This is a genomic window from Spiroplasma endosymbiont of Tiphia femorata (genome assembly GCF_964020225.1).
Lineage (GTDB): Bacteria > Bacillota_I > Bacilli_A > Mycoplasmatales > VBWQ01 > Spiroplasma_E.
In genome coordinates, this window is sequence record NZ_OZ026544.1 from 1,268,772 (window position 1) to 1,326,442 (window position 57,671).

Here is a 57,671-nt window from a genome sequence, read left to right on the forward strand (position 1 = left end):
TAAACCAAAACATACTAGAACAAGTAACCAACAAGAAAATAAAAGTTTTTGATGAGAAATTTTAGAAATGATTGGTGTACAAGTAATAGCAGTAGCACTTGCTCCTTTTACTGGTGGTTTAAGTGAAAGTATAGCACTTGGATTAGGTGCAAGTGATTTTATTGCAAGTACTATTAATTTTGGTATTTATGCTACAACTGATTTTACTATTAATCAAGTTTATGATTATTTAAAAGGAAATGTAACACCATTAAATACTTTTTTTAATATATTACCTGCATTTGTTGGAATTAATAAAATTAGTCGTGGTTATCGTACTACTAAATTTATTAAGTTAGCACAAAAAACTAAAACATTAGAACAAATTGGTGTTAAAGAAGCAAAAAATTTACAAGAAATTATTAGTCAAGTAAGTGGAAAAGAAATTTTAACAGATAAAATCATTGGTAATAAACGTTATTTATTTAATTATAGTTTGGCACCTAATCGTGAAACAATAACACAAAATTTAGGTTATGTTGCTGAAAAACAATTTAAAAATAATTTTAAATCTTTAAAATCACAACAAATAAAAGAATATTTATCATTACAAAATACATTAATAAAATTAAGTCCACAATTAACTCCAAAGTTTAAAATTAAAGATATTGAAAAAGCAAATAACTTTTTAAAAAAATATAATACTGAATTAAAAGAAGTATTAAAAATGAACCAACATGATTGATTAAATTTAGTTCATACAATACATACAGAGAATAGATATGGAAAAACTTTAATTTTAGATTTACAAAAAATTCGTGCTAATGCTATTAAATTTAATTTTAAAAATAGTTCAATTCATAAAATTGTTTTAAATGCAAATAAAATTTTTAAGTATTTTGATATTAGATTTTATTTAAAAAAAGGTTTAAATAAATTTTGAAAAGATACACCATATTTTGAAAAATTACGAGAAAGTATATATAAATTACAAGAAAAATTTGAAAAATTAGAAAAACAAGCATTTGAAAAAATTAATAAATTAAAAGAAAAAGCAACAGATTTATTTACTAGTGCAGAAAAAAGAGCAATTAAACATGCACAATTAATTCCACTAAATTCACCAGTATTTATGGGTTGTAAAATTCAACCTTTATCATTAGACAAATGTGCAATTACTATTTATCATCGTAATCCTAAGTATAAACCAATTACAGTTGTTGATAGTATTCTTAAAGCAAAAACTTTTGTTACTCAAATACATCCATTTCATTGATATCGTTGATATAGTGGTTGATACATTGGTTATGGTGTTAATCGTAATAAATGATTAAAAGCAATAGCATTTGCTCCACCAGTGGTGCAACAAGTAATTAGAGATAGTTTTAAAGTATATAGAGAAATATTTAGAACTATTAGAACTTATCATAAAGTAGTAAATGTTATTAATAATCCTATTGAAAATATTAATAAATCATTTAAAAGTGTTGGTTTAAAATTTTCAGTTAATACTTTATTTGGTACTGGACTATTACATCATTTAGAAAAATTTGCATATAGTCAAGTTGTAGAAAAAGGTAAGAAAAAATTACAAAAAGAAATTATCCATATATCACATAGGAAAACTAAAACAAAAACTAAACATTATAAAAAAGCATTTTTTAAGGAATGATAAATTATGATTAATAAACTTTGAACTGATGTCAGTCTTGAAAATTATAATAACTGATATCCATTAACTGGAAAAATTACAGAAACTCCACCGCAATATATAAATACATGACCTAATGTAAAAGACTGATTTACAACTTTTGCTATTCGCGCTCAAAATGATATTAATGCTTATCTTGATTTTATTTTATCTAAATTTCCTTTTGATAGTTTTAAAGATGAATTAATTAAAGAAACATTAAGAGATATGGTTTATGTAATGGTTGAACATTGAGTATTTAATCGTACACCAATTGAATTTAATGTTGATGCTACTATTCAATTCAATAATGGTACATCATTTAATGCAAGTAGTATTCCTACAATTAATGTTTGAGATTTAGCACCAAGTAGAATGAAAATATGAGCAAGATTAACAGAATTAAAACAAGTATTTTCAAATTATAATCAAGATGAAATAGATATTGAAAAAATTGACTTAAAAGTATTTTATACTAGAAATCAAGTTGATGAATTAATTAAAGAACAAAAAGAATTTACATTATCAAAACAAATAAAATTATATGATGATTTAGTTAATGATAACGAAAATGAGATATATAGGGGTCGTGTTACAAACTTTATAAATAAAGGTTATGTTGCAACTGATTATGACCCAAAAACTGAAACAATGATTTTAGATTGACCTGATGAAATTGGTACATTACCACCAGAAGCATTACAAAATAATCCACAAATTGGTGATTTTACTCATGCTGCGACTGCTGACTTTTCTGCTAAACAACAAAAAAGAATTACTACTAATGAAAATAGTATTAAATTATTAGAAAATAAAGTTGATATTAATAAACAAAATATTGATGATATTAAAAATAATTGATTTAATATTGAAACTAGTCCTTTATGAAAAAAAGTTAAAAATGAAAATATTAAAACAGATATATGATATATTATTGATTGAACATATTATTTTATCGATAGTAAACAACTTATTATAAGTAATAATAAATTAACTAAATCTAATATAAGAATTACTAATCATCAAATAGAAAATAGACAAATAATAATTGAAAAAATTGATGTTAATATTGACAAAGTAATGTTATTATATGATGATAATTTAATAAAATTTATTGTTGCTAATAGCACAAAAAAGTATACACCAATAATTCATAATATATATCAATATCAAGGTACTGGAACACCAACTGAATTTATAGCAGAAGAAAATACTGAACGTGATTATTATACAAAACTAGAAACTAATAATTTATTAGATAAAAAACAAGATAAATTATCTTTAATTAAAGAAGATATTACTTATAAAGTTTTACAATATAGAGAATTAGGAACTGGTTTATTTACGGGTGATTTAGATATTCCACCAACTAAATTTATTAAACAATGAATTAAAGATAGTGGTGGTGGAGTTGACCCAACTAAATATTATACAAAACCAGAAATTGATAAAAAATTAGAAGATGTAAAGTCACAATTCCCTATTGCATTTCAATTGAATGCTGTAAGTCAAGAAATCCCTAATTTAGAAACTATTAATAAAACTGTTGCTGGTGCTATTAATGAAAATAAAGCAAATATTGATAAAAAACAAGATAAAGAAATATGAAAAGTAATAAGTAAAAGTAAAAATAATCGTGAATGAGATACGTTTGAAATTAATTTTAATACTGTATATAGAGTAATTATAACATTAGATGAATTACCAGTAAATCAAGCAAATATAAAGCATAAAGTAGAATTTAAAACTGGTAATTATTTAGGTGGAGATTATTTACTTGCAAAATTTAAAATTAAAGATGAAGATGTAATATTAACTTTAACTGTTAGAGAAAGTAGTTTTAATTGTAGTTTATATTTAAAAGGTGGAGATATTAATTATGGTGCTATTCTTTCATTAGAAGAATTACAAAATACAATTAAAGTTGATGTTACACCAAAAATAAAAATTAATTCAAAAAGTTTAGAAACAAATGAAGTTGAAGAAAATTGTTGAGATATTGAATTACCAGATAATCCAACACCAAGTCCAAATAATCAACAATGAAAAGATGTAGGAACAAGAGAAAAAAATAAATGAGATAATTGACAAATTACTTATGATTTTATAGTTAATAAACATTATAGAGTTTATTATTCTTGAAGTATATATAATCCAGTTTATACTATTCAAGAATTTATTATAACGGATAACAAAATTGCTGGTGTACCAATACAAACCTTTAATGATAGTGTTAATATAGTAATTTTATCAGTTCAACATGCTAAATTGATTACTATTTATAGTGGAAAAGGTAATTTAAAAGGTAATGTATGAAAATTAGAAGAATTACAGGAATAATATTATGTTTTTTAAAATTATAAAAATTATTTTAGGTTTAATTGGAGTAATTCTATCATCAGCAACTGCTGGTTTAATTATATTCATTATTGTAAAAATTATATTAAAAATTAATCAAATATTTTAAAGAAAGGTGGTGAATATTATGCTAAGTTTATTTAAAAGAAAAGAAAAAAATAATATTAATGATAATCAAAGTGAAAAATTAAAATTTTTAACTAATAAAAATAAAAGTACACATGCTTCTATTTTAAATTATTTTGGTTTTAATGATTTTAACCATGAAACTTATTTTACTGATTTTGTAGCAGAAAATAATGCTAATTTATATAATGCTCCATTAGAAATTAATAATGAAACCATTAAACAATATTTAATTCAACAAGAATTTTATAGAAAAAATTGAAATTCTATTTTTAAATTAAGTAAATTAGGAATTAGTGGTTATTTAATTTATATTGCAAATGATAATTTATATTTTCAAGTAGTTGATATACAACAAAGAGTTTATGATATTACTGGTAAATTAATTGAATGTACTATTTTTTATGATAGTTATCAACAAAATGCACAAACTGTAAGATTATTCGAAGTTTATACATTAAATAATGAACAAGTAACAATTAATCGTGCAATTTATAGTATTAGTGATAATAAAAAACAATTTCCATTAGATTTTAAATCATACATTAATAATCCTAATTTATCACAAGAACAAACATTAAACATTAACTATATACCAATAGCAATTATGAGAAATAAAGCAAATGAACAAGCAGATTGTGATAAAGTAATGGATAAAATTAAAGCATTAGATGTTATTTATGAACAAATTGTTTTAGATACTATTTTAAACTCACCTAAATTTATATTTAGTCAAACTTATGGTAATGTTCAATCAGCATTAGAAGAAGCAGTAAGAACTTTGGTTACTAAAAACTACATATTTAAAAGTGGTGGAGATAATAATGAACAAAACGAAAATATCAATATGACAAATAGTAATTTTAAAGGTAAAAATTTAACTGATATATATGATTGAAATGTTAATGAAATATTTAAACGTTGTGGTATTCATATACCAAGTCAAAAGAAATCTGCACAACAATCAGTTCCCGAAAGTACAGCAGTTAATATTTCAACTATTAATTATATTGAACAAAAATTATGACAATTTAATATTGATATTCTTAAATTTATTCAAATATTAGTGAAAATTGATAAAGATTTATTAAATAGTAAAACATTTAATATTAATGATGAACAAGAAATTAATAATTTAACAGTTAAATTAAAATTATTTAATCCCGAAAATAACCAATTAATAGGAGATAACAATGGAAAACAACAACAAACCACAAACGAAGTTTCCACAGAAACAGAAGCAAACTAAACTTAATCAAGCAGAAGTAGAAAATGATTATTTAATTGATAATATTCCATATGATTTTACTAATATGATGGGTGCTACTAGTGACCCAGATATTAATAGAGCATACGATGAATTTAAAAAAAGAACAATTTATATTTATGAAATTGAGCGTTTATTTAAAAATAATGAAAATAATAGTTTAAGATTTTCAGCAAATACTATTAAAATAGGTTTTATTGATATTGATAAAGTATTAAAAACTACTGCTGCTGAAACATCAGACTTTACTATGCAATTAAATCAAAGAGCAAGTACTAATATTAATGATAATACAATTGAATATAGTATGACTGATATTAAAAATTTAATATTTCAAGAAATAAATTTATTAAATCAATTTAAGTTATATGCAGTATCTATTAATGAACCATTAACTGAAAATAATATTGATAATTTATATATCATTAATAACTATTCACAACCTTATCAAAATCCAAAAACAAGAAGTACTAAAAGTATTACTATTATTAAAATTAAAGATTTTAAAACAAGAGATGGTTATCCAATTATTATTAAATTACAAAAACCATTAGACAAAGATACCAAGGTTAAAAGTATAACTTTAAAATTTCCTAAAACAATGTTATTTGGCAATATAAAAGTAAATGGTGAAATTGATGGATTAAAAGTATCACCAAATTTATTAATTGCTGATGATAACCAATTATTTCCATTATATGCTTTACCAATTCAAACTCAACCAAAAGTTAATATTTTACAACAATGATTTAGTGACCAAATTTTAGAGTGAAATATTGCTAAAAATTTCATTAATCAAAATTCTATTTTAGAATATTTAGATATTGGTGAAATTATACCTAATCCACCATCACAAGAATTTAAACACGTTAAAAAAATTGAATTAAAAAATGTTGAAACAATCGTTACTAATGAAAAAAACCAACAAACTAATATTCAAAAAGAAATGAATTTTATTTTTTCAAAAAATGATGAAAGTAGTTATATTTCAGCAGATACTGATACTTCATGTGGTCCTAACTGTCCTAGATTATTAGAAAATAAAAAGTGAACTATTAAAGTTGCAGAAGGACAAGCAACTGCACAAACACATTGAAAAATCAATGAAATTGATAGTGTAGTTTTAACTTACGATAAAATTAAACCAACTACAACATTGGGAAAATTATTAATGGATATGTTAGGTTATACTTATAATTATCAAGCAAATTTTAAAGGTTATGACCCAAAATATGATGCAAATCCAGATGTTAAAGAAACACCTGATATTACAAAATTAAGAAATGAGTTTGAAAATCAAAAACCACATGATGTAATTAATAATTTATTTGAACAATGAAAATTAGACAATCCTAATTTTATTAATAATTCAAAAGTAAAAATTTTTAAACAAGTAATTATGATGTTATCAAATTGTATACTTTCTTATTTATCAATTAATAAAGGTTTAGATGATGACTATAAATTATTATTACCTTATTACTTTGAATTAAAATCAAAACCAACAAGAAAATCAAGTCATGATAGATGAAGTTTTGATAATGTTTATGTTGTTTTAAAATCTGAGTATTTTGATTTTACTGACCCTAATAATATTAAAGTTAAAAATAAGAATATTAGTCAAAATGAATGATTTAAACTAAGTAATAACCAATTTAATTGATTATCATTAACTAATAATCTAGAAAGTAATAACATACCTTCATTATTACCACAAGATATTAGTTTAAATAATGGTGAATATGGTAAATATATGGTTAAAAGTATAATTAATAACGTTTTAGAGTTATTAAAATTATTTAATAGTCAAAAACAATATTTTTCAAGTTGAGATTGATTTAATTTCGTGCAAAAAGATTATTTTAGTAATGAAATTAAATTCAATATAGAAAAAGAAATTTCTAATTTACATAAACTAGAAATTTCCGGAATTTTTGGTATTGGTAATTATGATATTCTGCTAGAAACAGAAAGTAAAACCATAAATATTAATAATATTCAATTATTTAATTCAAATGATGAAACATTATCTTATATTAATATTGAAATTTAATTATTAAAATATCCATTAGGATAAGTACCATCTCATTTGATATCTGTTTTATCACCTTTTTTATTTGCAAAATATAATGAAATTATATTATGGTCATAACGATGTTCTCATATAGTTGCCCCCCCAGACTGCTGTATGGTCGGGTTTTAAATAAAAACTTAATTTTTGTCTTCCGTCTTTACAAGCAAGACCTAATGCTGTTGCTGAAATAATAAATAATACAGTCATAAATGTAGATATACCAATAAATATATTCCTTTGTGTTTTTCTTTGTTTTGCTATATTTTTAGCATAATGTAATTCAGAATTTTGTTCATTCATGTTTAATTACTCCTTTTTTCTTAATTTTATTTCTAAATTGTACTATTTTTCATTATTTTTACAAGTATGCTTTTAAATGCAAAATAACGCCTAAATTAAAGGCGTTTATTTTATGATACCTATACTATTAATTATATTGAAATTGTTTATTATATTTTAAATATGAAAGTCGTTTTTTAAAAAGTTTTGATTTAATTTTAAATTACACTTATATATGTTTATAATAAAAAAGTAAATTAATTTTTTAAATATATTTACAATAAATTTAAAATTTAAAAAAAGTTAGGAGAAAAAATATGAGTTTTAATTATTTATGAACTTTAAAAGAAGCAACAAAAAGAATGTATCAATCATTTAGAGATGATGTAAAAAATCAATGAGAAAAAACAGATTGAAGAATCTTAAAAGAAAGAGATAGAAAATATATCCCCGTTAAAATTAAAACAAGAACTAGAAATACTATCAATGGTCTTGTTACTTATAAATGTCGTGATTATAAATATTATGATGAACAATTAAAAAAATGAGTTCCTATTTGTTTATTAGATGAAAAATTGCAATTACCTAAATACAAAAGGACTTGTCAGGATATCAAAAATAATGTTATTGAACATTTTGCAGATGGAAAAAGGTATATTGACATTTTACATACTATGAAACAAACAAAATTTAGCACAACAAGTATTAGTAGATTATTTCAAGAATATCAAGTTAGTAAATTAGATGTTCCTAAAATAAAATTAGAACCAAATCAATTTATTTATATTAGTATTGATGATGGACATCGAAAGTTTTGAAAATTTAAACGAAATTCTGGTAAATATTCAATGCGTTTAGTGTTATTTTGTACAGATAATGTTAATCATAAATTAGTTAATAAAAGAGTAGATGTAATAATAAGACCAACAAAAACTAAAATTGGAGTTCAAAAAACTGCTGAATTTATTTTAGAACAAGGAAATAGATTTTTTGAAAATTTTGACCAAGCAAAAATCATTATTTGTGGTGATAGTGCAGAATGAATTAAAGATGTTGCTAATTATTTAGATGCACAATTTGTTTTAGATAAATTCCATTTAGTTAAAAAGTTGTATGTAGGAATTATTGCTGGAAACAAAGGAAAATATTTTGAAGAATATAATACTTGTAGAAACTTTATTGAAAATGGTCAATATGATGAATTAATAAAGTATATGAATGAAATATTAAAAAATCATAAAAAATTAAAAAAACAATATTTTAAAAATAATAAACAAGGAATTGAAAATCAAGGTGCAAAATGAAATATTGGTACTTTTGCTGAAAGTAATATTTGATATATTTTAAAAGAAATGCTTGGTAATAGAACATATAGCATAGATATTTATATTAAAATGGTTATTTTTAAGTGTAATCTTGTCAATTCTAAAACATAATCAAAATTTTTATTTTTATTAAAATATTAAAAACTTATTAATTAAAAGTTAATAAGAATTTTTGTTGTGTATTTATATTAAATTTTCTTATTGATTTTTTAATATTTGTATTTTAATTAAAATTAATTTAATTTAGTAGTAATATTTACTTACAATTGCATATAATTACAATTATTTCTTGTCTATAATTTTAAAGAAATGTTTAAAAAGTAATTATATCCTCCGTTTTTGTTACCGTCCCAAATAAATTTTTATAATTTTTCAAATCATAATTTTATTCCTGTAATTCTTCTAATTTTCATGTATTACCTTTATCGCTACCTTTTAAAGAATAAATAGTAATAAATTTTGAGTGTTGTACTGATAAAACTAAGACATTAGTATTATTGTTAAAAACTTCTATTGGTACACCTGCTATTTTTGTATTAGTTATAATAAATTCTTTAATTGCAAAAACATTATTATATATATTTCAAGAATAATAAACTTTATATCTTTTATTAACTATAAAATCATAAATAATTTGTCAATTATCTCATTTATTTTTTTCTCTTATTCCTACTTCTTTTCAAATTGAACTACTTGGAGGAATTGGAATTGGTTGTGGTTGTTTTTTGATAATTTCATTAATAGCACCAGCAACAGTTTTATCAGTAGTTTCTAAATTAGGAATTTCAGTACCAATAGTATTTATAGAAAAAGCATATTTGAATTGGTCTTTATCCATTTTATTGTCTAATTTTTTATCTACTTCTTCTTTTTTATAATAATCAGTTAAATCAGTTTTCCCGCAAGTAGCACTAATTTTATTATTTTCATCAATTTTAATATTTTCACCAGCAATTAACTTATCTTGTTTTTTATCTAATAATTGATTTGTTTCTAGTTTTGTATAATAATCATGTTCAGTATTTTCTTCTGCTATAAATTCAGTTGGTGTATCTATTCCTTGATATTGATATATTTCTTCTATATCACCAATTAAATTAATTTTTCCAAGTTCAGGATAAGAATTACCACCACCACTAAATTGTTTCTTTTTATTGTTATAGTAAATAGTTCCAATATTTAAAATATTTTTATTTTGTATTTGTTCTCCATAAGTCATGGAATCAACATTTAACAATTCAAATTCGTTAAAAACATTATTTAAATAAATTTTAATTACTTTATAAAATTTCATAAAGTTATTTTCTGTTGAATATTGATAACTGATTTTAATAAAATATCATTTAAATATTTCTATATTATTATTTTCAACTTTTTTTCATAAGGGACTAGTTTCAATATTAAATCAATTATTTTTAACATCATTAATATTTTCGTTTGTTTTAATTAATTCACTATTTAATTTGGTAATTTCATTTTCATTTGTAGTAATTCGTTTTTGTTGTTTAGCAGAAAAATCACAAGTTGGTGCATGTGTATAATCACCAATTTGTGGATTGTTTTGTAAAACATCAGGTGGTAATGTTCCAATTTCATTAGGTCAATCTAAAATCATAGTTTCAGTTTTTGAGTCATATTCTGTTGCAACATAACCTTTATTTATTAAATTTGTAACTGGTCCCCTATATGTTTCATTTTTATTACCATTAATGGTATCATCATATAATTTTATTTGCTTTGATAATGTAAATTCTTTTTGTTCTTGAATTAATTCATTAACTTGGTTTCTAGTATAAAATGCTTTTAAGTCAATTTTTTCAACATCTATTTCATCATTATTATAATTTGAAAATATTTGTTTTAATTCTGTTAATCTTGCTCATATTTTCATTCTACTAGGTGCTAAATCTCAAATATTAATCGTAGGAGTACTACTTGCACTAAATTGATTACCATTATTAAATTGAATAGTAGCATCAACATTAAATTCAATTGGTGTACGATTAAATACTCAATGTTCAACCATAACATAAACCATATCTCTTAAAGTTTCTTTAATTAATTCATCTTTAAAACTATCAAAAGGAAATTTAGATAAAATAAAATCAAGATAAGCATTAATATCATTTTGAGCACGAATAGCAAATGTTTTAAATCAATCATCAACATTTGGTCATGTATTTATATATTGTCGTGGTGTTTCTGTAATTGTTCCAGTTAATGGATATCAGTTATTATAATTTTCTAAACTGACACCAGTTCAAAGTTTATTAATCATATTTTATCATTCCTTAAAAAATGCTTTTTTATAACGTTTGGTTTTTGATTTAGTTTTTCTATGTGATATATGTATAATTTCTTTTTGTAATTTTTTCTTTCCTTTTTTTACAACTTGATTATATGCAAATTTTTCTAAATGTCTTAACAATCCAGTACCAAATACAGTATTAACTGAGAATTTTAAACCCACCCTTTTAAATGATTTATTGACATTATCAATAGGATTATTAATAACATTAACTACTTTATGATAAGTTCTAATTGTCCTTAATATTTGCCTATAAATTTTAAAACTATATTTAATCATTTGTTGTACAACTGGTGGAGCAAAAGCAATACTTTTTAATCATTTATTTTGACTAACTCCATATCCAATATATCAACCGCTATATCATCTATATCAATGAAATGGATGTATTTGAATAACAAAAGTTTCTGCTTTGATAATACTATCAATAACTACAATTGGTTTATATTTAGGATTACGATGATAAATAGTAATTCCACATTTATCTAATGATAAAGGTTGAATTTTACAAGCCATAAATACTGGTGAATTTAATGGAATTAATTGTGCATGTTTAATTGCTTTCTTTTCAGCACTTGTAAATACATCAATTGTTTTTTCTTTTAATTTATTAATTTTTTCAAATGCTTGTTTTTCTAATTTTTCGAATTTCTCTTGTAATTTATAAATATTTATTCTTATTTTTTCAAAATATGAAGTATCTTTTCAAAATTTATTTAAACCTTTTTTAAAATAAAATTTAATATCAAAATATTTAAAAGTTTGATTTGCTTTTAATACTAATTTATGAATTGAACTATTTTTAAAATTAAATTTAATTGCATTAGCACGAATTTTTTGTAAATCTAAAATTAAAGATTTTCCATATCTATTTTCTGCATGTATTGTATGAACTAAATTTAATCAGTCATGTTGGTTCATTTTTAATACTTCTTTTAAATCAGTATTATATTTTTGTAAAAAATTGTTTGCTTTATCAATATCTTTAATTTTAAATTTAGGAGTTAACTGTGGACTTAACTTTATTAATTCATTTTGTAATAATAAATATTTTTTTAATTCTTGTACTTCTAATTTTGCAAAATTATTTTTATATTGTCTTTCAGCAACAAAACCTAAATTTTGTATTATTGTTTCGCGATTTGGAGCATGGTTATAATTAAATAAATAACGTTTATTTCCAATAATTTTATCTGTTAAAAATTGTTTTTCACTTACTTGACTAATGATTTCTTGTAAATTTTTTGCTTTTTTAATACCAATTTGTTCTAATGTTTTAGTTTTTTCTGCTAAACTAATAAATTTAGTTGTACGATAACCACGACTAATTCTATTAAGTCCAGCAAATGCAGGTAATATATTAAAAAAAGTATTTAATGGTGTAACATTTCCTTTTAAATAATCATAAACTTGATTAATAGTAAAATCAGTTAAAAACTCTACACCAACAGCACTAATACTAGCAAGTAAATCACTTGCACCTAAACCAAGTGCTAAACTTTCACTTAATCCACCAGTAAAAGGAGCAAGTGCTACTGCTATTACTTGTACACCAATCATTTCTAAAATTTCTCATCATCAACTTTTATGTTCTTGTTGTTGACTTGTTCTAGTATGTTTTGGTTTATTTATGTTTAAAAGTATTGCTGTACTAGTTGTACCAATTGGCATAATAATTATCCTTATTTAAGAGTTATTTTTATAGGATTTGTTGAACCTTGATAATTTTTATCAGTGTCATTAGTAGTGATTACTACATATAAATCTCCTGCTTTTTGGTTTTGATTACTTACATCAACTTGACCTTGGGCATCACTAAAATAATTAATAATTGGAGTTGTTAAATTTGGATTTAAATTATTTAGTTCAGTTGTATTTTTAATTGTTGTATCTAATAATTTATTCTTTTTAGTAGTATCAGCAGTAATATTAGTTGTTAATGTTGTAATTTCTTCACTTAAATATTTTTTATTAACAATATCACATAACATTCATCTTGATTCTGTTTCTGAGTTTGACATATAAGGAATAGATTCTCCTGTTACTTGTCCACCAACTAAATATCTTTTTGGAACTTTACCATCTTTAATATCTTCAACATATATACTAGTTTGTTGTAACATATATCTTTTCATTGCTTTTGGTGTTGCTAAAACAAAATTCATAATTTGATTTTTATTTTCAGTATTTTTAAATGTCATATAATCATCCATAACAATTTGACATAATACACCTTTAATATATAAATTTGTTCCATTTAATCTTAATTGTTGTGCTAGTTGATTATCAGTAATTAAACCTTTATTATCTGCTAAATAAACTAAAGTATCATAAAGACTATTTGTTATAAAAAATTTACAATTATTACTATTTCTTAATTGAAATAAAGTATTTCATGCTGATAACATTGATTTTAAATATCCTACTGGTGTTGTATCAGTAATGATTACTTTTTTGGCAGATTTAGCAATTGTATTTGTATCATTATTTGCTAAATAATCTGCTAAATCATTAGCAACTTCATATTGCATACTTTCTAGTAAATTTTGCCCATTATCTGCAAATAAATCAACTTCACCAATCATTTCTCCTGTACTAGCTTCTTTTGTAATTTCTTTAATAATTTTATCAGTATCAACATAACCAACTTCTAATCCTTTACTTTTATCATTTCAATGAAGTATTTTGAATGTTGGGTCTTTTGGTTTTTTAACTATAAATTCAATTTTTGTAGAATTAACCATTTCAATTGGAAAAAAACTTGCTCATGGACTATTTGATTGTTTATAAAATTCTATAAATTCAGGTGTTTCTACTAATTTTGTAGTATTATCTAAATTTTGTTTAAATGGCACTGGATTTGGCATTTTAAATTTTCCTTTCTTTTATAAATTATTTTTCTTTTTATAATCTAATAAACTACTTTTTATTGAAGTTTCTTGATTTGTTAATATTGTTTCTTGTTTACCACCTGTATTAATTGGTTCTTTAAATAGTGGTTGTTCTTTAATCATTTTTTTAATAGTTTCTTCAATTTTTGAATTTTCTATATTACTTGTTTTAAATTTTAAAAATTCATAAAATTCTTTTTTAACTTGATATTTTTTAAATATATTAATTATTTCTTTTTCTTTAATTTCTTGATTAAGTTTATTTAACTTATTTTCTAATTCAACAATCTTAATTTCTTGCTCTTGTTGTAAATTATTATTTTCAGTTAAAGGTTCAGTATTTTGTTCAACATTAGTTTCATTTTCTAACATTTAAATCACACCTTTATTATTTATTTTCTTTTCCATTAATTTTTTCATTAAGTTTTGCTAATTTTTTTTGATGTTTCATCACTTTATTATTTCTTCTAATATGTTTTGGAGTTGTAATAAATCTTTTAAATTAAACAATTAATTCTCTACAAATTAATGTTCCTACACTTGTTCCAATAATAATTAATTCATGTAAAAATTCTTTCATTTTCAATTATTTCCTTTCAATTATTTATTTTTAATTATTCGTCAAATTGACCATTATTAATTCTTTCAATCATTGATTTTGAATTACTTATAATAGTTACCAATAAAGATATTTCTTTATTTAATTGTTCCATTCTTTCTTTATATGTCTGAATTTCATTGTTATAATATTCAATCAATTTTTCTTTATTCATTAGTTATCATCTCCTTTATAAACTATCATATGTAGTTGGTCTTTCATATAAAACATCACTACTTCCACTATTATTACTAATAGCATCACTATTAATTAATCTTCTTGTTTCATTTGTAAATGATGTTTCTTGCATTTCTTGATTATGATTTGTAGTTTCCATAGGTAATAAATTATGTATAATTTCACTTGCACCAGCAACTATTGTTGGTACTGCATAAGCATTATTAAAATCATTATTTATACCCATAGCTACACCACTTGAAATTAGACATCCACTAGTTGCCATATTACATATTTTTCTTATTACTTCAAATCTATTAGGTATTAATTCACTTAACCCACCAATTAGATTTGATATACCATAAGTACTTAAACTAATATATGTATCTCAAACCATTTGTTGTTTATTATCATTAGTTAATAATAATGGTCATGGTGGTGTTTCTGTGGTAATAGTTGTTAATCAAGGTGGTGGTTCAGGATTAGGATTGATTTTTGTAAATTTTGCATAATTAATTAAACCAATAGTTCCTAAACCTAATAATATTTTTTTACTTGAATTTAATATTTTCTTTTTAGTACTTGGCATTTGATTTAAGTTTCATATATCAATTCCTAACTTTTTACTAAATAATAAAGCATTAATACTTCCTAATACTGGATTACCAATAATTTGAACATAATAAGCACTTGTACCAATCATTGCTGATAATGGACTTATTCCAATTCTTATTATTTTTAATAAAGTATAGTTATTTGATTGTACATTCGTGTCATTTGGCATTTTCATTTACTCCTTCATTTTTTGGTTTAATAAACACTTCAACTCAACCTGTATAGTGAACGTTATCACCAACTAAAATAGCAGTATTTGCATGTGGTTGAGAAACAACTAAATATTCAGCAATAACATTAGGATATTTTCATAAAATAATTGCTTTTATATCATTACTATCTGTTAAATCTTTGGGATTTGGTGAAAATATTTCTATTTTATCTTGACCAAATAAATCTGTTAATTTAGTCATTATCAAATTCACCTTTTTCTATTTTTTCAATTAATAAATTTAAAATATTTTTGTCCAAATCAGAGTTTGTATAATTAATTTTTTTAGTTCATTTAATTATATCTTTCATATATTTAAGTAATTTTTCTTTATTCATTATTTATTCTCCTTATTTAAATAATATCAACCAATTAATAAACTATCTGCTTCATCATGATTTGATATTTTTATATTTCAATTATTTTCTTTAATAATTTCTTCAGCAACATATATACTTAGTTCTTTATCTCAAGGTCTTAATCAAAAAATAGGTGGGTCATAACGTTCATATCATTTCTTTCATTCACTTGGACTTATTAACATATCTTTTGTTAATAATTTATTAAATTGTCCTGCAATAAAACCACGTAAATGTTCTTGAGTTTCATAACCAATACCATTTTTTGAATTAAAAGTACCACGTTCAATAATTAAATCCAATTCATTATCATTAACTTTTATATCTCAATAAAATTTTCTTTGTCCATCATATTCTTTTAAATTATAACTTTTAACAAATATTGGTTTTCAATTTCAAAAATCATATTTATCATGTAAATAAACTTTTTTTCATAAAGTAAATCCAGTATTTTTAATACTTGGGTCAATTGAAAGTAAATAATTAGTCATTATCAAATCACCGGTCTTTAATTCTGGTTTTAATTGGTTTATAAACTTCTTCATAATATCCGTTTAAGCGATATGTGTTTTTAAGATATTGCATAAATCTTTCTTTATTAATACAATTTTTATGTCTTGATTTATTAATTTCATCAACTTTATTTCTATGTTCTTTATCACCTTGATAACAATGTTCACATACATTTTCTCAGCAGTTTTTTTCACAAGTAAATAAATCATGTTTTTTATCACATACACAACAATCTTCACAACATACTTCTTTATTCATTATTTATTCTCCTTTCTATTATTTCTTTCTTGCTTTATTAATAAATTTATTCAAATAATTTGATTATCACCATCACCTAATTTTTTTAAAAGATATTCATATCTTTTCTTAAAATCTTCACTATCAATATCTCTATCTTGGTAAATTATTTTTTTCAATTTTTTTATTTTATACAAGGTTTTTGGAGAATATATTTCTCCATGCATGCAAAGAAAACATTTCATTATTTATTCTCCTTATTTTCAATTTGATTAGCAATTTCACTTAATATTTTTAATACTTTATATTCATTTTTTAATTCTTTAATAATAAATATTAAAAATATTATTAGTGTTATACTTGTTATTAATATTGGTGCTATTAATAAAATTTCTCATCATATCATTTTTTACTCTTTTCATTTTTTAAATCATTTAACATTAATTGAACAAAATACACGATTTTTAGGAATGTTTAAAGTATTAAAAATTTGACCAGTTACAATAATTTCATCGTTTTTGTTTAATAAAATACATCGGTTATAAAATTTTGGATTATTAAAAATTAAAGTAACATAGTTTAAACCATTTCATTGACCACGAACACTATAATATAATTCTTTATTACCTTTTTCGTAATATTTTGCTTCAATAGTGTTACTTAGTTTTACTGTTAATTTGACATAATTGGCTTTATCTTTCATTTTTATAATTCCTTAAATAGTATTGAATGTGTTTATATGCATCTTGTTCATGTTTTGTTAATTTTATATTTCCTTTATAATTTGTTATTTTATTTTTATTTTTTGGTTGGTTTTCTAGATAATCTCAGTTGAAAACATCTTGTACTAATACCATTAATGAACCAATAATTTTAGGAGTTGCTAATGGATTAGTTAATAATTGTTTTGAACTTAAAAAGAAATTTTCTACAATAACTAATATTTTGTTTTCAAAAAATTGTTCTTTGATTATTGATAATATTCTTTTATAACGATTTTTACTTTCAAAAACATGTGTTGTGTTGAATGTTTCTGTATAAATAATCCTATTTGTTTCATTTGAATATATAACAATTCCATTATTACCAATACCAGCGGGGTCAATCCCAATAATTAAGTCATATTGCATTATTAATCAAATTCACCATTTTTAATTTTTTGATTTAATTGAGATATAAGATTTAATCTTCCATTAAAACAACTTTTTCAAAGTTTAGTTACTTTTTCATCGTCTCTCATTTCTTTATTTCATTCTCATTCATCTTTAAGATATTCAAGTATTTTTTCTTTATTCATATTTATACCTCCTACTTAACCTAATATTTAAAATACAGTCATAACAAATTGCTTTACTATTTTTATCTCTTAAAAAATATTTTCTTGTTTTTATATCATTAGTATTAAAGAATAAATAATCTAATTTATTTTGTTTACATGTTCAACAAAAATACTTTTTCATTATGAGTTGAAATTTCCTTATAAGAAGTAACTATATAATTAATTGGTAAATCATCATGTTTATATGGATTATTTATTTTAAAACCTTTTCTGTTTTCTTCTCACGTAATGTTATATTTAAAACAAGGATTAGTAATTTTAGTTTTGTTATCTGTTATTTCACCCATAAATCAACTATTATGCTGTTCATAAAATGTTAATTGTTCAAGTTTTATATCATTAAGATAATATTCTTTTGGAGCAGTTGGTTTATTAACAGTTATTTTTTGGTCTTTAATATATGGTTCTAATAACTTTATTAATTCATTACCACTTAATTCTTTTTTAATATTTTCTAAATTAAAAACTCAATATGAGTAACTGTTATCAACAATAAAAGAATTATTTTTAATCATTCATTTTGGAAGAGATAATTTATATTCAACATAATCAATAAGAATAGATTGTGGTTTATCTTTAACAATTTGTTCTTTTTTAAATTCTATTTGCATAATAATCCTTTCCTAATATGTTCTGTTGCTTCTAGCATAAAGAACATATATTTTTATTCTTAGATTATTAATAATACTACTATTTGTTTTATTCATTCCAGCAATTCTGGGCTCAAAAATTTTTCAAAAAAAAATAAAAAATAAAACCAACACTTGCTCACTTGGTAGTGGCAAGGTTGGTTAAATAAAGAATAATAGTTGGTCCCCACTCCGGGTCTATATATACTAGTTTCCAATTCGCTCCCACCCCAAGAATTACCATTTCTGGTTAGTATATTTTATTAGGTATCACTCCACTTTTTATTTATCCATGCAAGTCCACATGCTAGCTACTATTTTTAACAACTGTGTTGTAGTTCACTTTTTTAGTTCCCTAACACGTGTTGATAATAGTGCTAAAGACGGTTATTAAAAATTTTAAAATTTTACAATTACAAAAAAAGACAAGAATTTTATTCTCGTCTTTTGTCATTTATTTTTTAATTTAATAGTTTAAAAAAGAAAGGAGTTATTTTTAAAAATTTTTATTTATCGACATCTTCGGTACGCTCCCTAATTTTTTGATGATAATTTTTAATATTATCTTTCATTAAATTTGTATTATTAATAATTCCCTGTTTAGTTTCTTCTAATTGAAGCATTTTTTGTTTTTCTTCTTCTTCAATAGCTTCTTCTTGCTTTTTTTTACTTTCTGTTATTTTTTCTCTTGTAATAATTCTAATTTTTTCAATTTGCTGTTTTAACTCTGCTAGCACTTTTTTATCATTATCTAAACTTACATTTTCTAAAGTTCTTGACAAATTTTCATATGTCGTTCTTTCTGTTTTATTAATATTTTCTAATGCTGCTATTTTTTTATTAATAACTTCAATCGATTTACTTTCTTCGTCAACTAATTGTTCACAATGTCTATCAAACTGTAATGTAATTTCTTTTATTCTTTCAGAAGTACTTTTTGTTAAATTTACTGCTTCTGTTATGTATTTCATTATGAAATTTTTTGCTAAGTCACTTGTATATGAATCACTTATTTTTTTTAATATAGTAAATTCATTATTGATAGCACCACATATTCTATTAATATTTCATTCTAAACTATCTGCTGCAAATTGTTCAGTACTATTAAAAATAAGAAATTGATAATAATAATCCATTATCTTAGAATCTTCAATATTATTAATAAAATTTTTTAATTCATTTATACTTTTTGCTATCTTTTTTTGAAAACTATTATAATAACTTTCATTATTATAATCTTCTAAATCAATTAAAAATTGTTTTCTTTTCATCACATTACTAACTAATGCCACTTGTTCACTACATTCTTTAACTTTTTCTAGATTTCTTTTATGATTTAAAATAAATTCTTGATAATCTTCACCAATAATTTTAAATTTTTTAATATTTTTTTCAAAATTAATAAAAACATTACACAACTCAGCAATTTTTTCTTTTCACTCTACCGATAAAAACTGATCTAAATTTTCTTCTTGTATAATTTGTTTTCAAAAATTAATCGCATTATTGGGAAGTTTTAATTCAGGAAAAAAGTAATCAAAATTAATTCGTGCTTGTTCTTGTTTAAATTTTATAATTTCAAAATATTGTTCTGGAAATGATTCTTTAACTATATTTTTTAATTCAATAATTAAGTTATGTTCTTCATTAAAAATTTGCTTTTCTTTTTCAATTCATTGTCATGAATTTTTTAAACTTTCTAATAAAAATTCATCAAATACTAAAAACTTTTTATTATTATAAAGAAAAACTAACTCTTGATAAAGATGATGAACAATATTTAAAAAGCAAAATAATGAATCTGCTTTAATTAAACTATTAAAAAATATAGTAAGGTCATCACTATTAATTGTTTTTATTAATTGTTTGCAATATTTTTTTTCTATTTTTGCACTTGTAATCTTAGAAGTTATTTCTTTTCTAAAATCCTTAATATTTTTTGCTTTTTATTATCAGAACCTATTTCTTGACTTTCTGTAGGCACTTTTTTACATCCTTTCAAATAAAAAACCCATTTATTTTATTAAAAATAAAACAATGGGCTTGAAAAACATATTTTTTTAAATTTTTTATTTTAAATTTTCATTAAAATAAGCAAAGGAACAATTCTAAAATAAATTAATTATAATTTATTTGAAAAAGTTAATTAACAATTTCTAAAATCTCTTGTTAATTACCTATAATAATGCATATAGTTTATCTCAAATATTAGAGATAACTATTGCTAAATAATAGCATGTATAAAATGTATTGCAAATAATATACAAAAATCATACTTTATATTACATTAATTTTACTAATTAAAATGATAAATAAAATCAGATTCAATTAACTTTAACACTTTTATTATGAAATAAATTTTATTTTGTAAATAAAATATTTTATAATAAAAATACTATTTATATATAGAATAGGGGTTACATAAATCCACTATTATAAATAGTACTACTTAAAGGGGGAGGAAATTATGAGCAAATTATTAACATCAACACCAAAAAAAGATGGTTTTTTTGCCCCAATTGAATCAATAGAACATAAAGGCACATGAATGATTTGACCGCTTATGAAAGATAATTGACAAAAAGAATGTCAACCAGCACGAACTGTTTTTGCAAAAATAGCCAACTCAATCAATAAACATGAACCAGTAAAAATTTTTATTAATAAAAGTAATTGAAATGAAGCTCGCAAACTATTAGATCCAACTATCAAATTAATCGATATTAAATATCAAGATAGTTGAGCGCGTGATATGGGACCAATTTATTTAATAAATAAAAAAGGACAACGAAGAGCTGTTCATTTTCACTTCACTGCATGAGGCATGAAAAATGAACCAAATATTAATCCACCCAGTTGAAATTGAAATTATGAAATTGATAATAAAGTTGGAATTGAAATGACTAAAAATAGTAACATTGATTATTATCAAGCACCAATTGTATTAGAAGGAGGAAGCATTCATCAAGATGGTGAAGGAACAATTTATACTACAGAAGAATGTTTATTAAACCCTAATCGAAATCCTGATTTAACAAAAGAAGAGATTGAAGAACATTTAAAACAATATTTAAATGCACAAAAAATAATATGAATTCCTCGTGGTGTTTATAATGATGAAACAAGTGGTCATGTTGATAATCTACTACATATCATTACACCTGGTCATGTTGTTTTAACATGAACTGATGATAAAAATGATCCTCAATATGAACGTAGTTTAGAAGCTTTAATGTTTCTTAAAAATAGCACAGATGCTAAAGGACGAAAAATAAAAGTAACTAAATTACATCAACCAGCACCATTATTTATAACTAAGTCAGAGGCAGAAAATCATGAAAAAAGTCCTCGTTTTGCTAATCGTACCGAAGGATTTCGTATGCCAGCTAGTTATGTTAATTTCTATATTACAAATAAAACAATCATTATTCCCGTTTTTAATGACCCAATATGGGATAAAAACGCAATTAATGTTTTGCAAAATTGTTTTCCTAATCATAAAATTAATTCATTTTATACATGTGAAGTACTATTAGGTGGTGGCAATATTCACTGTATAACACAACAAGATAAGCAAATTAAAACAATAAATCCCTTCTAAATTAGAAGGGATTTATATTCTAAAATTAATGTAAGAACAATTTAAAAAATAAATAATTTTATTTCTTTATTATTAGAAAGAAATAAAAAACCTATTTGTTCAAGATTAACTTAATTCATTTTTAAATTCATAAATATGAATATCAGTTTTATCAACAACAAAACCAATAACATACGAAATACCACAAAGAAAATCAATAATTCTTCTTCGATCATTTTCAACAGTTGTTGTTAAATTAACTTTAATTGGTTTTTGTAAAATCATAGCATTAGCAACTGATTCAATTTCTTGATAATTTTTAGGAGCAAATTCTTGTATTTGTTCTTGAAAACTGGTTTTATAATTACTATTTTCATCATTGTCTTTATATTTTTTACTTCTTCATCCCATAATTAATTAAACTCCCTTTCGTCTTCGTAAAAATGATGGTAAATCATCATCTGCTTCCATTGCTGCTTCTTGGACTAAATTTTGTTGTTCTTCTTCTTTTTTCTTTGTTTGTTCTTTAATTTCTTCACTTAAATATTGAGTCTTATTGGTAATAAATTCATGATTATCAACTTTTGAACTATAAACAAAATTATTAGCATTAGCACCTTCTTCATCAAAACCAGTGGCAATAACTGTTACAATCATTTCATCATTTAAATTTTCATTAACAGCAACACCAAAAATGATATTAACATCATTACCCGCAGCATCACGAACTAAATCAACAGCAATATTAGCATCAGTTAATGTCATTGTTGTTCCACCAGTAACATTAACAATAGCATTTTTAGCACCCTTAATTGTCACATCATCAAGTAAAGGAGAAGAAATAGCTTTTGTTGCGGCTTGTTTAGCTTTATGTTCACCCTTTGACATTCCAATACCAAATAAAGCATTACCTTTATTTTCAATAATAGTACGAACATCAGCAAAATCTAAATTTATTAAAGCAGGAACAGCAATTAAGTCAGTAATAGTCTGTACACCTTGACGTAAAATATTATCTGCTTCTTTAAACGAATCTTTAAGAGGGATATTACCAATTACTTGTAATAATTTATCATTAGAAATAATAATAATAGCATCAACTTGTTTCTTTAAATTTTCAATTCCAACTATAGCATGAGCATTACGATTACGTCCTTCAAATTTAAATGGTTTAGTAACAATAGCAATTGTTAAAGCACCACATTCTTTAGCAATTCTTGCAACAATTGATGCAGCACCAGTACCAGTACCACCACCCATACCAGCAGCAATAAAAACCATATCTGCACCATCTAAAGCGCGTTTAATCTCTGCTTCACTTTCAATTGCGGCTTGTTTACCAATTTCGGGATTAGCTCCTGCTCCAAGTCCCTTTGATAATTCTTTGCCCAAAATAATTTTATTTTCAGCTGGTGATGCATTAACTACTTGTGCATCAGTATTAGCAACATAAAAATCAACACCTTGTACCTCTGCTTCAATCATTCTATTAACAGCATTATTACCAGCACCACCAATACCAATTACCCGAATTGATGCTATTGGTTTAAATTGTGAATTATTATGTTCCATTTTATTTTCCTCCTGAGTAATCAAATTGTCTTCTTCTATTTACTACCATCATTATACTGATAATTTGGTTGAAAGGGGGAATTATAATGCTTATTATCATGATTATTAGAATGCGTATAATGATTTAATTTTGATACAATTTCTGGTTTATGTATTGATGAAATATAATTATTACTAAAAACATTTACTAAATGTTGGTAGTGAGTATTACCGATTAAAGTAGTTCACTGATAACTATATGCACCAGGAGTTTGGCTGAGCATATATTTTACTTCTTTTAGTTTGCTATTATTTTTAAAATAGTTGGCAAAACCACATAAACCAATAGTAATTCCCGTAAAAATAATTTCCATATCTGAACTATTATTATCACTAACTTCATCAAGAAAATATTCAATACAAGAAATAATTTCATTAATTTGTTTTTTAACTGTTGCTTGTAAATCAGTTTTTGTTAAACGAACAATAGATTTTGTTTGATCATCAACATACTTATCAACAACAACATCGCATAAATAATTACTACTTATATTAATAATTTTTTGTAAATATCTTTCAGCTTTATCATAACCACAATGCATTTGCTTCATTAATGATTGAATTATTTGATTTCAACCAATTTTAATATTAGTTGTTGCAAATAATACTGAATTACTAAAAACACTAATCTTAGTACTATTAATATTTCAATCAACTAAAACTGTATTACGATTAAAATCAGTATTTTTAATATTACATACTAATGCAAATTGATCTAAAGTAACAGTTAACAATTCTGTTTCGGCATTAGTTAATACTTCGAGGTGAGAATTATATAAACTTTTAGGTAATGAATAAACTAAAGCATCAACATGCATAACTTGTCCTTTTTTAGCAATTGGTAATTGTTCATTACCAATTGCATGATCAACTTTAAAATTGTATGGTTTAGTTAAACAAATAATTTCACTATTATCAATAGTAATGTTTTTAGCCATTTCAATCACTTTACTACAATCTTCATCAGTGATAATGTGATTAGCATCTTTAAAATCAAGTGATGCTTGTGATTGATAAATTTTTAAATTATTTGAAGGTAAAGTTAAGGCAATACGTTGTACTTTTATATTTAAAGTATTATTAATTTTATTAATAATTTGCCTTAATAACTTACCTGTAGCAATTGAATTAATAATTACACCATTTTCAGAAAACTGTTCAGTATCAACAGTTTCTTTATATAAAACCTGAATTTGATTATTAACATAATTATTAACCATAACTTTTAAACTAAAATCTTCAATTTGACATACAACATATAGTTCTTGAAAATTCATATTGCTCACCTCCAAACATTTTTATGAATCAATATAAGTAATAACTCTTAGTTTTGCACTTCGTGCTCTTGGATTTTTATTTATTTCATCAGGCTTTGGTGTAATTGGTTTTTTAATTATTAACTGATATTTTGTTTTTCAATTATTATGAACTGGTAATTTAGCATATAATTGTGCTTGTGGATCAATTAAAACTTCATTAAAAGTTTGTTTAACAATACGATCTTCTAAAGAATGAAAACTAATAACAACAATTCTACCATTAGATTTTAATAATTTTAAAGATTGTTTTAAAGAAGATTTTAATGTTTCTAACTCATTGTTAACAGCAATTCTTAATGCTTGAAAAGTCTTTTTGGCAGGATGATGATGCTTATTTAATACTCTTACTGGTAATGATTTTTTAATAATCGTAACCAATTGTAAAGTGGTATCAATTGGTTGAAAAGTTCTTGTTTTAATAATATTTTTAGCAATACTACTAGCAAATACTTCTTCACCATAATTTTTAATAATTGTTTTTAATTGCTCATAATTATAATTATTAACAATATCTCACGCATTTAATTTTTGACTTTGATCCATACGCATATCTAACTTAGCATCTTTCATATAACTAAATCCTCTAATATCTTCATCAACTTGTGGTGATGATATACCTAAATCATATAATATACCATCAACTTTAGTAATATTTCTTTTTAAAAGCTCAGATTGAATATTTGCAAAATTACTTTTAATTATTTCATATTTATCTTTAAAATCTTTTAAAATAATTTTACTATTATCAATGGCCATTTGATCTTGATCAAAAGCATATAGTTTGCCAGAGGTAAGTTTTGATAGTATAACTTTACTATGACCTGCTCGTCCTAATGTACAATCGACATAAATACCATCAGGTTTAATATTTAAGAAATCAATTGCTTCTGTTAACATTACAGAAATGTGTCTTGCATTGATATTATTCATAATTTTTATATCTCATCTAGAGCTGCTGCCGCTGACTCAAATTTATCCTTGGTATCTTGATTAAAACTATTTCAATTAGTTTCTGATCAAATCTCAATTTTATTGGATAGTCCAATCATAATTACTTTTTGTTTAATATCAGCTAGTGTCAATAATGAATGTGGAATATTAATGCGACCTTTACTATCAATAGTTAATTCTTCTGAATTAGCAAATACTTGTCTTGCTAAAATTCTAGCTTCTTTCTGACCTTCGGATTGTGATAAGATTTTATCTTGTCATTTAATAAATTCAATTTCGTTACGAATAACTAAACAGCCTTCAAAACCTTTAGAAACAATAACAATCTCATTGTTATGAAAATAACTTCTAAACTTAGAAGGAATTATCATTCGTTTCTTTTCATCTAATGTTGACAATGATTGTCCTAGTAGCATAATATCACCCACACTTTCCCACTATTACCCATATTATATAACCTTTGGCATATAATTGCAATTGATTACTTTAAATGTATGACTAGTCAGTAAAATAAAAGAGCATACAATAATAAAAATAAAAACTCATTTACTTTAAAAAAATAAAGAAATGAGTTAAAACTTTTTAAACTTACCGTTTGTCAATATTATATGCTTTTATAAAAAACAAATATAATATTTTATTATACTATTCTAAGTTTTATTATAGTTAATTACTTAGAAATTAAATACTTTTGATCAAATTAAATAGTGTTATTAATAAAAAAGTTTTTAAATTTAGGTAATTTATTAGAATTAGAAATTGCTGAACCAACAGCAAAATGAGTGTGATCTAGTACATTGGATACATCTCACTTTGAAAGATCTTGATCAAATAATACTGAGCCAGCAAACATACCAGTCATAATTCTTACATTAGATACATCTCAAGTTGATAAATCTTGATTAAATGCTAAAGTATTGGCAAATGTACCAACCATATCTTCTACACTAGATACATTTCAATTTGATAAATCTCGATTAAATAAAAAACAACCAGTAAACATACCACTCATACTTCTTACATTAGATACATCTCAAGTTGAAATATTACCATTAAATGATGAAGCACCAGCAAACATACCACCCACACTTCTTACATTAAATACATTTCACTTTGAAAGATCTTGATCAAATTTTAAACTACCATTAAACATAGAAAGCATATCTGTTACATTAGATACATCTCAATTTGAAATATTACCATTAAATGAAGTAGCACCAGCAAATACACTCAACATACTTGTTACTCTAGATACATCTCAAGTTGATAAATCTTGATTAAATTGTGAAGCACCCAAAAACATAAAATTTAAAGATGTTACTTCTGATGGTAATTTATCAGGTACTTCTTTAATTGTTTTTGGCATTCTAACAACTTGAATTTCACCTTGTTTGTTTTTATAAAAACCAATTTGAGTAATTTTGGTAGTTTTTATATTTGATAAATCTCTTTTATTGGTTGTTTGTTCTTTTCCATCTTTATCAATGTAAATAGTATCTTGTTGTGTTTTATTATCTAAAAGTTCAATTTTTTGTGAAGTTTTATTTAAACCAGTATTTAAAGTTCCAATAGATGTCCCAAATGTTAAAACACTTAGTGCAGTAATCAATGTTTTCATATTGAAAACCTCCCTTTTTATTTTATTCAATAACTTTTTATTAAATCTATAAGTTATTTATATCTTAGAATGCTTTTTAAGATAATGCAATAACAAATATTTATACTCCCACAAAACACTACTTTTAGCATAACGTTAACAAATCAAACAATAAAAAACACTAGCAACAATAAAGATGCTAGTGTTTTTTATTATTAAATTTTAAAAATTTATTTAAATAAATTTAACAAAAAACTATTACTAATTAGCAACAAAAACTGAATTAACAGAGTTTAATGAAGATGAATCATTATCAATATTTGTTTCATTACATCTTGTCTTAAATTCTTCATCATTAATTAATAAAGTACCATTTTCTTCATTATCCAATATGCTCTGATTTTCATTATTAGTTTCAAAATCAATAGATTTCAAAATTTATTTATTAATCAATTAGTAGTTCCAGAAACTCCATCAAGTGTAGCAAAAATTGGAGCAATAATTTTTGAATCAAGACCAGGTGTTCAAAATAATGATCCTCCTCCAATAATTGCAGCAAAAGGACATAATAAATTAAAACCATCTTCAATTGACTTTAATATTTTATTAGTTGCTGAATCTTTATTAGTAAAATAAATACGTGTAAGTGTTGTTGTTCCAGCCAAAACACCAGAAATAGCAGATATTTCAAAACTAATAAATGGTAGTAAATTAGGAATTGTTAAATCTCAATTACTTGCTTTAGTAAATATTGTTTTAATAAAATTAACATCTAATGTTGTAACTATATATGAGGTATTTGTTAATATTTTTCAAACTTCTATTAATGTTGCTACTTTTTTACTATCTGGTAAAAATGTAAATGCTGTCCCAAAAACACCCCTATTTAAAGCATTTGCTAAATTTAATCATTGTGAAACTTGACGAGCATTATGTAATAATTTAGTAGTTGCACCAGCACTACCAGCACCAATAGCATTTAAAGCAATAGTAATAATTTTTTTATACTGTTCTTGATTATTTATCATTTAATTACTCTTCTTTCTAAGTTAAAATTTCTCTAATTAAACAGCAAAAAAACCTGTTTAGGTAATAATACTAAACAGGCTTAATGATTTAAGCATATATTTCTTGTCTGTTCATATACATTATAAAATCAAAACATTTAAAAAACAATATTCAAAATAAAGAAAATAAAAATTATCTTAAGTAATGTAAATAATAATCTTTACTTAGATTATCAATAAAAAATTAAAAAAATGATTTTAAATAATATTTGTTTAAAATCATTTTTTATATTATTTTTTATTGTTTCTTCTTGAAACATTTATTTTATTTATTAAATTTTGGTCATTTACTAAGATCTGATGCAATGCCTGACTCAATAGCAAAATTATCATGGTTTTTTACTTTTTCAACATTTCATTGTGATAAATTTTGATTAAAAGAAGTTGCATATGCAAACATACCACTCATATCTGTGACATTTGAAGTAATTCAAGTTGAAATATTACCATTAAATTTTCAAGTTCTCCTAAACATACCACTCATATCTGTGACATTAGATACATCTCAATTTGATAAATCCTGATTAAATGATGATGAACCTTCAAATGATCCAGCAGCACTAAACATACTATTCATAGTTGTCACCTTCGACACATTTCAATCTGAAATCTTTTGATTAAATTTTACTGCCCCAGTAAACATATATTTCATAGTTGTCACCTTCGACACATTTCAATTAGTAATATTACCATTAAATACTGATGTGGCACTAAACAGACTGCTCATATCTGTGACATTAGATACATCTCAAGTTGACAAATCCTGATTAAATGATTTCGCACGAGTAAACATATAACTCAAAGATGTTATTTCTGATGGTAGTTTGTCAGGTACTTTTTCAATTGTTTCTGGCATTCTAGCAACTTGAATTTCACCTTGTCGATTCTTATAAAAACCAATTTGAACAACCTCTTTACTTTCTATCTCTGACAAATCTTCTATATTAGTTTTTATTTCTTCTCCATTTTTATTTTTGTAAATTGTATCTTGTTGTGTTTTACTTTGAATGTAATTAGTTGTAATATTAGTTTTTTCTTCAATTGTATTTAAAATATTGATTAAATTTCCTGTGGTTGTTGCAAGTGTTAAAACACTTAATGTTGTTAATAATGATTTCATAATTAATCCCCTTTATTTTCCCCAATAACTTTTTCTTAAATCTATAAGTTATCTATATTTTAAATTGTTTAAAGAGAAATGCAATAACTGACTTGTATATTAATATACTTTTTAAATTAAAATATCTAATTATTGAAGAAAATTATTAAAAATTATTGACTAATATGAAATAATTTTATTTTAAAGATTTTACTTGTAAGAAAATTAGCATTTTTAAATGTAATATCATAACTTTTATTATCTAAATTATTTTTAATTTTATAACTTAAAACTGCACTAACACTACCATCATCATGTTTAAATGTATTCATTGCAATATCACTTAAAGTAAAATAACTATTATTGTTAATATCAAAATATTTACTATACATATCTTTATATAAATTTTCTTGGTCCTTTAACATATTATCAAGAATACCATTATGATGTGTTTTATCAACTATTATATTTAGTAAGGAATTTAAACTACTAGTAGGAGTATTTAATCAATTAGAAAAGTTTGCAAGAACACTATCTTGTTTAAAATTAGTTTCATCACCAAATTGAACACCTAATAATTGTAATATTTCTTTAGTTTTACTAATATTATCTGTTGTTGGGTGATTAATAATATATTTAAGATTATTTAAAGCATTAATAAAATCTTTACTACCGAAAGTTAAATCTAAATATTTTACTAAATCTTTTAAATCAATTAATGGATTTGTTGTTAAATATTTATTAGTAAACTCAAATATTTTATTAATTGTGTCATTAATTGGAACATTTTTAATTGCTGATTCTAAACTATTAACAACTTGTTGAGGAATATCACTAATAGCTGAAATAAAAGAAAATTTCTTTTGAATCTCAGGTAATGTTCAATATGAATCAGTTCATGCAAAGGTATCTTTCGCAATAATATCTTCACCAAAAGGTCCGGTCATTAAATTGGTAACTAATTTAAGCATATTATCTTTTGAAGATATTAATTCTTGAAAAATAGTTAATACTTTTTTTAGTTGAACTGTATTATTTTTAAGTGGTGTTTTATCATCTCAAGTAATACTATCAATACCAAGAGTTGGATTAGTTAATTTTAATACTTCACTTTTAACCATTGGTATTATTGTTTTTATTAAATAAGGTCATGCCACTGGATTTGTTAAAATCTTATTAAGAGTTTCACTAAATGTAACATTAAAATTATCAGAATTAAAACCGATAGGTGCAGCACCTCATAAAGCATATTTAATATTATCGCTAATCATTTCCCCAATATATTTTCCTAATATTGACTTAAACATATAATTAAAATTAACACCAGCTATATATTCATAAAATTGATTTCAATTTCAATTTTTTGCTTCATCTTTAACATAGTATCACTTTTCATGACTTGGAATATTTCAAGCTTGAGCAAATGTCGCTTTCTTTGACATATAATCTTGCATTTTTTCAAAAGTAGTATTACCACTAAAATTATCTTCTTGATCTCAATCTGCTAATAATTCATCAATAGTATTAGTTATAATTGGAATATAATTAGTATAAGATAAGTAATCATTAATATTTGGTATTAAATTTTTAATATTTTTTAACATTCCATCAATCATATTAACAGTATCATCATTAGATAAAATAGAATTATTTAAATAATTTTTAAGCATTGGCAATATGTCACGATAACTATTATAACTATTAATATTATTAGTGACAGAATCAACTTTAGATTGATTAATACCATTACGTTGAAATAAACCCTGAATAGTATTAATACTATTACCATCTAAGTTACTAGTTCAATCATTAATAAAATCATTTCCAGTATTCTTACCTGTAAGATTATCAATTTGAATAGAAGGGGTTTGATTATACATATCATTTAATAAATTATTAGTATTAAAACCTTTATTTTTAGCAATTAATAACGATTTACCAACAATAGAGGTTTCATTAGCATACTTAGTTGCTGTTTTAGTATCAACATTGTTGTTGGCAAAATTATTAATACTAATATTGTTTGTATCAATTGTGAATGCTAAAAGCGACATGCTAGAACTTAATAAAAGGCTGGTAGTAAAAAATAAATTTAATTTTCGTCTCATATTTTGCACTCCATTTATAATGATTTTCTTATTATTATAAACTATTACAAAATAATGTACAGTAAATTTTATTTTTAAAAAAAATATCTACTAATTTAACTTATTAGTAGATATTTAATACATTTTAATTATGAATTTAATTAGATATTCCGTTTTTGTTAAGTTAGGACTAATAACTAGTAAAGGAATATTTATAAATTTATGAGAAAGTATGTTTATTATTTTTTTTGTTGTAGAAACATTAGTTTTTGGTGTAGAAGCATTAGTTTGTGTTTTATTAAAAACATGTGTTGGTTTAACTGAATGATTATTCTCTTGAGTAAAATGAGAATTTTTTTTGTGTTGATGTAATTTATTATTACATTTATTAAACAAATGTTTAATCAAATGTAAGGGATTTACCATACAGTGATGATGGTGACATAAAATATCAACAATATTAGTTAATAAATAATTAACATTTTTATTAGCTTCCAAATTATGTTGGATAGGTTTTTCCAAAATGCTATAAAAAGTAGGAATAATATTATTATAATTAGCGATATCTCTTTCCTGTAAATATGTTAACATTTCCAATACTTTTTTATTATTTACTAAATCATTATTACTTTTAAACTTTCTATTCTTGATAATGCTACTATGATAAGAATTTGGATCACATAAACGATATTTTATTTTCTTTTTTCTTAATTTCAGAAAAAATATTATTATAAAACCAATTAAAAAAATAATACTCATGATAATAATTAAAATAACTATTAACTTCATATGTTACTCCCACATTTTATTTTTAATTAATAAGTATTAATTTAACATTTTATTTTATAAAATAAAATACTTTTTATTAAAAATAATAACGTTTAGCAGAACCTATCTTTCTTTCAACTAAGCTAAATAAGATAAAGATAAAAATAAATCTTAAAATTTCAATACCAAGTAAAATAAATAATATAATTACTGAATGATTATTAAAATTAAGAATATTATTATCATATTCATCAGGTCTTGGTAGGTTAGGACTAAAATAAAGTACTACTAAAGTTAAAACAAAAGATAAAGTAGCAATAATCGCATTTAAGGGTACTATTACTAGACCAGCACTTACTTTTTTGATAGTATCTACTTTTAAATTTTTACTTTTATTACACAATTTAAAAAGATAGTAGTAAATAAAATAAAAAGAAACAATAAATAAAATATTAGCAATATTATCAAAGAAAATTTGAATTGGCGGATGATCACTATCTGCTAATAAATGTAATCAAGGTTCAATAATACCAATTGCTAATGTATAATATAAACCAATAATTGGTAAAGCAAAAGCAATAATTAATGAATCAAAAATTCTTAATGGTAAAATTACTCCCATAAACTGAATAGGTATTTCAATTAATGAAGAAGCAACAGCTAATCCCAATAAAATTCCTGTCAAAGTAATATTAAAAATTTGTTGTTTTGAATTAATCTTTATTTTTTTCTTTGTTTTTATATCTACTTTTTCTTTTTTTTGGTCAACACTTTTAACTATCATTATAACTTCTCCTTTTTAAAATAGGTATTTAATTAATTAAATACTTATTTATAAAAATTATAAATTACTTTTAATTAAAAAACAAGACATTTATTAAATTTTTATAAAAAGTGTTAATACTACTCTAATTTAGAAAATTAATTAACAATAAAAATATCATAATAATAATTTGATAGATAATTTTTATTAAAATAAAAATAACAAAAACTAAAAAAATAAATTATAATATTAATCATTAATTTAAATAGTGTTAAATCCTTATATAGATATTTTTTCTGTATTAGGATTTTATTAAATAAAATTGCTAAAAGAAAAGGAAGATTAAAAGATGGCAAAAAAATATACACCGGAAATAAAAGAAAAAGTATTACAATATTTACAAGATGGTAAAAGTTATGGTGAAATCAAAAAAGAAACTGGCATTTCAAAAACAACAATTTGAATTTGAAAGCAAAAAGCAAGAAAGAATGAACTTAAAACAAAACATTCAGTCAACTCAGCTCCAAGAGATATATTAGAAGCAGCCATCAATATTGCAGAAATAAATTGTGATAATAATGAAAATCAAAATTATAAAGAAGAATTTTTAAATCAACAGCAAACAATAAATTTATTATCAGTAAATATTAACAAACAAATAGAAAACAACTATTTTGATAATTCAGAAGAAGATAGTGATTCAGAACGATTAGTAATTGATGAAGATTATAAAGAAGAAGTAAATATTTGAAGACCTTGAGAAGAGTCAGAAATAAAACAAAATAGTGAAGAATCTTTAGTAATAGAATTAAAAAAAGATCAATTAAAATATATTATTTAAATATTAAAATGTTGTACTAAAATTTGTACTGGCCTAACTAATAATAAATATAAAAGCAAAACTGAAGTAAATTTAATTAAATTAAATGGTACAAATACAATTCAAATCTTATCTTTAAGTTCACCAGCACCATACATGTCTAAAATAAAAGCTCAATTATAAAAAGCACTAATTAATGATACTAAAATACAAGTAATAACAACTGTCGGTATTTCAATAATCATTAATCGTTTTCAAGAATTATTAGATTGCGTTTTTCAAAATGGTAATTGCTTAAATAATAATTTAAAACTACTATATAATAACAATAAAGTAATGGTACTTAACATATAAGCAAATTCACCAATTGGTTCAGCATTACCAGAAGGAAAATGAGGTAAGATTAAACTTAGTCAAGGAACAATAATGGCAATTAACAAACTATAAGGAAGTTTAATAATTAACAATGCAATTAAATTAATAGTATTACCAAAATCAATTTTCAAAAAAGGTAAAAAAATAGGTGGTGTTTCTAATAAGGTCATTAATGTTGTAACTGCCAATAAACTACTAATTAATGCTATCCTATGAGTAGTTAATTTTAAAGAATTATTAATATTACTTTTAAATTGTTGTCACTTTTTCTCATATTTTAAACTCATCTTTTACTCCTTAAAATACATTTATTATTTTAATTATATATAAAAAAACGTTTATTTATTATATAATAAAATTAATTTTTAAAAGGAGATGAAGTATTAATGAATAAAAGTGAAAATAACATTGTGCAAATGGTAGTTGAAATTCCCAAAGGATCAAGTAATAAATATGAATATGATTGAAAATCTAAAACTATGATATTAGATCGTGTTCTTTATGGTGCTAATTTTTATCCCGGTGAATATGGATATATTCCTGAAACTTTAGATTATGATGGTGATCCTTTAGATATTATTAGTTTAATTACTTATCCAACTTTCCCTGGTTGCTTAGTAGAAGTTAGAGTTTTAGGAATGATTAAAATGATTGACGGTGGTGAAGTTGATACTAAATTATTTGGTGTTGTTAATTCTGATCCACGCTTTAATGAGTATCAAGATCTAAAAGATGTACCACAACATTTACGTGATGAAATTGTTAATTTCTTTTTACAGTATAAAGAATTACAAAAAAAGAAAGTCATAATTGAAGGTTGAGGTAACTTAAAAGAAGCATTAACTGAACTTACAACATGTAAAAATATGTTTAAACAATATCAAAATGAAATGAATAATTTACCAAAAGCACAATTAGTGTCATTATTAAACAAAAAATAAACAAAAAGTATAATATATTTTTAATATATTAAATCATTTATCCTTAAATACAACTGAATAAAATTAAATAGATGAACAACTGTTCATAAAAGGGAATTAAGTAATCTTAAGCTGCCCCAGCAACTGTGATACTGATAAAAGTTACATAATCCATTGAAATCAAAGATTTTGAGAAGGGTAACAAGTAAAATGAAGTTAAGCCAGTAGACCTATCTATTTAACACTATTAAACTAATCTCTGGGTGCAGATAACAGTTATATAATTTTAATTGATGTTTTATCTCCGATTAGTATAACTAAACCATCTTTATGAGGTGGTTTTAAATTTAAAAAATAAAGAAAGCCGAGAACAAATATGAGTAACCATGTCCAAAAATTAATTCGTATCTTGATTATTCCTTCATATGCAGCACTAGTTTTTGCTTTAAAAGAAGTATTAGCAATATTACCAAATATTGAAGTTGTAACTTTTCTATTAGCATTTTCAGCATTAGTTTTTCCACTATATATGTCAATTACTATTCCTTTAATTTTTGCTTCATTAGAAATTCTACTTTACGGTGGTAATAGTTGAATATTTTTATATTTTAGTATATGACCAATATTGGTCATAATAATTTGAATATTTCGTCATTTAATTAAAAAGCATTGATGAATTTTTGTAATTATTACAAGTTTATGAGGTTTTACTTTTGGTACATTTGATTCTCTAATTCATTTAATATTATTTGGTAAATCCAGTTTTTATCTTTACTGATTATCTGGATTAAGTTTTGATGCTATTCATGGCATTGGTAACTTCATGTTTAGTAGTTTTCTGTATAAACCAATTATCAGTATTTGAAATAAATATTTACAATATTATATTATTATTGATAATAATATTATTGAAGAAAGCAATGATGAACAAACATCAAATAATGAATTATTAGTTGAACCATAAATATAAATTTATATTTAAATAATTAACTATTCATATAATATTATTTATATCATTAAACTGATGATGAAAAGTATTTATTTCAATCTCTTATTGAATCTTTTTCTTCTAAATTAAATGAATTTATATATTTTTTCAAATCATTTTCTTTTGCAAATAATTCTTTAAGATCTTCTTGTAATAAGTTTTGCTCATTAATTAATATTTGCATATTAGTTTTTACTATATCATATTTTTCTTTTAAATTTTCTTTTTCCCTATTGGTTTTTATAAATTCATTTTTATTTTCACATAGTTCTTTTTCTGTTATTTTATTTCAATCATAAAAACCTAAAGTAATACATTTAATATAAAAATTAATTCTTGGATTTATTTTCTTTGTATTTAAATTAATAATAGATTTTCTTAATTTAGAACTTTTTGACTGTAAAGTTAAAAGTTCTTTTTCTAATTTCTTTAATTCTATTTTAAAATCAAGTATTTTAGGTAATAACTCAATATAATTTTTTTTCATTTTTTGATCAATTTCTTTTTTAAATATCTTAAATTTTTGCTTAGCTAAAATTTCTTCTTTTTGTTTATTTTGAAATGTTTCTTGTTCTGCTTGTTGTTTTTTTAAATTTTCTTTCCATATTTTATTAGTTTTTTCTTCATATTCTTTTTGTTTAACTAAAACATTACGCGCTTCACTTAATTTTTGAAAATTAATAGTTGCTTCTGGATTATTAGTATTTTTATCTGGATGTAATTTTAAAGATAAACGTCTAAAAGATGCATTAATTTCAGGAATTGTTGCACCAATAGATAAACCTAATAATTCATAATATTGTTCCATTTTTAGTTTTTTTTCCTTTTTAATAAGCACTACTATATTCATAAATAATGGTTATATTTATGGTAAGTTTTGTACACGATCATTTACTGGTTTTTGATTAATTAATTCTAAAGCATTAATTTCTTCAACAAATTTAGAACAAGAAAATTCTTTAGCTGATGAAGAAAACATTAAAAATATATAAAGAGCTTTATTTCAAAAATGAAAAACTTGATATGTAACTTTTTTTGGTTTAAATAAAAATTGCTCGTTAATCAGGCTCCTTTCTTTACGTAATTTTCTTTTAAATAAAAAAAACACAAGAAAAATAATACCAATACAAATCAAACCAATGATAAACATTATTCACATTGCCGATGTTGATAAACTTTTATTGTGCGACTCTAATGTTAAAAAATTTAGCATAATCATTTACACTTTCTAATCATTAGTTTTTTATCTTAATAAATATTATTATACAATAAATTTTTCTTAAATAAATATAATCACAAAATTTTACACTTTTTTATTGTTTATTATACAATGACTTACGCATTCTAAATCTTAATTTAATTGGTACACCCTGAAAACCAAATCGTTCACGAATTTGATTAATTAAAAAACGTTCATAAGAAAAATGACATCGTTGTGGATCATTTACCATTAAAATAAAAGTAGGCGGATTTTTTTCAACCTGTGTTGTGTAATATATCTTTAATCTACCACCTTTAAAGTAGGGCGGCTCATTAATTAATTGAGCTTTATTAATTATTTCATTAAGAATACTTGTTTTAATTCTTAAATTCATATTAACTAATACTTCATTAATAGTAGCAAATAAAGTATGAATTCTAGTATTTTCTAAAGCAGATAAATATACAACAAAAGAATACTCAAGGTATTTAAATTTTTCTTTTATTTTTTTAGTAAACTCTTGCATTGTTTTTTCATTTTTTTTAACTAAATCTCATTTATTAACAATAATAATAACTGGCTTATCTAAATTTTTTGCCATTCCTGCTATTGTTAAATCTTGTTCTTGAATTTCAACACTACCATCTAATAAAAACAAAACAATATCACTACGTTCAATAGCATTAGTAGTTCTAATTAAACTATATTTTTCTAAATCTTCAGTAATTTTTCCTTTTCTACGAATTCCAGCAGTATCAATAACACAATATTGTTTTTTATTATAAACAAAATTACTATCAATAGCATCAGTTGTTGTTCCTGCTATTGGTGAAACAATAACTCTATTCTCTTGAAGAATAGTATTAACTAAACTTGATTTACCAACATTGGGACGACCAATAATTGCTAAATTAATATGTTCTTTTTTTTCTGTATGAACCTCTTTTGGTAATTTAGTAATTATCATATCTAATAAATCACCAAAACCAACACCATGACTAGCAGATACTAAAATTGGTTCGCCAAAGCCAACTTTTAAATAATCATAAATTTTATCATTATCGTTTTGAACATTATCATATTTATTTGCAATAATAATAACCGGTTTCTTAGTTCTGTATAATAATTTAGCAATATCTTCATCTTCGTGAGTTAGACCTTCTTGATAAGAACAAACAAATAAAACAATATCAGCCTCAGCTAAAGCAATATTAACTTGTTGATTGATTTGTTGAGTAAAATTAGTAATCGTTTTAGTAATACCACCCGTATCAATAATCACAAAATTTTGTGTTAATCATTCACCAATGCCATAAATTCGATCTCTAGTTGCTCCAGGCATATCTTCAATTATTGCTACTTTTTTTTGTAATATACGATTAAAAATTGAAGATTTACCAACATTAGGGCGTCCTACAATTACTACTTTTGGTAACTTATTCATTTTATTCAAATCCTTATATTTAAAATATTATTTTTTATGACTAAAGTAATTATCATATAAAACTTTTAATTTATCAACGGTCGTTTGTAAATTATAATCACTATTATCTAAAATAACTGCATCTTCAACAATTACTAGTTGACCAGTGCTACGAGTTTTATCAACATTATCACGAATTACCATATCGTTATATACTTGTTCTTGTGTAATATTAATACCCTCTTTAATATACTGTTTATATCTTCTTTCACTACGAGCGTGTAAACTAGAAGTTAAAAAAATCTTTAATTGAGCATCAGGTAAAACAACACTACTAATATCTCTGCCAACGACAATAAAGCCTTGACTTCTAACCATTTCTTGAATTCTAACAACCATAACTTTTCTAACTTCAGATAACGAAGCAATTATTGGTACTTTACTAGTAACATTTTTATCATAAATTTCTTCTGTTGGTGGTTGATCATTAAATAAAAAATGACCATTAACTCATCTTATATCAAAAAGTTGTAATGCTGCAAGTATTAAATCTTCACTTTCAAAAGCAATTTTGTTTTTTAAACAATAATTAGTAAAGCTACGATACATAATTCCTGTATCCATAAATTGATAATCAATTTTTTTAGAAAGTAAATATGCTGCTGCTGATTTACCACTAGCTGCTGGACCATCTATTGCAATATTAATCTTTGGGTACATTGTTTTTCTCCATTCTCTACTTAATAAATAATATTAATGATAATACTAACACGACTATTAAAATTAAACAAATAATGATAATACTAAATACTGTTAAACTTCACTTATAGTTATTCTTAATTTTAACTTTTTGTAATTCATCTTGAAAATTATTATGTTCTTGATTAATTTCTTTTAGTTCTTTATTAAGATCACTATTATTTATTTTATACTTTTTATATTTAAATTCTAAATTTTTAACAAAATTTTTGACATCATGAATTTTACTTTCTAAGTCTTTTTGAAATTCATTTATTTTATTATGCATACTATTAATTAACGTTTGATATTCCAAGTTAGTACTTATTAATGGCACATCAACTATTTCAAAATCAATATTTTCGCTATATTTTTTTAAAATATTATTAATATTTTCTAACATATTTTCCAATATTAATTTATCATTATCATCTAAATGTTGTTCATTATTTTTAATAAAATAATTTTCAAAATTAACTAAATTTAAATCAGAATTTAATTTTTGAAAAATTGGCTCAAAATATGATTTATCAATTTTTATTAGTTGCTGATAATAATTTTCTATTTTTTGTTCTTGTTCTCAAAGCTTACTATTTTCTTTAATTTCTTTAGCAATTTGTTCACGTAAACTTTTATACTTTTCCATTCTTGTCATTAAAGCACCCACAAATTAATATTTAAAAAATTCCAATATTGATTTATTTTTAATAGTAATGATAATTTTCTTGATTATAACATAAATATATAAAATCATTATAATATACAAATTTAACTATTGATAATATTGATAATATTTTAAAAAATAATTGTTTTTACTTAGTTTTCTTTTAAACATTATTAAATAAATGGGACGGTAACAAAAACGGAGGATATAATTACTTTTTAAACATTTCTTTAAAATTATAGACAAGAAATAATTGTAATTATATGCAATTGTAAATACATCTTACTACTAAATTAAATTAATTGCAATTAAAATACAAATATTAAAAAAATGAAAAATAAAATTAATATTTATACACAACAAAAATTCTTATTAAATTAAAAGTTAATAAGTTTTCAAAATTTTAATAAAAAAATAAATTAAGTTATGTTTTTAAATTTATTTGATTACATTTAAAAATAACCATTTTAATATAAATATTTATGTTATAAGTTCTATTACCAAGCATTTCTTTTAAAATATGTCAAATATTACCTTCTGTAAAACAACCTATATTTCACTTTGCACCTTGATTTTCAATACCTTGTTTATTATTTTTAAAATATTGTTTTTTTAATTTTTTGTGATTTTTTAATATTTCATTCATATATTTTATTAACTCATCATATTGACCATTTTCAATAAAATTTCTACAAATCTTATATTCATCTCAATATTTTCCTTTATTTCCAGCGATTATTCCAACATATAATTTTTTAACTAAATGGAATTTATCTAAAACAAAACTTGCACCTAAATAATCAGCAACTTCTTTAATTCATCCTGCACTATCTCCACAAATAATTATTTTTGCTTGGTCAAAATTTTCAAAAAATCTATTTCCTTGTTCTTTAATAAATTCAGCAGTTTTTTTAACACCAATTGCTGTTTTTGTTGGTCTTATTATTACATCTGCTCTTTTATTAACTAATTTATGATTAACATTATCTGTACAAAATAATACTAAACGCATTGAATATTTACCAGAATTGCGTTTAAATTTTCAAAATTTTCGATGTCCATCATCAATACTAATATAAATAAATTGATTTAGTTCTAATTTTATTTTAGGAACATCTAATTTATTAACTTGATATTCTTGAAATAATCTACTAATACTTGTTGTACTAAATTTTGTTTGCTTCATAGTATGTAAAATATCAACATATCTTTTTCCATCAGCAAAATGTTCAATAACATTATTTTTTATATCCTGACAAGTTCTTTTATATTTAGGTAATTCTAATTCTTCATCTAATAAACAAACTCTTACTCATTTTTTTAATTGTTCATCATAATATTTATAATCACGACATTTATAAGTAACAAGACCATTGATAGTATTTCTAGTTCTTTCTTTAATTTTAACTGGAATATATTTTATATCTCTTTCTTTTAATATTCTTCAATCTGTTTTTTCTCATTGATTTTTTATATCATCTCTAAATGATTGATACATTCTTTTTGTTGCTTCTTTTAAAGTTCATAAATAATTAAAACTCATATTTTTTCTCCTAACTATTTTAAAAAATTCTAAATTTATTGTAAATATATTTAAAAAATTAATTTACTTAATTATTATATAAATATATAAGTGTAATTTTAAATAAAATAAAAATTATTTAAAAAACCACTTTCATATTTAAAATATAATAAACAATTTCAATATAATTAATAGTATAGGTCTCATAAAATAAAGGCCTTTAATTTAGGCTTTATTTTGCATTTAAAAGTATACTTGTAAAAATAATCAAAAATAGTACAATTTGTAAGTAAAATCAATGAAAAAAGGAGAATTTATGAGTAAAAAAAGATGTAAGACAAAAATAAAAATTAAAAAACCAAAAAAACAAAATAAATTTAAAAATCAAAATCATGAAATACTTGTAAATAAATATGAAGTTGAAAATACTAAACTTATTTTTTGTCAAAAAGAAGGATGTTTTAAAGAATGAACTAATGTTATAGATATAGATGAATTTGGTAAATTTTTTTTCTGTCATAAACATGCAAATGAATATGAAGAAGAGTTACCAAGTATTATAGATAATTTACCAAAAGAACAAGCAATAAAAATAATTGAAGCAAGCAAAAAATATAGGGAGTAATTTAAAATGAAAAATATATTAACTATTTTGGGAGTAATAACTTTAGGTTGTATTATAACTTCAAATGTTATTGCATGTGAAAAACCTAATTTAGATAAAGAAAAATATAAAATAAACGAACAAGGAGAAATAATATATAATTTTCAAGAAAAACAATCATACATAATAGGATTTACAATAGATAGTCATATACATGAATCAAATATTTTTATAAGCGATATTCCTTTAAAAACAACAATTTATGGCCAAGGAACACAATATTGAACATATATTAATATTAATCAAAATAAAGCATGAACTACTGGCTGATATACAAATAATTTAATATACTTAAAAAAAGGAGTAATTTAATATGAAAACATGAATAAAAACAAATTTTCAAAAAATAGCGTTATCATTTGCTGTAATTACTGGTGGTATTGGTTTAACTTTAGGTGCAATAGCATATAATCAAACTAATAATTATAAGTCATTTTTAAATTGAGATTATACAGTGACTTGGGGGGGCAACTATATGAGAACATCCAAGAGATGATAGTCATAAAATAGATTTATATTTTGGCATTAAACCAAAAAATGAAGGTGATACCAAATGGGATGGTATATATCCTGATGGATATTTTAATAAATAATCTAAATTTCCAAATTAATATATGAAATATTTTCATTATATTTATCAAATAAGTTAATATTATTTAATTGTATTTCTTGTTTATCAGTTATTAAAATTAAATCATAATTGCCAGCACCAAATATACCGCTAATTTCAATCCGATTTAAGTTATTAATCGGATTTTCAATTTGTAATTCAAATTCACTATTATTATCAATTTGTGCAATTTCTTTATAAAATTCTAATTTAGAAAATAATTGAGATTTATTTGAACCATATAAATTCAAAGCATTTTTAATTTTTGTTTTTTCAATAATTGTTTTTGTAAAGTATTTTCCATATTCACCATTTGCTAATGTTCAATCAGCAGGAATTAATGATGGAATATTATTACTTTCTAATTCATTGGTAATAGATAATCAGTTAAATTGGTTATCATCCAGTTTAAATAATTCATTTTGACTAATATCGTTATTCTTTAATTTAATATTATTTATATTTGTAAAATCAAAATAATTAGATTTTAATATTACTTTTGCATTTTTGAATTGTCAAATTTCGTCTTTATTAGGATGTATTGGATTTGATTTCAACTCAAAGTAATATGGTAATAAAATCTTATTATCATCATTTAAACCTTTATTAATTGACATACTTGAATAAATATTATTTGATAACATAATAACTATTTGCTTAAATATTTTTACTTGCTCTAAATCAATATAATTAGGATAATCTAATTTCCATTGTTTAAATAAATTAGTAATTACTTCATCAGGTTTTTGTCCCTCAAATTTTGCACGTAATTCTGCTATTTTATTGCCTAAATTATCTGGTTTAAAACCATCAAAATTACGATTATAATTATATGTATAAGTTAGCATATCTAATAATACTTTTTGTAAACTATCAATTGGTGGTTTATCATTTATTTCAATTTCAATATCATTAAAGTTCTGTGATAATTCAATAGCAATATATTTACTAGGATATGGTGGGGTTGGTTCTCTATGACTATATAATATATATTGTTCATTCTTTTTCATTTCAAAATCATCTAATTTTTTAGGTACTGGTGCTGGTCCATCATATTTACCAATTTTTGCATATGTTATTTTTGCATTATTAATAATTTCTTTTCTTGTTTCAGTTCCACCACCAATAGCAATTAAATCTAAAACTGATTTTTCTTGTCCTATAAATTGTTTTGCTAAGTTTCAAGGTAATATTTGTTCACTAAATCATTGTTGTAATATTCTAACTTTTGGTTGAGTTTCAATAGGCATTGATAATAGCGGAAATGCTATCTTATCTTTAACAAATAACTTTGGGTATACTTCCATATTGTCAACTTCACCAAGTACCTTTATATTTCCAAAAATCATGCTTCTAGGCGCTTTAATTTTTAAACCAATTACTTTGGTATCTTTGTCTAATGGTTTTTGTAATTTAATAATGATTGGATAACCATCTCTTGTTTTAAAATCTTTAATTTTAATAATAGTAATACTTTTAGTACTTCTAGTTTTTGGATTTTGATAAGGTTGTGAATAATTATTAATAATGTATAAATTATCAATATTATTTTCAGTTAATGGTTCATTTATACTCACTGCATATAATTTAAATTGATTTAATAAATTTATTTCTTGAAAAATTAAATTTTTAATATCAGTCATACTATATTCAATAGTATTATCATTAATGTTTGTACTTGCTCTTTGATTTAATTGCATAGTAAAGTCTGATGTTTCAACAGCAATAGTTTTTAATACTTTATCAATATCAATAAAACCAATTTTAATAGTATTTGCTGAAAATTTTAAACTATTATTTTCATTATTTTTAAATAAACGTTCAATTTCATAAATATAAATTGTTCTTTTTTTAAATTCATCGTATGCTCTATTAATATCTGGGTCACTAGTAGCACTCATCATATTAGTAAAATCATAAGGAATATTATCAATTAAATAATCATTTTCTACTTCTGCTTGATTAAGTTTAGTTTGTTTCTGTGGAAACTTCGTTTGTGGTTTGTTGTTGTTTTCCATTGTTCTCTCCTATTAATTGGTTATTTTCGGGGTTAAATAATTTTAATTTAACAGTTAAATTATTAATTTCTTGTTCATCATTAATATTAAAGGTTTTACTATTTAATAAGTCTTTATCAACACTTACTAATATTTGAATAAATTTAAGAATATCAATATTAAATTGTCATAATTTTTGTTCAATATAATTAATAGTTGAAATATTTACAGCTGTACTTTCGGGAACTGATTGTTGTGCAGATTTCTTTTGACTTGGTATATGAATACCACAACGTTTAAATATTTCATTAACATTTCAATCGTATATATCAGTTAAATTTTTACCTTTAAAATTACTATTTGTCATATTGATATTTTCGTTTTGTTCATTATTATCTCCACCACTTTTAAATATATAGTTTTTAGTAACTAATGTTCTTACTGCTTCTTCTAATGTTGATTGAACATTACCATAAGTTTGACTAAATATAAATTTAGGTGAATTTAAAATGGTATCTAAAACAATTTGTTCATAAATAACATCTAATGCTTTAATTTTATCCATTACTTTATCACAATCTGCTAACTCATTTGCTTTATTTCGCATAATTGATATTGGTATATAATTAATATTTAATGTTTGTTCTTGTAATAGATTAGGATTATTAATAAATGATTTAAAATCTAATGGAAATTGTTTTTTATTATCACTAATACTATAAATTGAGCGATTAATTGTTACTTGTTCATTATTTAATGTATAAATTTCAAATAATCTTACAGTTTGTGCATTTTGTTGATAACTATCATAAAAAATAGTACATTGAGTTAATTTACCACCAATATCATAAACTCTTTGTTGTATATCTACTACTTGAAAATATAAATCATCATTAGCAATATAAATTAAATAACCACTAATTCCTAATTTGCTTAATTTAAAAATAGAATTTCAATTTTTTCTATAAAATTCTTGTTGAATTAAGTATTTTTTAATAGTTTCATTATTAATATCTAATGGAGCATTATATAAATTAGCATTATTTTCTGCTACAAAATCAGTGAAATAAGTTTCATGATTAAAATCATTAAAACCAAAATAATTTAAAATTGAAGCATGAGTACTTTTATTTTTATTATTTAAAAATTTTACTTTTTCATTTTGATTATCACTAATATTACTTTTATCTTTTCTAAAAAATTTACCTAACATAATATTCACCACCTTTCTTAAAATATTTGATTAATTTTTAATATGATTTTTACAATGATAAATATAATTAAACCTGCTGTTGCTGATGATAAAATTACTCCTATTAAACCTAAAATAATTTTTATAATTTTAAAAAACATAATATTATTCCTGTAATTCTTCTAATTTTCATACATTACCTTTTAAATTACCTTTTCCAGTATAAATAGTAATCCATTTTGCATGTTGAACTGATAAAATTACTATATTAGTACTATCATTAAAGGTTTGTATTTGTACACCAGCAATTTTTTTATCAGTTATAATAAATTCTTGAATAGTATAAACTGGATTATATATACTTCAAGAATAATAAACTCTATAATGTTTATTTTCTTGAAAATCATAAGTAATTTGTCAATTATCTCATTTATTTTTCTCTCTTGTTCTTACATCTTTTCAATTTGAACTACTTGGACTTGGTGTTGGAGGAATATCTTTTAATTCAATATCTCAATTATTTTCTTCTATTTCATTAGTTTCTAAACTTTTTGAATTAATTTTTATAGGTTTATTTATATTAATTACACTTGGTGAAGTAATATCTAATGTATTACTTTTAATTCTATAAATTTTATTATTTGTCTTAGGCTTATATATTTTAGTTCCTAGTTTATTTCCATCTAGATTAGTTACTATTCAAGAATTACCATCAAAATATGATAGTATTAATTCATCATTTTCGGGTTGGACACTTAAATGAGCTTTAATTTCATTAGTAGAATTTGAATAATAACCTGCTGAATCAATAGCTACATTATGGGCTGTTGGTACTGCACCATAAAAGAAAAATACTCCTTTATGTCCTTGACTGTTTGACATATTAGGTGACCAAAAAATTTGATAATATGTATTTCTTGTTAAAATCATTGATTTTTGTTCTTCTCATTGTGGATTATTTAAAAAATCTTGTGGTGTTACTAAATAAGAACTTACAGATATTACATTATCTTCTGTAATATTAATGCCATGACCAGTACTTAATTTATTTTGTTTAGTATTAGTTAAAGCTGTAATATTTTTTTGTTGTTTAGCAGAAAAATCACAAGTTGGAGCATGTGTATAATCACCAATTTGTGGATTATTTTGTAATGCTTCTGGTGGTAATGTTCCAATTTCATCAGGTCAATCTAAAATCATTGTTTCAGTTTCTTTATCGTAATCTGTTGCAACATAACCTTTATTAATAAATTTACTAACAGAACCTCTATATATTTCATTTTCATTATCATCAACTAAATCATCATATAATTTAATTTGTTTTAATAATGTAAATTCTTTTTGTTGTTCAATTAATTCATCAACTTGATTTCTAGTATAAAATGCTTTTAAGTCAATTTTTTCAACATCTATTTCATCATCATTATAACTTGAAAATATTTGTTTTAATTCAGTTAATCTTGCTCATATTTTCATTCTACTAGGTGCTAAATCTCAAACATTAATCGTAGGAGTACTATTTGCACTAAATTGACTACCATTATTAAATTGAATAGTAGCATCAACATTAAATTCAATTGGTGTACGATTAAATACTCAATGTTCAACCATAACATAAACCATATCTCTTAATGTTTCTTTAATTAATTCATCTTTAAAACTATCAAAGGGAAATTTAGATAAAATAAAATCAAGATAAGCATTAATATCATTTTGAGCACGAATAGCAAAAGTTTTAAATCAATCATTAACATTAGGTCATGTTTGTATGTATTGCTGTGGAGTTTCTGTAATTTTTCCAGTTAATGGATATCAGTTATTATAATTTTCAAGACTGACACCAGTTCAAAGTTTATTAATCATAATTTATCATTCCTTAAAAAATGCTTGTTTATAATGATGAGTATGTTTTTTTGTTTTTCTATGTGTTATATGTTCAATTTCTTTTTGTATTTTATTTTTGTTTTTTCTTAATTTTTTCTTACTTTTTGCTATAACTTGACTATATGCAAATTTTTCTAAATGATGTAATAATCCTGTACCAAATAAAATATTAACTGAAAATTTTAAACCAACACTTTTAAATGATTTATTTACATTTTCAATAGGATTATTAATAACATTTACTACTTTATGATAAGTTCTTACTATTCTAAATATTTCTCTATATACTTTAAAACTATCTCTAATTACTTGTTGAACCACTGGTGGAGCAAATGCTATTGCTTTTAATCATTTATTATGATTAACACCATAACCAATGTATCAACCACTATATCAACGATATCAATGGAATGGATGTATTTGAGTAACAAAAGTTTCTGCTTTAAGAATACTATCAACAACTGTAATTGGTTTATATTTAGTATTGCGATGATAAATAGTAATTGCACATTTATCTAATGATAAAGGTTGAATTTTACAACCCATAAATACTGGTGAATTTAATGGAATTAATTGTGCATGTTTAATTGCTCTTTTTTCTGCACTAGTAAATAAATCAGTTGTTTTTTCTTTTAATTTATTAATTTTTTCAAATGCTTGTTTTTCCAACTTTTCAAATTTTTCTTGTAATTTATATATACTTTCTCGTAATTTTTCAAAATATGGTGTATTTTTTCAAAATTTATTTAAACCTTTTTTTAAATAAAATCTAATATCCAAATATTTAAACAATTTATTTGCATTTAAAACAATCTTATGAATTGAACTTTTTTTAAAATCAAATTTAATAGCATTAGCACGAATTTTTTGTAAATCCAAAATTAAAGTTTTTCCATATCTATTTTCTGTGTGTATTGTATGAACTAAATTTAATCAATCATGTTGGTTCATAGATAATACTTTTTTTAAATCAGTATTATATTTTTTTAAAAAATTATTTGCTTTTTCAATATCTTTGATTTTAAATTTAGGAGTTAATTGTGGACTTAATTTTATTAATGTATTTTGTAATAATAAGTAATCTTTTAACTCCTGTGCTTCTAATTTTTGAAAATTATTTTTATATTGTCTTTCAGCAACATAACCTAAATCTCGTAATACTGTTTCACGATTAGGAGTAAAACTATAATTCATTAAATAACGTTTATTACCAATAATTTTATCTGTTAAAATTTCTTTTCCACCTACTTGACTAATAATTTCTTGTAAGTTTTTTACTTCTTTAATACCAACTTGTTCTAATGTTTTAGTTTCTTGTGCTAATTTAATAAATTTAGTTGTACGATAACCACGACTAATTTTATTCAGTCCAGCAAATGCAGGTAGTATATTAAAGAAAGTATTTAATTTTGTTACATTTCCTTTCAAATAATCATAAACTTGATTAATAGTAAAATCAGTTAAAAATTCTACACCAACAGCACTAATACTAGCAACTAAATCACTTGCACCTAATCCAAGTGTAAAACTTTCACTTAATCCACCAGTAAAAGGAGCAAGTGCTACTGCTATAACTTGTACACCAATCATTTCTAAAATTTCTCATCAAAAACTTTTATTTTCTTGTTGGTTACTTGTTCTAGTATGTTTTGGTTTATTTATGTTTAAAAGTATTGCTGTACTAGTTGTACCAATTGGCATGATATTAATTTCCTTTATTTAAGAGTTATTTTAATTGGATTTGTTGTTCCTTTATAATTTAAGTCATTAACATTTGCAGTAATAGTTATATATAAGTCACCTGCTTTTTGTTTTTGATTACTTACATTAGTTTTTCCTTGTGCATCACTAAAATATTTAATAGTTGGATTTGTTAAATTTGGATTTAATGATTTAAGTTCATTAGTACTTTTTATTTGTGTGTTTAATTCATTATTATTGTTATTAACATTTGCAGTAATATCGGTTGTTAAACTTGTGATTTTAGTTTTTAAATCAGGTTTTTCTGTTTTAATAACTCCACATAACATTAAACGTGATGTTGTTTCATTATTAGAAATATATGGGATTGCTTCTCCAACAACTTCACCAGCAACTTTATATGCTCTTCCTGCTTTATCATCTTTAATAAAATCTACATAAATAACTGTATTTTCTATCATGTATCTTTTCATTGCTCTTGGTGTTGCTAAAATAAAGGTCATTAATTGTTGTTCATTTTTATCATTAGTAAAAATCATATAGTCATCAAGAACGATTTCACATAATACGCCTTTTACATATAAATTATTTCCATTTAAACGTAATTGTTGTGCCAACTGATTATCGGTAATTAAACCTTTATTATCTGCTAAATAAACTAAACTATCATAAAGACCATTAGTAATAAAAAATTTACTATTTGCAATGTTTCTAAATTGAAACAAAGTATTTCAAGCAGATAACATTGATTTTAAATAGCCTACTGGTGTTGTATCTTCAATATCGATTTTAGTAGCAAATTTTGCAATTGCTTGTGTATCATCAATTGCCAATTTATCTGCTAAATCATTTGCAACTTCATATTGCATACTATCTAATAAATTTTGTCCATTATTTGCTTTTAAATCTACATCTGCAATAATTTCTCCTGCAAGATATTTTTTAGTTATTTTTTTACTAATTTTATCTGTATCAACATATGGTAATTCATATCTTTTACTTTTATCATCCCAAGCAATAATTTTTACTTCCGGTTTTTTTGGTTTTTTAACAATAAACTCAATATTTACTGAGTCAACAATTTCAGTAGGGAAAAAGTTTGCCCATGGACTATTTGAAATTTTAAAAAACTCTATAAATTCTGGTGCTTCTACTAATCTCTCTGTATTGTCTAAATTTTGATTAAATGGTACTGACATTTTATTTCTTCCTTTCGTTTATAAATAATTTTTCTTTTTATAATTAATTAAAAAATTTTCTTTGTCATTTGTTTTATTATTAATAATTATTTGTTTATTGCCACCTGTATTAATTGTTTGTTTAAATACCGGTTGTTCTTTAATCATTTTTTTAATAGTTTCTTCAATTTTTGAATTTTCTATATTACTTGTTTTAAATTTTAAATAATCATAAAATTCAGTTTTAACTTGATATTTTTTAAATATATTAATCATTTCTTTTTCTTTAATTTCTTGATTAAGTTTATTTAACTTATTTTCTGCTTCATTAACTTTATTTTCTATTTCTTGTTGAGCATTATTTTCAGTTAAAGGTTCAATTGTTTGTTGAACATTATTTTCATTTTCTAACATTTAACATTCTCCTAATCTTATCCCAATAATCAATCTTTAACTAATTGTGGCATTTCACTTATTAGTTTTTTATAATCATTAACAGCATTTTCTAATGTATTGATATCAGAAAATTTAAAACAATTATCAATATGTAAATCAAAATCTCTATCAATACTGATATCTTGTTTTCTATATTTTTCATTAAATTCAATTTTTGTCATATTATTTTTCTCCTTTATTAATTTTTTCGTTTAATTTTGCTAATTTTTTTTGATGTTTTATAATTTTGTTATTTGCTCTAACATGTTTTGGAGTTGTGATAAATCTTTTTAATAAAACAATAATTTCTCTGCAAATTAATGTTCCAACACTTGTTCCAATAATTATTAATTCATGTAAAAATTCTTTCATTTGAATATTTTCCTTTCAACTATTTATTTTTAATTTTTAATTATTCATCAAATTGACCACCATTAATTCTTTCAATCATTGATTGTGAATTACTTATAATTTCTACTAATACAGATATTTCTTTATTGAATTCTTCTATTCTTTCTTTATATGTTTTTATTTGATGATTATAATATTCAATTAATTTTTCTTTATTCATAAATTATTCACCTCCTTTATAAATTCATGTGATTATAATCTCAATTTAATGAAGCATTATCGTGATTTAATGGTACTTCGCTCATATTATCACTACCATAATATTGACTTGCAGTTTCACTATTAATAGTAAATCTATTGTCATTAATTAATCTTATAGTTTCATAATTAAATGATGTTTCTTGCATTTCTTGAATATGATTTGTAGTTTCCATAGGTAGTAAATTATGGATTATTTCACTTGCACCAGCAATAATAGTAGGTACTGCATAAGCATTATTAAAATCATTATTAATTCCCATTGCTACACCACTTGATATTAAACATCCACCAGTTGCCATATTACAAATCTTTCTTATTGTTTCAAATTTATTAGGTATTAACTCAGTTAATCCACTAATAAGATTTGAAATACCATAAGCATTTAATGAAATATAAGTATCTCAATCCATTAATGACTAATGTTCTTGTTTATTTAATAATAATCATGGAGGACCCTCAGTTGTAGTTGTAGTAGTTATTGGACTTGGTGATGTTGGAATAATAGGATTAATATTATTTTCTATTCATTTACTATAATTTGCTAAACCAATTGTTCCTAAACCTAATAATATTTTTTTAGAACTATTAATTAATTTACTTTTAGTATTTGGTCTTTGATTTAAATTTCATATATCTAAACCTAATTTTTTACCAAATAATAAACTATTAATTGAACCTAATACTGGATTTGCAATTACTTGACCATAATAAGCACTTGTACCAATCATTGCACAAATTGGACTTATTCCAGTTCTAATTAATTTAGTTAAAGTATAATTTGATTGATTTTCTATACTTGGCATTTTATTCTCCTTTAATTTTCTAATTTTTTAACTGTTACTTTAATTCAACCTTGATAAACATCATTATCACCAACTATTAATGCAACATTACTTTCTGGGTCAGAAACAATTATGTGTTTTTATTTAACATTTGGGTATTGTCTTAAAATAATTGCTCTAATATCATTACTTGTATGAATTGCTTTGGGAAATGGTGATAATATTTCAATTTCATCTTTATTTTCAAACAAAGTAGGCAATATTATCATTAATGAAATTCTCCATTTTCTATAAACTCAATTACTTTATAATAAGCAGTAAGTTTACCTGCTTCTTTTAATGAATCACATAAACAAATACTAATTTGTTTATTTAATCAGATAATTAATTTTTCATTATATTTATTAATTACTTTTTGTTTAAATTCTTCTCTTAATTTTTCTATATTATATAAATGTTCTTCTGTTATTTCTTTATTACGTTTTTTATTATATTCATTAATAATTTCTTGGTCTTTATTCACTATCTATTTCTCCTTATTTTTAGTTAAATTATTAACTATTATTTCTAAACATTTCATACATCAATTTTTACTTAATCAGATTCTTTTATTACATTTTTTACATTTATTCATTATTAAATTCACCATTAATTATTTTTTGTAATAAAATATCAAGTATTAAATCTATTTCTGTACCATTATAGAATTTTTGTTGTTTTTTAATATAATTAATTAATTTTTCTTTATTCATTTTTATTCCTTTCATTTTTTAAATCATTTAACATTAATTGAACAAAATGCACGATTTTTAGGAATGTTTAAAGTATTAAAAATTTGACCAGTTACTATAATTTCATCGTTTTTGTTTAATAAAATACATCGTTTATAAAATTTTGGGTTATTAAAAATTAAAGTAACATAGTTTAATCCATTTCATTGACCACGAACACTATAATATAATTGTTTATTACCTTTTTCATGATATTTTGCTTCAATAGTGTTACTAAGTTTTACTGTTAATTTAACGTAATTTTCTTTATTCTTCATTTTTATAATTCCTTAAATAATATTGAATATGTTTATAAGCGTCTTGTTCATGTTTTGTAAATTTTATATTTCCTTTATAATTTTCTATTTTATTTTTGTTTTTTGGTTCACTTTCTAAATAATCTCAATTCATAACATCTTGTATCAATACCATTAAAGCACCAATAATTTTGGGAGTTGCTAATGGATTAGTTAATAACTGTTTTGAACTTAAAAAAAAATTTTCTACAATAACTAATATTTTTTTATTTTTAAATTGTTTTTTAATTAATTCAAAATATTCTTTATATATATTTTTACTTTCTAAAACTGTTTTTGCTTTAAATGTTTCATTAAAAATAATATTATTAGTCTCATTTGAATATATAACAATTCCACTTGTACCAATACCAGCGGGGTCAATACCAATAATTAAGTCATATTGCATTTATTAATCATCCATACATCAATCACAAACATATCCATATGGTTTTGTATAATCTAAATGTTCTTCAATATCATAATCATCTTCAAATTTTCTAATATCATGTTGTTCTGCTTCTTCTTCTGTTTTAAACTGATAAAGCATAGTAATTTTTTCTTCTTTATATAATTCATTACATTCAACACATCTTTTTCTTCTATTGTTAGTTTTATTCATAATCAAAATATCCTTTTAAATTATTTTTGCTGTTTGTTTAAGATATTTAGGTAATTTATCATAACAACTATCACATATTAAATAAGGTATAGACCAATTTTTATATTTAATAGTTTTAGTAGAATTATTAATACAATCTCATCAAATTTTATTTATACAAACTCTTAATTCACATTTTTTATTTTCATTAATATTCATTTTTATATTATTCATAATTTATTTATATTTTTTTCTGCTTATTAATATTCAAAAACATTTATTACAAGTTTTATTTGCAAATGATGAATTTTTATAACATATATCACAAGAACTAATTTTTCTATAATTTCTACTATATTTCATAAGCATTTTATTCCTTTCTTTAATTTTTACTTACAGTAATTAATAAAATTATTAATCCAATTAAAGTTGAAATTAAAGTAATAATTATTTTTATTTTCAAGAACTTTTTTTGATGTTCTTTTGCTATTTTTATTTTTTGTTCTATTAATTCTTTTTTGTCTTTTTCTTCCATTTTTACTTTCTTTTCTAATATATTCTATTGCTTTTAGCAGCATAAAGAATATATATTTTTATTTTTAGATTATTAATACTATTAATTATATTTTTTAAGAAAAATGGGCTCAAAAATAAATTATGAAATTTTAAAAAACATTAAGGCATTCGATTCAATATTTATTTAATTTGTGTTTAACAAATTAATATTTTAATTGAACCGGCACCGCTTAATTTTTTTTACAAGTTTGAAATTTATTTTCTCGCCCAAAAATTTTTCAAAAAAAAATAAAAAATAAAACCAACACTTGCTCACTGGGGAGTGGCAAGGTTGGTTAAATAAAGAATAGAATTAATACAATAGGTCCCTACAACAGGTCTATATATACTAGTTTCCAATTCGCTCCCACCCCAAGAATTACCATTTAATGGTTAGTATAATTTATTAGGTATCACTCCACTTTTTATTTATCCATGCAAGTCCACATGTTCTAGCTACTATTTTTAACAACTGTGTTGTAGTTCACTTTTTTAGTTCCCTAACACGTGTTGATAATAGTGTTAAAGAAGATTATTAATTATTAACTTTCTCCTACTTGGTCACTGCGTGTAGTAGATATTTAAAGGGTGCTAATAATAAAAAATTTTAAAATTTTACAATTACAAAAAAAGACAAGATTATTTCTTGTCTTTTTCCTTGTTGATAATTTTAATTTAACTTATAAAATGTATATTTTATTTTTTTTAAATACGTCGAATATAAAATATAAATTTAATGTTTTAAGAAAAGAGAGTAATTTTGTCTAATTTTAATGATTTTTAAAATAATTCATCTGGAAATAAGTTAATTATGTAGTAATTTAATTTCCTACTTTTTTGGGAACCTACCAAAATAAAATATTAGAAAAATTTATATTTTTATGCAGGTATTATTTTTTTATTGTATATTCTTTTTTTCAATTATAGACTTAAATTAAGATTTACAAAAAATATTTTTATCTAATATCACTTTCACATTATTATAAATATCTTGCTATTATCGATATTAAAAATAAAAATATATTACATTAGGTAAATCTTAATTCTAAAAATAAACTAAAACTAAAAATCAAAATTTATTTTAGTAACAAAGGAGAATAAAATATGCAAAAAACTACATTTACTTTAGGACATTTAAAAATTGAACATACAACTACTACTGGAAATACTGATAGTAATAATATTAATGTACTAGATAACGTTGATCCTATTAGTGTGCAAGCTAACTTAAACAGTATGGTTCCATATATTAATCAAATATTAGAAGCTTTACCAGCTACAGAAAAAGTTGCGTTTTTAAAAGATGAACAATATCCAGATGGAACATTCGTATTAGTAACAAGTGCTGGTATAACACCAATTGTACCACAATATTTACTTACTAGACTTCAAGAAACAGCTCCAAAAGCATATATATTAGCACAAGGTCAACAATGAGGATGATCAATTGCTAATAAAACAGATGTTTCTATTAACGATTTAGAAAATCAATTTGAAAAACATACAAAAGAATGTTTAAATGCATATATAGCTTCAGGAGATGCACTAGACTATAAAATGGATTTTATTTACAAAGTTGTAGCAACCGTACCTAATGCACCACAAGTAACTGCTAATTCATCAGTTAAATTCCACTTTACTGTTAAAGCAGTTAAAAAAGCGTAATTAAATAATTTTAGTAATTCATAAAATATAATATTTTTTATATTTTCTTAGTACCTAGGTCAATTTAGTATTACTAAATGACCTAGGTTATATTATTAAATAAAAGGAGAAACACTAATGAACAATAAAAATATCAATGAAAAAATCAAAATTATAATGAAAACAAAAATAACCAATAACGAAGAAAAAAAAGAAAATCAAAATAACACTAATAATAACCATAAAGCCGTAAGATATAAAATACCTGTTTTTGGTTTTAAT

Annotated in this window: 73 protein-coding genes and 1 riboswitch (2 of these 74 cut by a window edge); of the genes, 15 read left to right on the forward strand and 58 right to left on the reverse strand. The window is 22.7% G+C overall.

Annotated elements, in window-relative coordinates; all coding sequences use genetic code 4:
- The 5 genes in view from AACK83_RS07815 to AACK83_RS07835 are tightly spaced (at most 18 nt apart) and all read left to right on the forward strand, a layout consistent with a single transcriptional unit that may run on beyond the window.
- Nucleotides 1-1,654: the 3' portion of a hypothetical protein gene (locus AACK83_RS07815; protein ID WP_338956996.1), read on the forward strand. 44 nt of this gene lie to the left of the window's left edge; the window shows 1,654 of its 1,698 coding nt (coding positions 45-1,698); its start codon lies off the left edge, out of view; its stop codon occupies nt 1,652-1,654.
- A gap of 3 nt (nt 1,655-1,657) precedes the next feature.
- A complete protein-coding gene (locus AACK83_RS07820) occupies nt 1,658-4,009 on the forward strand; it encodes a hypothetical protein (protein ID WP_338957178.1) in 2,352 nt (783 codons plus the stop codon).
- Between the two features lie 4 nt (nt 4,010-4,013).
- Complete coding sequence (locus AACK83_RS07825) at nt 4,014-4,136, forward strand: hypothetical protein (protein ID WP_255495924.1); 123 nt, start codon at nt 4,014-4,016, stop codon at nt 4,134-4,136.
- 18 nt (nt 4,137-4,154) lie between these two features.
- Nucleotides 4,155-5,402, forward strand: a complete 1,248-nt coding sequence (locus tag AACK83_RS07830) for a hypothetical protein (protein WP_338957148.1) — start codon at nt 4,155-4,157, stop codon at nt 5,400-5,402.
- Nucleotides 5,347-7,473, forward strand: coding sequence for a hypothetical protein (locus AACK83_RS07835; protein ID WP_338957151.1), 2,127 nt, complete (start codon nt 5,347-5,349; stop codon nt 7,471-7,473). Before AACK83_RS07830 ends, AACK83_RS07835 begins: the two co-directional genes overlap by 56 nt.
- Nucleotides 7,474-7,560: 87 nt before the next feature.
- Here the strand turns inward: AACK83_RS07835 and AACK83_RS07840 are convergent, their stop codons facing one another.
- Entirely contained in the window at nt 7,561-7,794 is a 234-nt protein-coding gene (locus AACK83_RS07840; protein WP_338956981.1) for a hypothetical protein, read from the reverse strand.
- 296 nt (nt 7,795-8,090) lie between these two features.
- On the opposite strand from AACK83_RS07840, the gene AACK83_RS07845 reads away from it, so the two are divergent.
- Nucleotides 8,091-9,209: an Mbov_0401 family ICE element transposase-like protein gene (locus AACK83_RS07845; protein ID WP_338956980.1), complete on the forward strand. Its 1,119-nt coding sequence runs from the start codon at nt 8,091-8,093 to the stop codon at nt 9,207-9,209.
- 274 nt (nt 9,210-9,483) lie between these two features.
- Here AACK83_RS07845 and AACK83_RS07850 read toward each other — a convergent pair whose 3' ends face one another.
- The 18 genes from AACK83_RS07850 to AACK83_RS07935 form a co-directional block, all read right to left on the reverse strand.
- Nucleotides 9,484-11,376, reverse strand: coding sequence for a hypothetical protein (locus AACK83_RS07850; RefSeq protein WP_338957543.1), 1,893 nt, complete (start codon nt 11,374-11,376; stop codon nt 9,484-9,486).
- 3 nt (nt 11,377-11,379) lie between these two features.
- Nucleotides 11,380-13,077, reverse strand: a complete 1,698-nt coding sequence (locus AACK83_RS07855; protein ID WP_338957546.1) for a hypothetical protein — start codon at nt 13,075-13,077, stop codon at nt 11,380-11,382.
- An 11-nt stretch (nt 13,078-13,088) separates the two neighbouring features.
- Entirely contained in the window at nt 13,089-14,273 is a 1,185-nt protein-coding gene (locus AACK83_RS07860; protein WP_338957547.1) for a hypothetical protein, read from the reverse strand.
- An 18-nt stretch (nt 14,274-14,291) separates the two neighbouring features.
- On the reverse strand, nt 14,292-14,669 hold the full coding sequence (locus tag AACK83_RS07865; protein ID WP_338957549.1) for a hypothetical protein: 378 nt from the start codon (nt 14,667-14,669) through the stop codon (nt 14,292-14,294).
- A gap of 242 nt (nt 14,670-14,911) precedes the next feature.
- Entirely contained in the window at nt 14,912-15,070 is a 159-nt protein-coding gene (locus AACK83_RS07870) for a hypothetical protein (protein ID WP_338957552.1), read from the reverse strand.
- Nucleotides 15,071-15,085: 15 nt separating this feature from the next.
- Entirely contained in the window at nt 15,086-15,856 is a 771-nt protein-coding gene (locus AACK83_RS07875; protein ID WP_338957555.1) for a hypothetical protein, read from the reverse strand.
- Nucleotides 15,825-16,100: a hypothetical protein gene (locus AACK83_RS07880; RefSeq protein WP_338957557.1), complete on the reverse strand. Its 276-nt coding sequence runs from the start codon at nt 16,098-16,100 to the stop codon at nt 15,825-15,827. Before AACK83_RS07880 ends, AACK83_RS07875 begins: the two co-directional genes overlap by 32 nt.
- Nucleotides 16,093-16,236, reverse strand: coding sequence for a hypothetical protein (locus tag AACK83_RS07885; protein WP_338957559.1), 144 nt, complete (start codon nt 16,234-16,236; stop codon nt 16,093-16,095). The genes AACK83_RS07880 and AACK83_RS07885 overlap by 8 nt, the downstream gene beginning before the upstream one ends.
- Nucleotides 16,236-16,748 (reverse strand): hypothetical protein, encoded by a 513-nt coding sequence (locus tag AACK83_RS07890; protein ID WP_338957560.1) that lies wholly within the window; start codon nt 16,746-16,748, stop codon nt 16,236-16,238. Before AACK83_RS07890 ends, AACK83_RS07885 begins: the two co-directional genes overlap by 1 nt.
- A complete protein-coding gene (locus AACK83_RS07895; RefSeq protein ID WP_338957561.1) occupies nt 16,741-17,028 on the reverse strand; it encodes a hypothetical protein in 288 nt (95 codons plus the stop codon). Before AACK83_RS07895 ends, AACK83_RS07890 begins: the two co-directional genes overlap by 8 nt.
- Complete coding sequence (locus AACK83_RS07900; RefSeq protein WP_338957562.1) at nt 17,028-17,252, reverse strand: hypothetical protein; 225 nt, start codon at nt 17,250-17,252, stop codon at nt 17,028-17,030. The genes AACK83_RS07895 and AACK83_RS07900 overlap by 1 nt, the downstream gene beginning before the upstream one ends.
- The gene (locus AACK83_RS07905; protein ID WP_338957563.1) at nt 17,252-17,413 is read right to left on the reverse strand and encodes a hypothetical protein; all 162 of its coding nucleotides are present in this window, start codon (nt 17,411-17,413) and stop codon (nt 17,252-17,254) included. Before AACK83_RS07905 ends, AACK83_RS07900 begins: the two co-directional genes overlap by 1 nt.
- A 3-nt stretch (nt 17,414-17,416) precedes the next feature.
- The gene (locus tag AACK83_RS07910; protein WP_338957564.1) at nt 17,417-17,710 is read right to left on the reverse strand and encodes a hypothetical protein; all 294 of its coding nucleotides are present in this window, start codon (nt 17,708-17,710) and stop codon (nt 17,417-17,419) included.
- Nucleotides 17,700-18,137 (reverse strand): hypothetical protein, encoded by a 438-nt coding sequence (locus AACK83_RS07915; RefSeq protein WP_338957565.1) that lies wholly within the window; start codon nt 18,135-18,137, stop codon nt 17,700-17,702. The genes AACK83_RS07910 and AACK83_RS07915 overlap by 11 nt, the downstream gene beginning before the upstream one ends.
- A 2-nt stretch (nt 18,138-18,139) precedes the next feature.
- The gene (locus AACK83_RS07920) at nt 18,140-18,304 is read right to left on the reverse strand and encodes a hypothetical protein (RefSeq protein ID WP_338957566.1); all 165 of its coding nucleotides are present in this window, start codon (nt 18,302-18,304) and stop codon (nt 18,140-18,142) included.
- A gap of 134 nt (nt 18,305-18,438) precedes the next feature.
- On the reverse strand, nt 18,439-18,957 hold the full coding sequence (locus AACK83_RS07925; protein ID WP_338957568.1) for a hypothetical protein: 519 nt from the start codon (nt 18,955-18,957) through the stop codon (nt 18,439-18,441).
- A 12-nt stretch (nt 18,958-18,969) separates the two neighbouring features.
- On the reverse strand, nt 18,970-19,110 hold the full coding sequence (locus AACK83_RS07930; RefSeq protein WP_338957569.1) for a hypothetical protein: 141 nt from the start codon (nt 19,108-19,110) through the stop codon (nt 18,970-18,972).
- A gap of 371 nt (nt 19,111-19,481) precedes the next feature.
- Nucleotides 19,482-20,393 carry a hypothetical protein gene (locus AACK83_RS07935; protein WP_338957570.1) on the reverse strand — a complete coding sequence of 304 codons (912 nt, stop codon included), beginning with the start codon at nt 20,391-20,393 and terminating at the stop codon, nt 19,482-19,484.
- A gap of 1,049 nt (nt 20,394-21,442) precedes the next feature.
- Here AACK83_RS07935 and aguA point away from each other — a divergent pair.
- Nucleotides 21,443-22,576, forward strand: coding sequence for an agmatine deiminase (gene aguA, locus AACK83_RS07940; RefSeq protein ID WP_338957572.1), 1,134 nt, complete (start codon nt 21,443-21,445; stop codon nt 22,574-22,576).
- 105 nt (nt 22,577-22,681) lie between these two features.
- On the opposite strand, the gene sepF is transcribed toward aguA, so the two are convergent.
- From sepF to AACK83_RS08000, 12 genes are all read right to left on the reverse strand, one after another.
- Entirely contained in the window at nt 22,682-22,966 is a 285-nt protein-coding gene (gene sepF / locus AACK83_RS07945; RefSeq protein ID WP_174480582.1) for a cell division protein SepF, read from the reverse strand.
- Nucleotides 22,967-22,972: 6 nt separating this feature from the next.
- Nucleotides 22,973-24,127 carry a cell division protein FtsZ gene (gene ftsZ / locus AACK83_RS07950; RefSeq protein ID WP_252320022.1) on the reverse strand — a complete coding sequence of 385 codons (1,155 nt, stop codon included), beginning with the start codon at nt 24,125-24,127 and terminating at the stop codon, nt 22,973-22,975.
- Between the two features lie 35 nt (nt 24,128-24,162).
- On the reverse strand, nt 24,163-25,443 hold the full coding sequence (locus AACK83_RS07955) for a hypothetical protein (protein WP_286642492.1): 1,281 nt from the start codon (nt 25,441-25,443) through the stop codon (nt 24,163-24,165).
- 21 nt (nt 25,444-25,464) lie between these two features.
- Nucleotides 25,465-26,415: a 16S rRNA (cytosine(1402)-N(4))-methyltransferase RsmH gene (gene rsmH / locus AACK83_RS07960; RefSeq protein WP_252320018.1), complete on the reverse strand. Its 951-nt coding sequence runs from the start codon at nt 26,413-26,415 to the stop codon at nt 25,465-25,467.
- Nucleotides 26,416-26,420: 5 nt separating this feature from the next.
- Entirely contained in the window at nt 26,421-26,852 is a 432-nt protein-coding gene (gene mraZ / locus AACK83_RS07965) for a division/cell wall cluster transcriptional repressor MraZ (protein WP_252320016.1), read from the reverse strand.
- 284 nt (nt 26,853-27,136) lie between these two features.
- Nucleotides 27,137-28,054 (reverse strand): BspA family leucine-rich repeat surface protein, encoded by a 918-nt coding sequence (locus tag AACK83_RS07970; protein ID WP_338957575.1) that lies wholly within the window; start codon nt 28,052-28,054, stop codon nt 27,137-27,139.
- 240 nt (nt 28,055-28,294) lie between these two features.
- Nucleotides 28,295-28,423, reverse strand: a complete 129-nt coding sequence (locus AACK83_RS07975; RefSeq protein ID WP_338957576.1) for a hypothetical protein — start codon at nt 28,421-28,423, stop codon at nt 28,295-28,297.
- A complete protein-coding gene (locus tag AACK83_RS07980) occupies nt 28,393-29,061 on the reverse strand; it encodes a hypothetical protein (RefSeq protein WP_338957577.1) in 669 nt (222 codons plus the stop codon). Before AACK83_RS07980 ends, AACK83_RS07975 begins: the two co-directional genes overlap by 31 nt.
- 304 nt (nt 29,062-29,365) lie before the next feature.
- Nucleotides 29,366-30,220, reverse strand: a complete 855-nt coding sequence (locus AACK83_RS07985) for a BspA family leucine-rich repeat surface protein (protein WP_338957579.1) — start codon at nt 30,218-30,220, stop codon at nt 29,366-29,368.
- Between the two features lie 152 nt (nt 30,221-30,372).
- A complete protein-coding gene (locus AACK83_RS07990) occupies nt 30,373-32,307 on the reverse strand; it encodes a hypothetical protein (RefSeq protein WP_338957581.1) in 1,935 nt (644 codons plus the stop codon).
- 114 nt (nt 32,308-32,421) lie between these two features.
- Complete coding sequence (locus AACK83_RS07995; RefSeq protein ID WP_338957583.1) at nt 32,422-33,075, reverse strand: hypothetical protein; 654 nt, start codon at nt 33,073-33,075, stop codon at nt 32,422-32,424.
- A 76-nt stretch (nt 33,076-33,151) separates the two neighbouring features.
- A complete protein-coding gene (locus tag AACK83_RS08000) occupies nt 33,152-33,838 on the reverse strand; it encodes a hypothetical protein (RefSeq protein WP_338957585.1) in 687 nt (228 codons plus the stop codon).
- 328 nt (nt 33,839-34,166) lie between these two features.
- Here AACK83_RS08000 and AACK83_RS08005 point away from each other — a divergent pair, with 328 nt between their 5' ends.
- On the forward strand, nt 34,167-34,658 hold the full coding sequence (locus AACK83_RS08005; protein WP_338957587.1) for a hypothetical protein: 492 nt from the start codon (nt 34,167-34,169) through the stop codon (nt 34,656-34,658).
- Here AACK83_RS08005 and AACK83_RS08010 read toward each other — a convergent pair.
- The gene (locus tag AACK83_RS08010) at nt 34,655-35,299 is read right to left on the reverse strand and encodes a hypothetical protein (protein ID WP_338957589.1); all 645 of its coding nucleotides are present in this window, start codon (nt 35,297-35,299) and stop codon (nt 34,655-34,657) included. The two genes, AACK83_RS08005 and AACK83_RS08010, sit on opposite strands and share 4 nt — an antisense overlap.
- 99 nt (nt 35,300-35,398) lie before the next feature.
- On the opposite strand from AACK83_RS08010, the gene AACK83_RS08015 reads away from it, so the two are divergent.
- Both AACK83_RS08015 and AACK83_RS08020 read left to right on the forward strand, forming a co-directional pair.
- Complete coding sequence (locus AACK83_RS08015; RefSeq protein ID WP_338957590.1) at nt 35,399-35,953, forward strand: inorganic diphosphatase; 555 nt, start codon at nt 35,399-35,401, stop codon at nt 35,951-35,953.
- A gap of 52 nt (nt 35,954-36,005) precedes the next feature.
- Nucleotides 36,006-36,184: riboswitch (cobalamin riboswitch) on the forward strand.
- A 124-nt stretch (nt 36,185-36,308) separates the two neighbouring features.
- Nucleotides 36,309-36,896 carry a hypothetical protein gene (locus AACK83_RS08020; RefSeq protein ID WP_338957592.1) on the forward strand — a complete coding sequence of 196 codons (588 nt, stop codon included), beginning with the start codon at nt 36,309-36,311 and terminating at the stop codon, nt 36,894-36,896.
- A 52-nt stretch (nt 36,897-36,948) separates the two neighbouring features.
- Here AACK83_RS08020 and AACK83_RS08025 read toward each other — a convergent pair whose 3' ends face one another.
- From AACK83_RS08025 to AACK83_RS08050, 6 genes are all read right to left on the reverse strand, one after another.
- Nucleotides 36,949-37,728 (reverse strand): J domain-containing protein, encoded by a 780-nt coding sequence (locus AACK83_RS08025; RefSeq protein WP_338957594.1) that lies wholly within the window; start codon nt 37,726-37,728, stop codon nt 36,949-36,951.
- A gap of 57 nt (nt 37,729-37,785) precedes the next feature.
- A complete protein-coding gene (locus tag AACK83_RS08030) occupies nt 37,786-38,139 on the reverse strand; it encodes a hypothetical protein (protein ID WP_338957595.1) in 354 nt (117 codons plus the stop codon).
- Nucleotides 38,140-38,233: 94 nt separating this feature from the next.
- Nucleotides 38,234-39,565 carry a ribosome biogenesis GTPase Der gene (der, locus tag AACK83_RS08035; protein WP_338957597.1) on the reverse strand — a complete coding sequence of 444 codons (1,332 nt, stop codon included), beginning with the start codon at nt 39,563-39,565 and terminating at the stop codon, nt 38,234-38,236.
- A 27-nt stretch (nt 39,566-39,592) separates the two neighbouring features.
- Entirely contained in the window at nt 39,593-40,264 is a 672-nt protein-coding gene (gene cmk / locus AACK83_RS08040) for a (d)CMP kinase (protein WP_338957598.1), read from the reverse strand.
- Between the two features lie 16 nt (nt 40,265-40,280).
- Nucleotides 40,281-40,937, reverse strand: coding sequence for a hypothetical protein (locus AACK83_RS08045; protein ID WP_252320708.1), 657 nt, complete (start codon nt 40,935-40,937; stop codon nt 40,281-40,283).
- Between the two features lie 433 nt (nt 40,938-41,370).
- On the reverse strand, nt 41,371-42,489 hold the full coding sequence (locus tag AACK83_RS08050) for an Mbov_0401 family ICE element transposase-like protein (RefSeq protein WP_338957600.1): 1,119 nt from the start codon (nt 42,487-42,489) through the stop codon (nt 41,371-41,373).
- A gap of 295 nt (nt 42,490-42,784) precedes the next feature.
- Between AACK83_RS08050 and AACK83_RS08055 the strand changes: the two genes are divergently transcribed.
- The 3 genes from AACK83_RS08055 to AACK83_RS08065 are packed head-to-tail and all read left to right on the forward strand — an operon-like array spanning nt 42,785 to nt 43,631.
- Complete coding sequence (locus AACK83_RS08055; RefSeq protein WP_338957601.1) at nt 42,785-43,093, forward strand: hypothetical protein; 309 nt, start codon at nt 42,785-42,787, stop codon at nt 43,091-43,093.
- 6 nt (nt 43,094-43,099) lie between these two features.
- Nucleotides 43,100-43,444 carry a hypothetical protein gene (locus AACK83_RS08060; protein ID WP_338957603.1) on the forward strand — a complete coding sequence of 115 codons (345 nt, stop codon included), beginning with the start codon at nt 43,100-43,102 and terminating at the stop codon, nt 43,442-43,444.
- A gap of 1 nt (nt 43,445) precedes the next feature.
- On the forward strand, nt 43,446-43,631 hold the full coding sequence (locus AACK83_RS08065) for a hypothetical protein (RefSeq protein WP_338957606.1): 186 nt from the start codon (nt 43,446-43,448) through the stop codon (nt 43,629-43,631).
- Nucleotides 43,632-43,726: 95 nt separating this feature from the next.
- On the opposite strand, the gene AACK83_RS08070 is transcribed toward AACK83_RS08065, so the two are convergent.
- The 20 genes from AACK83_RS08070 to AACK83_RS08165 form a co-directional block, all read right to left on the reverse strand.
- Nucleotides 43,727-45,760: a hypothetical protein gene (locus AACK83_RS08070; protein ID WP_338957607.1), complete on the reverse strand. Its 2,034-nt coding sequence runs from the start codon at nt 45,758-45,760 to the stop codon at nt 43,727-43,729.
- Nucleotides 45,711-46,952: a hypothetical protein gene (locus AACK83_RS08075; protein ID WP_338957608.1), complete on the reverse strand. Its 1,242-nt coding sequence runs from the start codon at nt 46,950-46,952 to the stop codon at nt 45,711-45,713. Before AACK83_RS08075 ends, AACK83_RS08070 begins: the two co-directional genes overlap by 50 nt.
- A 17-nt stretch (nt 46,953-46,969) precedes the next feature.
- Nucleotides 46,970-47,092: a hypothetical protein gene (locus AACK83_RS08080; protein WP_255495924.1), complete on the reverse strand. Its 123-nt coding sequence runs from the start codon at nt 47,090-47,092 to the stop codon at nt 46,970-46,972.
- Nucleotides 47,093-47,096: 4 nt separating this feature from the next.
- Nucleotides 47,097-48,794: a hypothetical protein gene (locus tag AACK83_RS08085; protein ID WP_338957609.1), complete on the reverse strand. Its 1,698-nt coding sequence runs from the start codon at nt 48,792-48,794 to the stop codon at nt 47,097-47,099.
- A 3-nt stretch (nt 48,795-48,797) separates the two neighbouring features.
- On the reverse strand, nt 48,798-50,516 hold the full coding sequence (locus AACK83_RS08090; protein ID WP_338957611.1) for a hypothetical protein: 1,719 nt from the start codon (nt 50,514-50,516) through the stop codon (nt 48,798-48,800).
- Nucleotides 50,517-50,530: 14 nt separating this feature from the next.
- Complete coding sequence (locus AACK83_RS08095; protein WP_338957613.1) at nt 50,531-51,715, reverse strand: hypothetical protein; 1,185 nt, start codon at nt 51,713-51,715, stop codon at nt 50,531-50,533.
- A gap of 18 nt (nt 51,716-51,733) precedes the next feature.
- Entirely contained in the window at nt 51,734-52,108 is a 375-nt protein-coding gene (locus AACK83_RS08100; protein ID WP_338957614.1) for a hypothetical protein, read from the reverse strand.
- Nucleotides 52,109-52,125: 17 nt separating this feature from the next.
- Nucleotides 52,126-52,311, reverse strand: a complete 186-nt coding sequence (locus AACK83_RS08105) for a hypothetical protein (RefSeq protein WP_174480219.1) — start codon at nt 52,309-52,311, stop codon at nt 52,126-52,128.
- A 1-nt stretch (nt 52,312) separates the two neighbouring features.
- Entirely contained in the window at nt 52,313-52,501 is a 189-nt protein-coding gene (locus AACK83_RS08110) for a hypothetical protein (RefSeq protein ID WP_174481134.1), read from the reverse strand.
- 40 nt (nt 52,502-52,541) lie between these two features.
- Nucleotides 52,542-52,700 carry a hypothetical protein gene (locus AACK83_RS08115; RefSeq protein ID WP_338957615.1) on the reverse strand — a complete coding sequence of 53 codons (159 nt, stop codon included), beginning with the start codon at nt 52,698-52,700 and terminating at the stop codon, nt 52,542-52,544.
- 16 nt (nt 52,701-52,716) lie between these two features.
- On the reverse strand, nt 52,717-53,151 hold the full coding sequence (locus tag AACK83_RS08120; protein WP_338957616.1) for a hypothetical protein: 435 nt from the start codon (nt 53,149-53,151) through the stop codon (nt 52,717-52,719).
- 6 nt (nt 53,152-53,157) lie between these two features.
- Entirely contained in the window at nt 53,158-53,544 is a 387-nt protein-coding gene (locus AACK83_RS08125) for a hypothetical protein (protein WP_338957618.1), read from the reverse strand.
- Nucleotides 53,545-53,663: 119 nt separating this feature from the next.
- A complete protein-coding gene (locus AACK83_RS08130; RefSeq protein WP_338957619.1) occupies nt 53,664-53,792 on the reverse strand; it encodes a hypothetical protein in 129 nt (42 codons plus the stop codon).
- Entirely contained in the window at nt 53,792-54,046 is a 255-nt protein-coding gene (locus AACK83_RS08135; RefSeq protein WP_338957620.1) for a hypothetical protein, read from the reverse strand. The genes AACK83_RS08130 and AACK83_RS08135 overlap by 1 nt, the downstream gene beginning before the upstream one ends.
- Before the next feature lie 103 nt (nt 54,047-54,149).
- Nucleotides 54,150-54,275 (reverse strand): hypothetical protein, encoded by a 126-nt coding sequence (locus AACK83_RS08140; RefSeq protein WP_338956665.1) that lies wholly within the window; start codon nt 54,273-54,275, stop codon nt 54,150-54,152.
- Nucleotides 54,276-54,277: 2 nt separating this feature from the next.
- The gene (locus AACK83_RS08145; RefSeq protein WP_338957621.1) at nt 54,278-54,571 is read right to left on the reverse strand and encodes a hypothetical protein; all 294 of its coding nucleotides are present in this window, start codon (nt 54,569-54,571) and stop codon (nt 54,278-54,280) included.
- Entirely contained in the window at nt 54,561-54,998 is a 438-nt protein-coding gene (locus tag AACK83_RS08150; protein WP_338957622.1) for a hypothetical protein, read from the reverse strand. Before AACK83_RS08150 ends, AACK83_RS08145 begins: the two co-directional genes overlap by 11 nt.
- 3 nt (nt 54,999-55,001) lie before the next feature.
- Entirely contained in the window at nt 55,002-55,211 is a 210-nt protein-coding gene (locus AACK83_RS08155) for a hypothetical protein (protein ID WP_338957623.1), read from the reverse strand.
- Nucleotides 55,212-55,226: 15 nt separating this feature from the next.
- The gene (locus tag AACK83_RS08160; RefSeq protein ID WP_338957624.1) at nt 55,227-55,409 is read right to left on the reverse strand and encodes a hypothetical protein; all 183 of its coding nucleotides are present in this window, start codon (nt 55,407-55,409) and stop codon (nt 55,227-55,229) included.
- Nucleotides 55,410-55,572: 163 nt separating this feature from the next.
- On the reverse strand, nt 55,573-55,725 hold the full coding sequence (locus tag AACK83_RS08165; protein WP_338957626.1) for a hypothetical protein: 153 nt from the start codon (nt 55,723-55,725) through the stop codon (nt 55,573-55,575).
- A 1,124-nt stretch (nt 55,726-56,849) separates the two neighbouring features.
- Between AACK83_RS08165 and AACK83_RS08170 the strand changes: the two genes are divergently transcribed.
- Entirely contained in the window at nt 56,850-57,410 is a 561-nt protein-coding gene (locus tag AACK83_RS08170) for a hypothetical protein (RefSeq protein ID WP_338957627.1), read from the forward strand.
- Between the two features lie 117 nt (nt 57,411-57,527).
- Nucleotides 57,528-57,671, forward strand: the 5' portion of a protein-coding gene (locus tag AACK83_RS08175; protein ID WP_338957628.1) for a hypothetical protein. 486 nt of this gene lie beyond the right edge of the window; 144 of the gene's 630 nt are visible here — the first part of the coding sequence; it begins with the start codon at nt 57,528-57,530; its stop codon lies beyond the right edge, outside the window.